This is a genomic window from Aeromonas sp. FDAARGOS 1411, from assembly GCF_019047125.1.
GTDB classification, from domain to species: Bacteria; Pseudomonadota; Gammaproteobacteria; order Enterobacterales; family Aeromonadaceae; genus Aeromonas; species Aeromonas veronii.
Map to the genome: position 1 here is coordinate 2,760,536 of NZ_CP077214.1, position 56,802 is coordinate 2,817,337.

At 59.8% G+C, this 56,802-nt stretch carries 51 protein-coding genes and 7 tRNA genes (2 of these 58 only partly in view); 33 read left to right on the forward strand and 25 right to left on the reverse strand.

Annotation, left to right across the window (positions count from 1 at the left end):
• The 7 genes from acs to I6L41_RS12270 form a co-directional block, all read left to right on the forward strand.
• Nucleotides 1-1,745, forward strand: partial view of an acetate--CoA ligase gene (gene acs / locus I6L41_RS12240; RefSeq protein WP_201955122.1) — the 3' portion only. It extends 202 nt beyond the left edge of the window; 1,745 of the gene's 1,947 nt are visible here — the last part of the coding sequence; its start codon lies off the left edge, out of view; its stop codon occupies nt 1,743-1,745.
• Between the two features lie 288 nt (nt 1,746-2,033).
• Nucleotides 2,034-2,483, forward strand: a complete 450-nt coding sequence (gene aroQ, locus I6L41_RS12245) for a type II 3-dehydroquinate dehydratase (RefSeq protein ID WP_005338907.1) — start codon at nt 2,034-2,036, stop codon at nt 2,481-2,483.
• Between the two features lie 36 nt (nt 2,484-2,519).
• On the forward strand, nt 2,520-2,978 hold the full coding sequence (accB, locus tag I6L41_RS12250; protein ID WP_005338908.1) for an acetyl-CoA carboxylase biotin carboxyl carrier protein: 459 nt from the start codon (nt 2,520-2,522) through the stop codon (nt 2,976-2,978).
• 15 nt (nt 2,979-2,993) lie between these two features.
• Complete coding sequence (gene accC, locus I6L41_RS12255) at nt 2,994-4,334, forward strand: acetyl-CoA carboxylase biotin carboxylase subunit (RefSeq protein WP_005338910.1); 1,341 nt, start codon at nt 2,994-2,996, stop codon at nt 4,332-4,334.
• A gap of 163 nt (nt 4,335-4,497) precedes the next feature.
• Nucleotides 4,498-4,761, forward strand: coding sequence for a YhdT family protein (locus I6L41_RS12260; protein ID WP_005349483.1), 264 nt, complete (start codon nt 4,498-4,500; stop codon nt 4,759-4,761).
• Nucleotides 4,751-6,208 carry a sodium/pantothenate symporter gene (panF, locus tag I6L41_RS12265; protein WP_216959128.1) on the forward strand — a complete coding sequence of 486 codons (1,458 nt, stop codon included), beginning with the start codon at nt 4,751-4,753 and terminating at the stop codon, nt 6,206-6,208. Before I6L41_RS12260 ends, panF begins: the two co-directional genes overlap by 11 nt.
• Nucleotides 6,209-6,297: 89 nt before the next feature.
• Nucleotides 6,298-7,725 (forward strand): PTS transporter subunit EIIC, encoded by a 1,428-nt coding sequence (locus I6L41_RS12270; RefSeq protein WP_042080616.1) that lies wholly within the window; start codon nt 6,298-6,300, stop codon nt 7,723-7,725.
• 1 nt (nt 7,726) lies between these two features.
• Here I6L41_RS12270 and I6L41_RS12275 read toward each other — a convergent pair whose 3' ends face one another.
• Nucleotides 7,727-8,599, reverse strand: coding sequence for a LysR family transcriptional regulator (locus I6L41_RS12275; RefSeq protein ID WP_005358412.1), 873 nt, complete (start codon nt 8,597-8,599; stop codon nt 7,727-7,729).
• A gap of 100 nt (nt 8,600-8,699) precedes the next feature.
• On the opposite strand from I6L41_RS12275, the gene I6L41_RS12280 reads away from it, so the two are divergent.
• The 4 genes from I6L41_RS12280 (at nt 8,700) to I6L41_RS12295 (ending at nt 12,932) form a co-directional block, all read left to right on the forward strand.
• Nucleotides 8,700-9,716 (forward strand): zinc-binding alcohol dehydrogenase family protein, encoded by a 1,017-nt coding sequence (locus I6L41_RS12280; protein ID WP_216959131.1) that lies wholly within the window; start codon nt 8,700-8,702, stop codon nt 9,714-9,716.
• A gap of 536 nt (nt 9,717-10,252) precedes the next feature.
• Nucleotides 10,253-11,131, forward strand: coding sequence for a 50S ribosomal protein L11 methyltransferase (prmA, locus tag I6L41_RS12285; RefSeq protein ID WP_216959135.1), 879 nt, complete (start codon nt 10,253-10,255; stop codon nt 11,129-11,131).
• 202 nt (nt 11,132-11,333) lie between these two features.
• Entirely contained in the window at nt 11,334-12,311 is a 978-nt protein-coding gene (locus I6L41_RS12290) for a D-2-hydroxyacid dehydrogenase family protein (protein ID WP_216959138.1), read from the forward strand.
• A 66-nt stretch (nt 12,312-12,377) separates the two neighbouring features.
• Nucleotides 12,378-12,932: a sugar O-acetyltransferase gene (locus I6L41_RS12295; protein ID WP_216959141.1), complete on the forward strand. Its 555-nt coding sequence runs from the start codon at nt 12,378-12,380 to the stop codon at nt 12,930-12,932.
• Between the two features lie 382 nt (nt 12,933-13,314).
• Here I6L41_RS12295 and I6L41_RS12300 read toward each other — a convergent pair whose 3' ends face one another.
• Nucleotides 13,315-13,863, reverse strand: coding sequence for an NAD(P)H nitroreductase (locus I6L41_RS12300; protein ID WP_042080611.1), 549 nt, complete (start codon nt 13,861-13,863; stop codon nt 13,315-13,317).
• Nucleotides 13,864-13,977: 114 nt separating this feature from the next.
• Nucleotides 13,978-16,005 carry an FAD-dependent oxidoreductase gene (locus tag I6L41_RS12305; protein WP_216959144.1) on the reverse strand — a complete coding sequence of 676 codons (2,028 nt, stop codon included), beginning with the start codon at nt 16,003-16,005 and terminating at the stop codon, nt 13,978-13,980.
• Nucleotides 16,006-16,213: 208 nt separating this feature from the next.
• Between I6L41_RS12305 and sppA the strand changes: the two genes are divergently transcribed.
• The gene (gene sppA / locus I6L41_RS12310; protein WP_216959147.1) at nt 16,214-18,058 is read left to right on the forward strand and encodes a signal peptide peptidase SppA; all 1,845 of its coding nucleotides are present in this window, start codon (nt 16,214-16,216) and stop codon (nt 18,056-18,058) included.
• Between the two features lie 92 nt (nt 18,059-18,150).
• On the opposite strand, the gene I6L41_RS12315 is transcribed toward sppA, so the two are convergent.
• The 8 genes from I6L41_RS12315 to I6L41_RS12350 all read right to left on the reverse strand — a co-directional run bounded on the left by I6L41_RS12315 (nt 18,151) and on the right by I6L41_RS12350 (nt 27,299).
• The gene (locus tag I6L41_RS12315; RefSeq protein WP_005338927.1) at nt 18,151-19,071 is read right to left on the reverse strand and encodes a L,D-transpeptidase family protein; all 921 of its coding nucleotides are present in this window, start codon (nt 19,069-19,071) and stop codon (nt 18,151-18,153) included.
• Between the two features lie 511 nt (nt 19,072-19,582).
• Entirely contained in the window at nt 19,583-20,824 is a 1,242-nt protein-coding gene (locus I6L41_RS12320; protein WP_216959150.1) for a lipopolysaccharide assembly protein LapB, read from the reverse strand.
• An 11-nt stretch (nt 20,825-20,835) separates the two neighbouring features.
• Nucleotides 20,836-21,471, reverse strand: a complete 636-nt coding sequence (locus I6L41_RS12325) for an energy transducer TonB (protein WP_158111965.1) — start codon at nt 21,469-21,471, stop codon at nt 20,836-20,838.
• A 16-nt stretch (nt 21,472-21,487) separates the two neighbouring features.
• Nucleotides 21,488-21,895: a biopolymer transporter ExbD gene (locus I6L41_RS12330; protein ID WP_005338933.1), complete on the reverse strand. Its 408-nt coding sequence runs from the start codon at nt 21,893-21,895 to the stop codon at nt 21,488-21,490.
• A gap of 67 nt (nt 21,896-21,962) precedes the next feature.
• Complete coding sequence (locus I6L41_RS12335; protein WP_005338936.1) at nt 21,963-22,490, reverse strand: MotA/TolQ/ExbB proton channel family protein; 528 nt, start codon at nt 22,488-22,490, stop codon at nt 21,963-21,965.
• 10 nt (nt 22,491-22,500) lie between these two features.
• Entirely contained in the window at nt 22,501-23,874 is a 1,374-nt protein-coding gene (locus I6L41_RS12340) for a MotA/TolQ/ExbB proton channel family protein (RefSeq protein ID WP_216959153.1), read from the reverse strand.
• On the reverse strand, nt 23,871-24,635 hold the full coding sequence (locus tag I6L41_RS12345) for a DUF3450 domain-containing protein (RefSeq protein ID WP_216959158.1): 765 nt from the start codon (nt 24,633-24,635) through the stop codon (nt 23,871-23,873). The genes I6L41_RS12340 and I6L41_RS12345 overlap by 4 nt, the downstream gene beginning before the upstream one ends.
• A 108-nt stretch (nt 24,636-24,743) precedes the next feature.
• The gene (locus tag I6L41_RS12350; protein WP_151286952.1) at nt 24,744-27,299 is read right to left on the reverse strand and encodes a TonB-dependent receptor; all 2,556 of its coding nucleotides are present in this window, start codon (nt 27,297-27,299) and stop codon (nt 24,744-24,746) included.
• Nucleotides 27,300-28,038: 739 nt separating this feature from the next.
• Here I6L41_RS12350 and I6L41_RS12355 point away from each other — a divergent pair.
• From I6L41_RS12355 to I6L41_RS12375, 5 genes are all read left to right on the forward strand, one after another.
• Entirely contained in the window at nt 28,039-29,064 is a 1,026-nt protein-coding gene (locus I6L41_RS12355; RefSeq protein ID WP_031227629.1) for an ABC transporter permease subunit, read from the forward strand.
• Between the two features lie 2 nt (nt 29,065-29,066).
• Entirely contained in the window at nt 29,067-30,110 is a 1,044-nt protein-coding gene (locus tag I6L41_RS12360) for an ABC transporter permease (protein ID WP_216959161.1), read from the forward strand.
• 149 nt (nt 30,111-30,259) lie between these two features.
• The gene (locus I6L41_RS12365; RefSeq protein WP_216954947.1) at nt 30,260-32,077 is read left to right on the forward strand and encodes an extracellular solute-binding protein; all 1,818 of its coding nucleotides are present in this window, start codon (nt 30,260-30,262) and stop codon (nt 32,075-32,077) included.
• A 31-nt stretch (nt 32,078-32,108) separates the two neighbouring features.
• Nucleotides 32,109-33,167 (forward strand): ABC transporter ATP-binding protein, encoded by a 1,059-nt coding sequence (locus I6L41_RS12370; RefSeq protein WP_194496614.1) that lies wholly within the window; start codon nt 32,109-32,111, stop codon nt 33,165-33,167.
• Nucleotides 33,164-34,195, forward strand: coding sequence for an ABC transporter ATP-binding protein (locus I6L41_RS12375; protein ID WP_216959165.1), 1,032 nt, complete (start codon nt 33,164-33,166; stop codon nt 34,193-34,195). Before I6L41_RS12370 ends, I6L41_RS12375 begins: the two co-directional genes overlap by 4 nt.
• A 101-nt stretch (nt 34,196-34,296) precedes the next feature.
• Here the strand turns inward: I6L41_RS12375 and I6L41_RS12380 are convergent, their stop codons facing one another.
• Nucleotides 34,297-34,908: a YitT family protein gene (locus I6L41_RS12380; protein WP_005349421.1), complete on the reverse strand. Its 612-nt coding sequence runs from the start codon at nt 34,906-34,908 to the stop codon at nt 34,297-34,299.
• 242 nt (nt 34,909-35,150) lie between these two features.
• Between I6L41_RS12380 and I6L41_RS12385 the strand changes: the two genes are divergently transcribed.
• The 5 genes from I6L41_RS12385 to I6L41_RS12405 all read left to right on the forward strand — a co-directional run bounded on the left by I6L41_RS12385 (nt 35,151) and on the right by I6L41_RS12405 (nt 39,662).
• Nucleotides 35,151-36,530 (forward strand): UDP-glucose/GDP-mannose dehydrogenase family protein, encoded by a 1,380-nt coding sequence (locus tag I6L41_RS12385; RefSeq protein WP_216963950.1) that lies wholly within the window; start codon nt 35,151-35,153, stop codon nt 36,528-36,530.
• Nucleotides 36,527-37,540, forward strand: a complete 1,014-nt coding sequence (locus I6L41_RS12390) for an NAD-dependent epimerase (protein WP_216959168.1) — start codon at nt 36,527-36,529, stop codon at nt 37,538-37,540. Before I6L41_RS12385 ends, I6L41_RS12390 begins: the two co-directional genes overlap by 4 nt.
• A gap of 110 nt (nt 37,541-37,650) precedes the next feature.
• Nucleotides 37,651-38,256 carry a DUF2076 domain-containing protein gene (locus I6L41_RS12395; protein ID WP_216959171.1) on the forward strand — a complete coding sequence of 202 codons (606 nt, stop codon included), beginning with the start codon at nt 37,651-37,653 and terminating at the stop codon, nt 38,254-38,256.
• Nucleotides 38,257-38,460: 204 nt separating this feature from the next.
• Complete coding sequence (locus tag I6L41_RS12400) at nt 38,461-38,649, forward strand: hypothetical protein (protein ID WP_042054915.1); 189 nt, start codon at nt 38,461-38,463, stop codon at nt 38,647-38,649.
• A 155-nt stretch (nt 38,650-38,804) separates the two neighbouring features.
• Nucleotides 38,805-39,662, forward strand: a complete 858-nt coding sequence (locus I6L41_RS12405) for a lytic transglycosylase domain-containing protein (protein ID WP_216959174.1) — start codon at nt 38,805-38,807, stop codon at nt 39,660-39,662.
• Nucleotides 39,663-39,670: 8 nt separating this feature from the next.
• Here the strand turns inward: I6L41_RS12405 and I6L41_RS12410 are convergent, their stop codons facing one another.
• Together I6L41_RS12410 and I6L41_RS12415 are read right to left on the reverse strand one after the other, a co-directional pair.
• Nucleotides 39,671-40,234, reverse strand: a complete 564-nt coding sequence (locus tag I6L41_RS12410; RefSeq protein WP_216959177.1) for a YgjV family protein — start codon at nt 40,232-40,234, stop codon at nt 39,671-39,673.
• 57 nt (nt 40,235-40,291) lie between these two features.
• Nucleotides 40,292-40,867: a Crp/Fnr family transcriptional regulator gene (locus I6L41_RS12415; protein WP_216959181.1), complete on the reverse strand. Its 576-nt coding sequence runs from the start codon at nt 40,865-40,867 to the stop codon at nt 40,292-40,294.
• A gap of 242 nt (nt 40,868-41,109) precedes the next feature.
• Between I6L41_RS12415 and ettA the strand changes: the two genes are divergently transcribed.
• From ettA to I6L41_RS12430, 3 genes are all read left to right on the forward strand, one after another.
• The gene (ettA, locus tag I6L41_RS12420; protein ID WP_005338959.1) at nt 41,110-42,777 is read left to right on the forward strand and encodes an energy-dependent translational throttle protein EttA; all 1,668 of its coding nucleotides are present in this window, start codon (nt 41,110-41,112) and stop codon (nt 42,775-42,777) included.
• Between the two features lie 126 nt (nt 42,778-42,903).
• Entirely contained in the window at nt 42,904-43,221 is a 318-nt protein-coding gene (locus I6L41_RS12425; RefSeq protein ID WP_005349395.1) for a hypothetical protein, read from the forward strand.
• 266 nt (nt 43,222-43,487) lie between these two features.
• Entirely contained in the window at nt 43,488-44,831 is a 1,344-nt protein-coding gene (locus I6L41_RS12430; RefSeq protein ID WP_033114095.1) for an NCS2 family permease, read from the forward strand.
• A 172-nt stretch (nt 44,832-45,003) separates the two neighbouring features.
• Here I6L41_RS12430 and gltX read toward each other — a convergent pair whose 3' ends face one another.
• Entirely contained in the window at nt 45,004-46,419 is a 1,416-nt protein-coding gene (gene gltX, locus I6L41_RS12435; protein WP_216959184.1) for a glutamate--tRNA ligase, read from the reverse strand.
• 274 nt (nt 46,420-46,693) lie between these two features.
• Here gltX and I6L41_RS12440 point away from each other — a divergent pair, with 274 nt between their 5' ends.
• From I6L41_RS12440 to I6L41_RS12450, 3 genes are all read left to right on the forward strand, one after another.
• On the forward strand, nt 46,694-48,796 hold the full coding sequence (locus I6L41_RS12440; protein ID WP_216959187.1) for a methyl-accepting chemotaxis protein: 2,103 nt from the start codon (nt 46,694-46,696) through the stop codon (nt 48,794-48,796).
• Between the two features lie 99 nt (nt 48,797-48,895).
• Nucleotides 48,896-49,564 (forward strand): LysM-like peptidoglycan-binding domain-containing protein, encoded by a 669-nt coding sequence (locus tag I6L41_RS12445; protein WP_047436096.1) that lies wholly within the window; start codon nt 48,896-48,898, stop codon nt 49,562-49,564.
• A 274-nt stretch (nt 49,565-49,838) separates the two neighbouring features.
• Nucleotides 49,839-50,048, forward strand: a complete 210-nt coding sequence (locus tag I6L41_RS12450; RefSeq protein WP_005338972.1) for a cold-shock protein — start codon at nt 49,839-49,841, stop codon at nt 50,046-50,048.
• A gap of 381 nt (nt 50,049-50,429) precedes the next feature.
• Here the strand turns inward: I6L41_RS12450 and I6L41_RS12455 are convergent.
• The 8 genes from I6L41_RS12455 to orn form a co-directional block, all read right to left on the reverse strand.
• A tRNA-Gly gene (locus I6L41_RS12455) sits at nt 50,430-50,505 on the reverse strand.
• Nucleotides 50,506-50,529: 24 nt separating this feature from the next.
• Nucleotides 50,530-50,605 (reverse strand) — tRNA-Gly (locus tag I6L41_RS12460).
• A gap of 24 nt (nt 50,606-50,629) precedes the next feature.
• Nucleotides 50,630-50,705: transfer RNA gene (locus tag I6L41_RS12465), tRNA-Gly, on the reverse strand.
• A gap of 24 nt (nt 50,706-50,729) precedes the next feature.
• Nucleotides 50,730-50,805, reverse strand: a tRNA-Gly gene (locus I6L41_RS12470).
• Nucleotides 50,806-50,830: 25 nt separating this feature from the next.
• A tRNA-Gly gene (locus I6L41_RS12475) sits at nt 50,831-50,906 on the reverse strand.
• 33 nt (nt 50,907-50,939) lie between these two features.
• Nucleotides 50,940-51,015, reverse strand: a tRNA-Gly gene (locus tag I6L41_RS12480).
• Between the two features lie 37 nt (nt 51,016-51,052).
• Nucleotides 51,053-51,128, reverse strand: a tRNA-Gly gene (locus I6L41_RS12485).
• A 178-nt stretch (nt 51,129-51,306) separates the two neighbouring features.
• Nucleotides 51,307-51,852 (reverse strand): oligoribonuclease, encoded by a 546-nt coding sequence (gene orn / locus I6L41_RS12490; RefSeq protein WP_216959190.1) that lies wholly within the window; start codon nt 51,850-51,852, stop codon nt 51,307-51,309.
• A gap of 91 nt (nt 51,853-51,943) precedes the next feature.
• On the opposite strand from orn, the gene rsgA reads away from it, so the two are divergent.
• From rsgA to I6L41_RS12515, 5 genes are read left to right on the forward strand one after another with little or no spacing between them, the layout of a single operon-like run.
• Nucleotides 51,944-52,978, forward strand: coding sequence for a small ribosomal subunit biogenesis GTPase RsgA (gene rsgA / locus I6L41_RS12495; protein ID WP_199251967.1), 1,035 nt, complete (start codon nt 51,944-51,946; stop codon nt 52,976-52,978).
• A 28-nt stretch (nt 52,979-53,006) separates the two neighbouring features.
• Nucleotides 53,007-53,879: an archaetidylserine decarboxylase gene (asd, locus tag I6L41_RS12500; RefSeq protein WP_216959192.1), complete on the forward strand. Its 873-nt coding sequence runs from the start codon at nt 53,007-53,009 to the stop codon at nt 53,877-53,879.
• A complete protein-coding gene (locus I6L41_RS12505) occupies nt 53,876-54,124 on the forward strand; it encodes a VF530 family DNA-binding protein (RefSeq protein WP_204384100.1) in 249 nt (82 codons plus the stop codon). The genes asd and I6L41_RS12505 overlap by 4 nt, the downstream gene beginning before the upstream one ends.
• 11 nt (nt 54,125-54,135) lie before the next feature.
• Nucleotides 54,136-54,399: a DUF2960 domain-containing protein gene (locus I6L41_RS12510; RefSeq protein ID WP_216959195.1), complete on the forward strand. Its 264-nt coding sequence runs from the start codon at nt 54,136-54,138 to the stop codon at nt 54,397-54,399.
• A 2-nt stretch (nt 54,400-54,401) separates the two neighbouring features.
• A complete protein-coding gene (locus I6L41_RS12515; protein ID WP_139434872.1) occupies nt 54,402-54,791 on the forward strand; it encodes a hypothetical protein in 390 nt (129 codons plus the stop codon).
• Between the two features lie 85 nt (nt 54,792-54,876).
• On the opposite strand, the gene I6L41_RS12520 is transcribed toward I6L41_RS12515, so the two are convergent.
• Nucleotides 54,877-56,130 (reverse strand): glutamate-5-semialdehyde dehydrogenase, encoded by a 1,254-nt coding sequence (locus tag I6L41_RS12520; RefSeq protein ID WP_216959199.1) that lies wholly within the window; start codon nt 56,128-56,130, stop codon nt 54,877-54,879.
• Between the two features lie 35 nt (nt 56,131-56,165).
• A protein-coding gene (proB, locus tag I6L41_RS12525; protein WP_005358365.1) for a glutamate 5-kinase crosses the window boundary here: on the reverse strand, nt 56,166-56,802 show its 3' portion. It continues 467 nt past the right edge of the window; the window shows 637 of its 1,104 coding nt (coding positions 468-1,104); its start codon lies beyond the right edge, outside the window — the gene reads right to left on this strand; it ends in the stop codon at nt 56,166-56,168.

Below are 56,802 nucleotides of genomic sequence, written 5' to 3' on the forward strand. Positions count from 1 at the left end.
AATGGTTTGAAGATGGCCAGCTCAACGTCTCGGCCAACTGTCTCGATCGCCATCTCGCCGAACGAGGTGACAAGGTCGCCATCATCTGGGAAGGGGACAACCCCGCCGAAGATCGCAAACTCACCTACCGCGAATTGCACAGCGAAGTATGCAAGTTTGCCAACGTATTGAAAGCACAAGGGGTTCACCGCGGCGACGTGGTCTGCCTCTATATGCCCATGGTGCCCGAAGCCGCCATCGCCATGCTGGCCTGTACCCGCATCGGCGCGGTACACAGCATCGTCTTCGGCGGCTTCTCGCCGGAAGCGCTGGCCGGTCGCATCATCGACTCGGGCTCGCGCATCGTGATCACCGCCGACGAGGGGCTGCGTGGTGGCCGTCCGGTGCCGCTCAAGAAGAATGTGGATGAAGCGCTCACCAACCCGGAAACCCAGGTCAACAAGGTGATCGTGCTCAAGCGCACCGGTGGCAATGTCGCCTGGCACAACCACCGCGACATCTGGTGGCACGAAGCGACCGCCACCGTCAGCAGCGACTGCCCGCCCGAGGCGATGAACGCCGAAGATCCGCTCTTTATCCTCTATACCTCCGGCTCCACCGGCAAACCCAAGGGGGTGCTGCACACCACCGGCGGCTATCTGGTCTATGCCACCCTCACCTTCAAATATGTGTTCGACTACCACGAAGAGGATATCTACTGGTGTACCGCCGATGTGGGCTGGGTTACCGGTCACTCTTATCTGGTCTACGGGCCGCTCGCCAACGGTGCCACCACCATCATGTTCGAAGGGGTGCCCAACTACCCGGCCACCAACCGCATGAGTCAGGTGGTGGACAAGCACCAGGTCACCATCCTCTATACCGCCCCAACCGCCATCCGCGCCCTGATGGCCAAAGGAAGCGAAGCGGTCACCGGCACGTCACGCCAGAGCCTGCGCATCATGGGTTCGGTGGGTGAACCCATCAACCCGGAAGCCTGGGAGTGGTACTACCGCACCATTGGCGATGAGCGCTGCCCCATTGTCGATACCTGGTGGCAAACCGAGACCGGCGGCATCCTGATTACGCCGCTGCCCGGCGTCACCGACCTGAAACCGGGCTCGGCGACTCGTCCCTTCTTCGGGGTGCAACCGGCGCTGGTCGACAACATGGGCGAGCCGCTGGAGGGGGCCACCGAGGGCAATCTGGTGATCACCGACTCCTGGCCAGGCCAGATGCGCACCGTATTCGGCGATCATGAACGCTTTGAGCAGACCTACTTCTCCACCTTCCCGGGCCGCTACTTCACCGGCGACGGTGCCCGTCGCGACGAGGACGGCTACTACTGGATCACCGGTCGGGTGGATGATGTACTCAACGTCTCTGGCCACCGCATGGGTACCGCCGAAATTGAATCGGCGCTGGTGGCCCATCCCAAGATCGCTGAAGCCGCGGTGGTGGGGGTTCCTCACGAGATCAAGGGTCAGGGTATCTATGCCTATGTCACCCTGATCGCCGGGGAAGAGCCGAGCCGCGAGCTGCACAAAGAGGTAAAGGAGTGGGTGCGCAAGGAGATTGGCGCCATCGCCACGCCAGATGTCATTCACTGGGCAGAGGGGCTGCCGAAGACCCGTTCCGGCAAGATCATGCGTCGCATCTTGCGCAAGATCGCCACCGGCGAGACCGACAGCCTGGGGGATATCTCCACCCTGGCGGATCCGGGGGTAGTAGACAAACTCATCCGCGAGAAGTCGGAAGCAGCCTGATCCCGCTTCGTTTGTTGCTCAACAAAGCCGGCCCTGTGCCGGCTTTGTCGTTTCTTATCCGCCAGCAAACAGCAAGCCGGTAGCTACGGAGCCTTGCCGACCAAAATGTGCAATAAATAGCCAGATGTAGAGATTAGACCAGTAAAATGCTGCTAATTTTCACGAAATCAATATAATTGCGAAATCTGTGTGCCAGGGCACACCGATTTGCGCAGAAAATGGCTAGATTTCTGGTAGTCCACAAGATAGCTGATAGATAGCAGCATTATCATCGAGGATGTACTCAATATGTCGCAAAATCACCGCATTCTCCTGCTCAACGGACCAAACCTGAATCTGCTGGGCAAACGGGAACCGGGTATCTACGGCAGCAAGACGCTTGATGAGATCGTCGCCGATCTGAAGCTTAACGCCAGCGAACTCGGTGTCACTCTGGAACATCTGCAATCCAATGCCGAACATGAGTTGGTCGGCCGCATCCATCAGGCCATGGGCCAGGTGGATTTTATCATCATCAATCCGGCCGCCTTCACCCACACCAGCGTCGCCATTCGCGATGCGCTGCTGGGTGTCGCCATCCCCTTTATCGAGGTTCACCTGTCAAACGTCCATGCCAGGGAGCCGTTCCGTCATCACTCCTATCTGTCTGATGTCGCCAAAGGGGTCATTTGTGGTCTGGGGGCCGATGGCTACCAATTCGCTTTAACCGCGGCCGTGCACCATCTGCGCGCGGCTTGATAATCACTGATCAGATAAAGAAGAAAGAGAATGCTAATGGATATCCGCAAAATCAAGAAGCTGATTGAACTGGTTGAAGAGTCCGGCATCGCCGAACTGGAGATCTCCGAAGGTGAAGAGTCCGTTCGCATCAGCCGCAACTTCTCCGGTCAGGTGACCACCGCCATGCCGCAGATGATGATGCAGCAAGCCGCTCCGGTTGCCGCACCTGCCGCTGCCGCCCCGGTTGCCGCCGCACCGGCCGCAGATGCCGCCCCGAGCGGTCACCTGATGCGCTCCCCGATGGTTGGCTCCTTCTACCGCTCCTCCAGCCCGGATGCCAAGCCGTTCGCGGAAGTGGGTCAGCAAGTCAATGTCGGCGACACCCTGTGCATCGTCGAAGCCATGAAAATGATGAACCAAATCGAGTCTGACAAGGCCGGTGTGATCAAAGCGATCCTGGTTGAAAATGGTCAGGCCGTCGAATTTGACGAGCCGCTGTTCATCATCGAATAAGGGAAATCGCCACCCATGTTGGACAAAGTAGTCATCGCCAACCGCGGTGAAATTGCCCTGCGGATCCTGCGCGCCTGTAAAGAGCTCGGGATCAAGACAGTGGCCGTTCACTCCACCGCCGACCGGGAGCTCAAACATGTGCTGCTGGCCGACGAATCCATCTGTATCGGCAGACCGGCCAGTACTGAATCCTACCTCAACGTCCCGGCCATCATCGCCGCCGCCGAGGTAACCGGTGCCGTGGCCATCCACCCGGGTTACGGCTTCCTCTCCGAGAACGCCGATTTCGCCGAAGTGGTCGAAAAATCCGGCTTCATCTTCATCGGCCCGCGCGCCGAGACCATTCGCCTGATGGGTGACAAGGTCTCCGCCATCGAAGCGATGAAGAAAGCGGGCGTACCGTGTGTACCGGGCTCTGACGGCCCCGTCGACAACGACGCCAAGCACAACGCCGCCATTGCCAAGCGCATCGGCTATCCGGTGATCATCAAGGCCGCCGGTGGCGGTGGTGGTCGCGGTATGCGTGTGGTGCGCAATGAAGCGGAACTGGCGGGCGCCATCGCCCTGACCAAATCCGAAGCAGGCCAGTTCTTCAAGAACGACATGGTCTACATGGAGAAGTACCTGGAAAACCCGCGCCACATCGAAATTCAGGTGTTGGCAGACGGCCAGGGCAACGCCCTCTATCTGGGCGAGCGTGACTGCTCCATGCAGCGTCGCCACCAGAAAGTGGTGGAAGAGGCGCCGGCACCTGGCATCACCGCCGAAATGCGCAAGTTCATCGGCGAGCGCTGTGTGCGCGCCTGTATCGAGATCGGCTACCGCGGTGCGGGTACTTTCGAGTTCCTGTACGAGAACGGCGAGTTCTATTTCATCGAAATGAACACCCGTATCCAGGTTGAGCATCCGGTCACCGAGATGGTCACAGGTATCGATCTGATCAAGGAGCAGCTGCGCATCGCCGCCGGTCAGCCCCTGTCGATCACCCAGCAGGATATCCGCATCCGTGGTCATGCCATCGAGTGCCGGATCAACGCCGAAGATCCGGCCACCTTCATGCCCTCTCCGGGTCTGGTTCAGCGCTTCCACGCGCCGGGTGGTCTGGGCGTGCGTTGGGACTCCCACATTTATGCCGGTTACAAGGTACCGCCCCACTACGATTCAATGATCGGCAAGCTGATCTGCTACGGCGAGAATCGTGACATTGCCATCGCCCGCATGCGCCATGCGCTGGACGAGCTGGTGGTGGAAGGGATCAAGACCAACGTACCGCTGCAAAAAGAGATCATGAAAGACGAAAACTTCCAGCACGGTGGCACCAATATCCACTATCTGCACAAGAAGTTGGGTCTGTAAGATCTCGCAGGCAGAACAATCACTTCCGGCCGGATAGCAGCCCGCTGCTTATCCGCAATCCAACCGGGAGGCGGCTTCGCAAGGAGCCTCTGCTGAAAAAGGGCCATGGCGACATGGCCCTTTTTTGTTATCCTTGCGCCCCTCAAATTTGTCGGAGGCCAAGGTGAACCGTTTTGCTCTCGCCCGCCGGGAAGCAGCTTTCTGCCTGCTGCTGACCCTGTTCTACTTCTTTGCCTGGTATGGCACCGCCTATTTTATCCCGCTCCAGCTGGAGTTGTGGGGGCTGCCGCTGTGGTTCTTGCTCAGTTGCATGGTGATGCCGCTGCTGTTCATTCTGCTCTGCGCCCTGATGGTGAACCGGCTGTTTGTGGAGATCCCCCTCGATACCCACTCCCCTTCCGGCAAGGAGTCATCCCATGAATCTTGAGCTGATGCTGCCGCTCGTCATCTATCTGGTGCTGGTGCTGGGGGTAGGTTTCTGGGCCAGCCGCCATCGCGCGCAAGGCAACTTCGTGCAGGAGTACTTCATCGGCAACCGCAGCATGGGCGGGCTGGTGCTGGCGATGACGCTAGTGGCCACCTACACCTCGGCCTCCTCCTTTATCGGTGGGCCGGGCGCGGCCTACAAGATCGGTCTGGGCTGGGTGTTGCTGGCGATGATCCAGCTACCCACCGTCTGGCTCACTCTGGGGGTGCTTGGCAAGAAGTTCGCCATCATCGCCCGCCGGGTCAATGCGGTGACCATCAACGACATGCTGTGGGCCCGCTACCAGAGCAAGGCGGTGGTGATCCTCGGCTCCATTACTATCATCCTCGCCTTTATCGCGACCATGGTGGTGCAGTTTATCGGCGGCGCTCGCCTGCTAGAGACCGCTACCGGCCTCTCCTACCAGCAGGGCTTGATGCTGTTTGCCAGCTGCGTACTGCTCTACACCATCATCGGCGGCTTTCGCGCCGTGGTGATGACCGATGCCCTGCAGGGGATCATCATGCTGATCGGCACCGGCGCCTTGCTGGCGGGAATTCTGATTGCCGGTGACGGCCTGCCGAACCTTATCCACCAGCTCAGGGAGATCGATCCCAAGCTGGTGAGCCCGCAAGGGGCCGGCGACATGCTGACCCAGCCCTTTATGCTGAGCTTCTGGATCCTGGTCTGTGTCGGGGTGGTGGGGCTACCCCACTCGGCGCTACGCTGCTTTGGCTATCGCGACAGCAAGGCGCTCCATCGCGGCATTCTGATCGGCACAGTGGTCAGCGCCCTGCTGATGTTCGGCATGCATCTGGCGGGTGCCCTTGGCCGCGCCATCCTGCCGGGTATGGACAGCCCGGACAAGATCATGCCCTCCCTGATGATGGAAGTGCTGCCCCCCTGGCTGGCCGGGGTCTTTCTGGCGGCGCCGATGGCGGCCATCATGTCCACCATCGACTCCCAGCTGATCCAGGCTTCCGCCACTCTGGTGAAAGATCTCTACCTCAACTATCTCAATCCAAAGCAGGAGAAGCTGGAGGTGCACATCCCCCGCCTCTCCCTGCTCTGCACCCTGATCCTCGGCACCCTGGTGCTGCTGGCGGCGTTGCAACCGCCCGATATGATCATCTGGCTCAACCTGCTTGCCTTTGGCGGTCTGCAGGCGGTGTTCCTCTGGCCACTGGTGCTCGGCCTCTACTGGTCACGGGCCAACGGCTCGGGCGCGCTGGCCAGCATGGTCAGCGGCATCGTCAGCTATGGGGTACTGAGTCAGTGGGGGATCAAGCTGGCTGGTCTGCACGCCATCGTGCCAAGCCTCACGCTGGCGCTGGTGGTCTTTATCACGGTCAGCCTGCTGACGGCACCGCCCTCGCGGGAAGTGCGCGAGCTTTTCGGGCAGAAATAATAAAAATATAAATTAGGGGTTCCAAAACTATCCCCAAATAGGTGTTTTCCGGTTAAACTGTGCGCCAAGTCACAGAACGTAGCCGCTGTATGCCCGTTAAAGCCACTCGACAAGTCGTTACTCAAGCCCTGCAGCGGCTCGGTTATGCCCTGCTGCTGCCCGTCTCCATCCTGCCGATGGCGGCGTTGATCTACCGGCTTGGGCAACCCGACGTGCTCGATTTGGCGGTGCTCTCCCTCACCGGTCAGGCGATCTTCAGCCAGATGCCGCTTATCTATGCGGTGGCGATCGCCTTTGGCCTGAGTCGGCAAGAGCTGGGCGGGCAGACGCTGGCGGGGGCAGTCAACTTCCTGCTGCTCAGCACCGCCTTCAATACGCTGGCCCCCAACCTGCACGCCGACATGATCTGCGGCCTGCTGGCGGGACTCACCACCGCCATTATCTATCCCTGGGTTCACCAGCAAACGCTGCCCCGCTGGCTGCAGATCGCCAGGGGGGAGTTTCCCAGCCTGCTGGTGTCGGCCTTGGCCTGCCTGCTGATCGCCATCCCCCTCTCGCTGCTGTGGCCGCCGCTGGAGCGCGGGCTGACCCTGCTCACCTCCGAGCTGCTTACCACGCCGTTTGGCGCCTTCTGCTACGGCACCCTCAACCGCTTGCTAATCCCGCTCGGGCTCCATCAGGTATTGGGCAGCGTCATCGGCCTTGGCGAGAGCAACCTGCAGGCGCTGGCCACCGCCCAGCCCCTTCATGAAGGGTATGTGGCCGGTCTCTACCCCATCATCATGTTCGGCCTGCCGGGCGCCTGTTTTGCCATCTGGCTGCACCGCCAACGGATGCAGCGGCTGCCACAGGGCGGGCTGCTGCTCACCCTGGCGCTCACCTCGGCACTGGTGGGGATCACAGAGCCTATCGAATTTCTGTTCGCCTTTACCGCCCCCTGGCTGTTTCTCGCCCACGCCCTGCTGACCGGGCTGTCGCTCGCTGTCTGTAGCGGGCTGGGGATCAAGGTGGGCAGTTACTTCTCCGCCGGTCTGCTGGATCTGGTGCTGAGCTATCAGGCTGGGGAGCACAGCTTCTGGCTCATTCCGGTCGGTATCCTGTTTTTCGTCGCCTACACCCTGCTGTTCTATCAACTGCTGGAGCGCGCCCCCCTCAGCATGCCGAGCAAGCCCATCGCAGTGGAGCATCCGCGCCTTGCCAGCGTTGCCCCCTCAGACCCGCAGATGCTGGCGATCCAGTATCTCAAGGTACTGGGCGGGATGGACAATCTGGTGGCGATGAGTGTCTGTATCACCCGCCTTAGCCTGCGGGTGCGCGATATTTCGCTGGTGGATGAATCCCGCCTGCTGGGCCTGGGCTGCCTCTCCTGGATCCAGCTCAACGACCACCAGCTGGTGCTGGTGCTGGGCCCCAGTGCCAGCCTGATTGAAGGGCAGATCCGCATGCTGGCGGAGCGCCAGTCGGTCCCGCTCGGTCTCAAACCCAATCAGGAGTCGGCCAGCCAGAGCAGCTGGTAACTCAGGCGAACGGCAACCGCTCGGCCACGAAATCCATCAGGGTGCGCAGGGCGGGAGCCAGATGCTCCCGACTCGGATAGATAAGGTAAAACGGGTTGGCCGGAATGGGCTGATCCGGCAACACCTTCTGCAGCCGCCCCGCCGCCAAATCCCCTTCACAGACATGGTGGGGCAACAGGGCAATCCCCCCGTCATGAAGCGCCATCTCCCGCAGCGCCAGCAAGCTGTTGCTGACACAGGCCCCCTGCGGCCGCCAGCCCCCCTCCTGCAATGGCCACACCGGCATGGCCGAGTGCACCAGACAGGCATAACGGCCCAGCTCGCTCAACTGCTGCGGCATGCCGTGGGCCGCCAGATAGGCGGGCGCTGCCACCAGATGACGCGCCACCTGACCGATACGCCGACAGATAAGGCTGGAGTCTTTCAGCGGCGCCGCCCGCAACGCCAAATCATAACCTTCCCCCACCAGATCGAGCTGTTCGTCGCTCAGGGTCAGCTCCAGCACCACCTCGGGATAGAGGGCGCGAAACTCGGCGAGGATCCGGCCAAGCAATAGAGTACCGGTCGCCTCGGGGGCAGTGATCCGCACCCGCCCCGCCGGGGCAGATCGCAGCCGTGCCATCGCCAGATTGGCGCTGCGGGCCAGTGCCAGCAGCCCCTGACAGTGCTCCACATAGAGCTCCCCCTGCGGGGTCAGGCTCAACCTGCGGGTGGTACGCTGCAACAGCCGCACCCCGAGCTGGGATTCGAGCCGCGAGATCTTCTGGCTCACCGATGACTTGGGCATACCAAGCAGCTCGGCGGCCCGGGTAAAGCTTCCCTGCTCCACCACGGTGGCAAACAGTCCCATCAACTCCAGATCGACATTGTTCATATATTCAAACAGTCTTTACCGATTACCCGCCTTAATCTTGATAATCAACCAGACTAGAGTGAGTGGCAATCCCGAACACAGCGATTTGAAAGGAAAAACCATGAAAGCCATTGCCCTGACTCACTATCTGCCAAGCGACCACCCCGACTGCTTTATCGCAGCCAACCTGCCCGATCCGGTTCCGGGTCCGCGGGATCTGCTGGTGCGGGTCACCGCCACCTCCGTCAATCCGGTGGATACCAAGGTGCGCTCGCCCAAGGCAAAAATTGAAAGCTCACCCCGGGTACTGGGTTGGGATGCGGTGGGGGAAGTGATCGCCATCGGCAGCGAAGTCACCCTGTTCAAGGCGGGCGACCGGGTCTGGTATGCCGGCGATATCAGCCGTCCGGGCAGCAACAGCGCCCTGCAACTGGTGGATGAGCGCATCGCCGCCATCGCCCCCACCACCTTGAGCGATGTGGAGGCCGCCGCCCTGCCGCTCACCGCCATCACAGCCTGGGAGACCCTGTTCGAGCGCTTCGCTCTTACCCGCGAAAGCCGTGGCAAACTGCTGATCATCGGCGGCGCCGGTGGCGTGGGCTCCATCGCCATCCAGCTGGCCCGCCAGCTCACCGACATGGAGGTGATTGCTACCGCCTCCCGCCCCGAGAGCCGCGAGTGGTGCCTCGAGATGGGGGCCCATCAGGTTGTGAACCACCACAAGTTGCAGGAGGAGCTGACCGCCCTTGGCATCACTCAGGTCGATGCCATCTTCTGCACCAACGCCACCGCCGAGCACTGGGCCACCATGGCAGGGCTGATCCGCCCGTTTGGCCATATCTGTACCATCGCCGAATCGAGCGAGCCGTGGGATCTCTCCCTGCTCAAGAGCAAGAGCGTCACCTTCAGCCAGGAGTTCATGTTCACCCGCTCCCTGTTCCAGACGCCGGACATGATCGAGCAGCACCACCTGCTCTGCCGAGTGGCGGCACTGGTCGATGAAGGGGTACTGCAGACCACCCTGACCAGAACCATCCCCTCACTGACCCCGGTCACGCTGGCTCAGGCCCATGCCGAGGTTGAAGCGGGCCGCATGGTAGGCAAGCTGGTGATCGACATGAGCGGCTTTGCCAACTAAGCCCTCAAACGCACCATGATGGGATAAGTTCACCAAGGAGATGCCCCAAACGGGCACAACCAGCAGCGCTAATGCCAGCCAGCGGCAGGCCAACATCCGACAATCAGCCAAAAAAAAGGCCATTTCGCGAGAAATGGCCTGAATACCTGAACATTGGGGTAACAATCACACACATATCCTTATGCAGGACATATTAGTCTTTGCATCTGGCGTGCCAACAGCAGCATGAATGCGCCAAAACGGCGTCAGCCCGTCCTTGAGCAAGGAGCCGACCTTGCTCTTTTTTTGTCTGGCAGACTTTTTACCAAGGCAAACAAGCGCAGAAAAAAATGCCACCCGAGGGTGGCAGTGAAAGATGACGGAACTTGAGCAAAGCGTTCAGCGAAAACCGGTCGTCTTCGCCTGCATAGAGCAATACAGGAACCGTGCCAATCTGGCAAAAGCCCCCGTATCTCTCCACGTCATGGGCAAACCACGACAGCACTGCCCCATGATGGTAGAATCTCGCGGTTTCACATTTATGAAGAGTCGACGCCATGCCCTGGATACAAATTCGAATCAACGCCACTGCCAAGACCGCAGACAAGGTGAGCAACATGCTGCTGGGGCGTGGAGCCCAGGCGGTGACCTTTATGGATGCCAAGGATGTGCCCGTCTACGAACCCATGCCCGGTGAAACCCCGCTCTGGGGCGAGACCGAAGTGATGGGTCTGTTCGATGCCGAAACCGATCCGGCCCCCACCATCGCCTTCTTCCAGCTGATCTTCGGCGAAAATGTCGGCTACAAGGTCGAGCAGCTGGAAGACAAGGACTGGGTGCGCGAGTGGATGGATCACTTCCACCCCATGCAGTTTGGCGAGCGCCTCTGGATCTGCCCGAGCTGGCGCGATGTGCCGAACCCCGATGCAGTCAACGTCATGCTGGATCCGGGTCTGGCCTTCGGTACCGGTACCCACCCCACCACAGCTCTCTGCCTGCAATGGCTGGACGGGCTGGATCTGACCGGTAAAACCGTGGTCGACTTTGGTTGCGGCTCCGGCATTCTCGGCATCGCCGCCCTGAAACTGGGTGCCGCCCGCGTCATCGGCATCGACATCGACCCGCAGGCCATTCAGGCCAGCCGCGACAACGCCGCGCGCAACGGCGTCGCCGACCAGATTGAGCTCTACCTGCCGGCCGACCAGCCACAAGATGTCGAAGCGGATGTGGTGGTCGCCAATATCCTGGCCGGCCCGCTGCGCGAACTGGCTCCGCTGATCGCCGGCCACGGCAAAGCGGGCAGCCTGATGGCCCTCTCCGGCGTGCTGGAGAGCCAGGCTCCAGAGCTGGAAACCATCTACGGTCAGTGGTTCGAGATGGACCCGACCGCCGTCAAAGAGGAGTGGTGCCGCCTCTCCGGCCGCAAGCACGGCTAAATGCTGTCAACAATGACATCAACTTAATGCCATCAGGGCTCCCATTCGGGGGCCCTGATTGTTTTGGCCTGTCAGGCTCTTCCCGGTCCGTGGACATGGGCTTGATCCCCCTCCCTTCTGATTGTGTTCGTTTGAAAACAACAGACACCTTTTATTCCGGTAAGATAGCGGTCCGAGCCAACGCAACCGAGAAGGATTTCTTATGCGGATTGCCATTCTGGATGACTATCAGGATCAGGTGCGCCACCTCCCCTGCTTTGCCCTGCTGGCGGGTCATGACGTCACCATCCTCAACCAGAGCGAACCCGATACAACGCGCCTTGCCGCCCTGCTGGAAGGAATGGAAGCACTGGTGCTCATCCGCGAGCGTACCCGCATCGACGAACAGCTGCTGATGCGGCTTCCCACCCTTAAACTCATCAGCCAGACCGGCAAAGTCAGCCAGCATATCGACCCGGCACTGTGCCAGCAGTACGGCGTTGCCGTGGCAGAAGGGATCGGCAGCCCTATTGCTCCCGCCGATCTCTGCTGGGCGCTCATCATGGCAGCCTCCCGCCATATACCTGCTTACAGCCAGGCGTTAAGCCAAGGCCAATGGCAGCAATCTGGTGACCTAGGTTTGGGACGCACGCTGCATGGGCTGACGCTCGGCATCTGGGGTTACGGCAAGATAGGCAAGCGGATCGCCCGCTATGGCAAGGCATTTGGCATGTCGGCACTGATATGGGGCAGTGAGGCTTCGCGCAGGCAGGCCGAGCTGGATGGCTATGCCTGCGCCTCCAGCAAGGAGGCTCTCTTCAGTCAAGCTGATATCCTCACGCTGCATCTGCGCCTGAGCGAGACAACCCGCGGCGCTGTTACCCGCGCAGATCTGGCCCGCATGAAAGTTGACTCTCTGCTGGTCAATACCAGCCGTGCCGAACTTATCGAGCCGGGCGCCCTCTATGCAGAGCTAAGTAACCATCCTGGGAAACGGGCCGCGCTCGATGTATTTGACATCGAGCCGGCAACGCTACAAAACGAGCCCCTGCTGCGCCTACCCAACGTCTTGGCGACGCCTCATCTCGGCTATGTGGAGCAAAACAGCTACGAACTCTACTTTCGCGTGGCGTTCGAGAATGTGCTGGCCTTTGCCGAAGGCAAACCTGCCAACCTGGTTCTGCCCATATCGGGTGGATGATCACGTTACTTCTGCCGTATTGGCGCCAATATCCAAATCCCTGGCAGATAAAGGAAAGCAACCTTCATGAGCGAATACCAGAAGATGATTAGCAGCCAACCGTACAACTGCATGGCACCCGAGTTGGCCCAGTTGCGCCGGGAGGCGGCACGGCGCTATCGCCGTTTCAATCAGGCGGAAGAGGAAGCAGAGCAGCGGGCACTACTGGCGGAGCTGATTGGCGAATTGGCTGAGAATGCCTTTATCTGCCCGCCCCTCTACTGCACCTATGGCCGCCACATCCACCTGGACAAGGACTCCTACATCAATATGGGGGCGACCCTGCTGGACAATGCCCCCATTCGCATCGGCGCCCATGTGATGATTGGGCCAAACGTGCAGATCTATACCGCAGCCCATGCGCTGGAGGCCGACGAACGGATTCAGGGAACAGAGACGGCGCTGCCGGTCACCATTGAAGACAAGGTCTGGATTGGGGGCGGCGCCATCTTGCTGCCCGGCGTCACCATAGGGCGGGAGGCGATCGTCGGCGCGGGCGCCGTAGTCACCAAAGATGTACCGGCCGGTATTCGGGTAGTCGGCAACCCGGCCCGGATCCTGCCAGCCAAAAACAGAGCATAAGGCAGCCAACCGGGTTGTATGCCGATACCGCCATCAGTTCACAACAGCCCCGACACCCCATAAAAAAATAAAGCCCAATGTCACGAAGACGTTGGGCTGTTAAAAGGTGCTACGGAATTGCGACTCTCATCGCAGAAAAATTAGAAGGAGTGTCCTTCTAAACTGGCAGGGAGATATTAGCGAATGCGCAAACGTTTTACATAGTGAAATACAACAGGATTGCGAGGTACATCGCACTATTTAAATAATTACCTGCTATGGCGCGCGAAGCCTCTTTGAGCCATTTATTTTCCCCAATTTCTCTGGTTACTATTCACGGTTAAACAGAAAAGCCCCGATTTCTCGAGGCTTTGCTTCTCTCAACTGCAACGTGGCCGAGGAGTCAGAAACGGCGGACAAACTCATCGAGCGGCAGCTCGCGCAGTTTGCGTGCTTCCAGCATGGGAGTACCGAGGTAGAGGAAACCCACCAGCTGATCCTCTGCCGCCAGTCCCAATCCCTTGTTGATCTGCTCATCGAAGATAAACCAGCCGGAGCGCCAGATACCGTTGAAGCCCTGCGCCTGCGCCGCCATCTGCATCGCCATCAGGGCACACCCGGCAGAGAGCTCCTGCTCCAGTTTCGGCACCTTGGGGTGATCCTGATAACGGGTTGCCACGGCGACGATCAAGGGCGCCCGCAGCGGCGCTTCGCTGCACTTCTTGATGCTCTCTTCATCTTCGCCACGGGCACGGGCCGCCTCGGCCAGCAGTTTGCCCAGCCGCTCGCGCCCCTCTCCTTCAAACAGAATGAACTGCCAGGGAGTCAGGGTGCCGTGATCCGGCGCGCGAAGACCCGCCTTGAGGATATTATCGAGCACCTCACCGCTCGGGGCGGGATCGGCGAGACGGCCACAAGAGTGGCGATTGAGCAACAGGGTGAGGGCATCCATGGGCAATTCCTTCTCTGGGGCAATGATGGCGCTACCTTAGCACAGCACCGAATGAAGAAAACCCCTGAGGCTCAGGGGTTTATCGCACTATAAAGGGCACGAGGGCACTGTTGGCTAGATGATCGCAGCCAGCTCGGCCCCTTGCCGGATGGCGCGCTTGGCATCCAGCTCGGCAGCCACGTCGGCTCCGCCGATGATATGCACCGGCTTGCCTGCAGCCTGCAACCCGGCCTGCAGTTCTTTAAGGGGCTCCTGCCCGGCGCAGACGATAACCTGATCCACCGGCAGACACTGCTTGGACTCGCCCACCTGAATGTGCAAGCCCTCGTCATCGATCCCCAGATATTGCACCCCGGAGAGCATCTGCACCTTGCGGTTCTTGAGCACGGTACGATGGATCCAGCCGGTGGTCTTGCCAAGTCCGTCACCCACCTTGCTCTCCTTGCGCTGGAGCAGCCAGATCTGGCGCTCGGGGGCGTCAATTTCAGGAACCGTGAGGCCACCGCGCTCGCCAAGCTGTTTGTCGATGCCCCACTCCTTGAGCCAGTGATCACGGTGCCCATCGGCATCCGTCTCCACCTTCTTCTCGACCAGATACTCAGCTACATCGAAGCCGATGCCGCCGGCACCGATCACCGCCACCTTCTGGCCGACCGGTTTGTGATCCCGCAATACATCGAGATAACTCATCACCTTGGGATGCTCGATCCCCGGAATATTGGGGGTGCGCGGACGGATACCGGTGGCGAGGATCACCTCGTCAAAACCGCCGCCGAGCAGGCTCTCGGCACTCTGGCGCTGACCAAGGTAAAGATCGACTCCACACTTCTCCAGCCGTTTGGCGAAATAGCGCAGAGTCTCGTGAAACTCCTCCTTGCCCGGGATCTGCTTGGCGAAGTTGAACTGGCCGCCAATTTCGCTGGCCTGATCGAACAGTCTCACCTGATGGCCGCGCTCGGCGGCGTAGCAAGCAAATGCCAGCCCGGCCGGGCCCGCCCCCACCACCGCCAGCTTTTTGGGCTGGGGCACGCGGCCAAAGGTCAGCTCGGTCTCGAAACAGGCGCGAGGATTGACCAGACAGGAGGCGCGCTTCTGCTTGAACACATGGTCAAGGCAAGCCTGGTTGCAGGCGATGCAGGTGTTGATCTCGTCCGCCCGATTCTCGGCCGCCTTGATGACAAATTCGGGATCCGCCAGGAAGGGGCGCGCCATGGAGACCATATCCGCCTCACCCCCCGCCAGAATCCGCTCGGCCACCTCAGGGGTGTTAATCCGGTTGGTGGTGATAAGCGGCACCTTGAGATGCTTTTTCAGCTCGGCGGTCACCCAGCTGAAGGCGCCGCGCGGCACGCTGGTGGCGATGGTGGGAATACGCGCTTCGTGCCAACCGATGCCGGTGTTGATCAGGGTCACCCCCACCGCTTCCAGCGCTTTGCCGAGCGCAATCACCTCTTCCAGGGTCGAGCCCTGCTCCACCAGATCCAGCATGGAGAGGCGGAAGATAATGATGAAGTCGGTGCCGACCCGCTCGCGGATGGCGCGGACAATCTCCACCGGGAAGCGCATCCGGTTTTCGCTGCTGCCGCCCCAGCCATCGGTGCGTTTGTTGGTGCGCTCGCAAATGAACTGGTTGATGAGATAACCTTCCGAGCCCATCACCTCGACGCCGTCATAACCGGCCGCCTTGGCAAGCGCAGCTGTAGCCGCGAAGTCGCGGATGGTGCCGCGGATCTGCCGCTCGCTCATGGCGCGCGGTTTGAACGGGGAGATGGGGGCCTTGAGGGCGCTCGGGGCCAGACTGAAGGGATGATAGGCGTAACGACCGGCATGGAGGATCTGCAGCGCTATCTTGCCCCCCTCCTGATGTACGGCGCTGGTCACCTTCTTGTGCTTGCTCACCTGCCAGGGAAAGCTCAGCTGCGAGCCGTGAGGCACCAGCCGACCGCGCAGGTTGGGGGCGATACCGCCGGTGACGATAAGGCCAACACCACCGCGGGCGCGCTCGGCATAAAAGGCAGCCAGCTTGTCAAAACCGCCCTTCTCCTCTTCGAGGCCGGTATGCATGGAGCCCATCAACACACGGTTGCGCAGCTGGGTAAAGCCAAGGTCGAGCGGGGTCAGCAGGGTCGGATAGCGGCTCACGATGCCTCCAGTTAATTTTTTGTTATCAAACTGAGGCTAGAGTAAAGAATCGAAAATTCTTTTTCAAACAAATGTTTGGACAATTTTTCAGCGAACAGCCGTGCCCTGAACGAAGATAGGCGGGATCCGCCAGTCGGAAATGGTAATTTCGCCCGCAACTGGTTAATAATGGCTCTTCTCTACCCATTAACAGGGCGATAACGCGACTATGTCTATTTTCAAAGGTCTGGGTTGGTTGTTCCGCAGCCTGTGGCGCCTGCTCAATTTCACCCGGCTGATGCTGGTCAATCTGCTGTTTCTCATCGTAGTGCTGGTCATCGTCTTCAGCGTCAGCCAGAAAGAGGCACCCAAGGCGCCCATCGAAGGGGCGCTGACCCTCAATCTCAACGGCGTGCTGGTTGAGCAACGCTCCCAGACAGATCCCACCGTACAACTGTTGCGTCAGATGGACAGCAGCGATGAGCAGCCGAGCGAGATCGTCCTCTCCGACCTGCTATGGGCCATCAAGAGTGCCAAGGATGACGAGCGCATCAAGGCGTTGGTGATCAAGCCACAAGGGCTGCAGGGAGCAAACTTCACCAAACTGCAGGAGGTGGCGAGCGCCATCGACCAGTTCAAGGAGAGCGGCAAACCGGTGATCGCCATGGCCGACTTCTACACTCAGGGGCAATACCTGCTGGCGGCCCACGCCGATCACGTGCTGCTCAACCAGAGCGGCGCCGTGGTGATCGAGGGGCTTGGTGTCTACCAGACCTACTTCAAGTCGGCGCTGGAGAAGCTCAACATCACCCCGCATGTATTCAAGGTCGGCACCTACAAATCCTTCGTCGAGCCCTATACCCGCGACGAGATGTCCCCCGAGAGCAAAGAGGCGAACCAGCGCTGGCTGGATCAGCTGTGGCAATCCTATGTGGCTGACGTAGCCGAGCAGCGGGAGATCGAACCCGATGCGGTCGCGCCGGGCAAGGATCGCTTCCTCGAGCTGCTGCGCAAGGCCGGTGGCAATGCCGCCAACTACGCCCTCGACAACGGGCTGGTGGATCAGCTGGCTACCCGCGACGAGATGACCCAGGCGGTCATTAAAGAGGTGGGTGAAGCGGACGACCACGGCTGGAAAGGGGTCGGCCTGAAAGAGTATCTGGCTGCCATTCCGGAACAATATCCCCAGAGCGGCAAGGATGAGGTGGGTCTGGTGGTCGCAAGCGGCGCCATCATGGATGGCGTCCAGCCTGCCGGCACCATCGGCGGCGACAGCCTCTCCGACCTGCTGGCCGATGCCCGTCGCGATGACAAGGTTAAAGCCGTGGTCCTGCGGGTCGACAGCCCCGGCGGCAGCGCCTTCGCCGCCGAGCAGATCCGCGCCGAGCTGCTGGCACTGAAACAGGCTGGCAAGCCGGTAGTGGTCTCCATGGGCAGCTATGCCGCATCCGGTGGCTACTGGATCTCCGCCGATGCGGACAAGATCTTCGCCTCCCCGACCACCCTCACCGGTTCCATCGGGGTGTTCGGCATGTTTGCCACCATCGACAAGGCGTTGGCCCAGTTCGGGGTGCATACCGACGGGGTCGGCACCACAGATTACGTTGGCGTCGGCCCGACCCGCGCCCTGCCGGATCACGTCGGTCAGGCAATCCAGCTGAGCGTGGAAGATACCTACCAGCGCTTCATCGGTCTGGTCAGCAAGGGCCGTGGTCTGAGCCCGGAAGAGGCCGAGAAAGCGGCCGAAGGGCGAGTCTGGACCGGCGAAGATGCCAAGGCCCTGGGGCTGGTGGACGAGTTCGGCAATCTGGATGACGCCATCAAGGCCGCCGCCGACCTCGCCAACCTCAAGGAGTGGCAGGTCACCCCCATCGAGCAGGAGGAGTCCACCAAGGACAAGTTCCTGCGCCAGCTGTTTGACAGCAGTGCCCAAGTGCTGGCCCCCCAGTTGCAAAGCTGGCTGCCGGCTGGATTTGGCAAGGCATTGGTGGAAGTGAACCGCAGTCTCGACCCTCTCACCCGCTTCAACGATCCGCAAGGCACCTACGCCTTCTGCCCGGTCTGCGTGCAGTAAGCAAGCAGTGACTCCCCCCATAAAAAACGGCGACCAGATGGTCGCCGTTTTCTTTATTCAGTCAGTGCGCGCGGCACCGCCAACTTGCTCAATCAGGGATTGAGGCGGGTCGGCATACCGGTACGCTGTTCCAGCACCTGCTTGACCACGTTGGAGTCAGACTCGGCGTGAGCGATGAAGCGGGTGATAGCCGGTGTCATCGGGAGCGGCACGGAGGCGGTGGAGTTGAACTCCTCCTCGGTGCGCGACAGCGGCTCGTGTACTTCCATGTAGCGACCGCCATCCGGCTCGACCGTGGTCTTGACCGGCTGGTTGACGAACTGGACGCGGGTGCCGACCGGCACGTTGTCGAACAGATACTTGATGTCGTCAGCGCGCAGACGGACGCAACCGCTGCTCACCCGCAGACCGATACCGAAGGTGGCGTTGGTGCCGTGGATGGCATAGAGGTTACCGATGTAGAGGGCGTGCAGACCCATGGGGTTATCCGGACCGGCTGGCCATACTGCCGGCAGAGTCTTGCCCTGGGCGGCATAGCGGCGACGGATGTTCTCGGTCGGGGTCCAGGTCGGGTTGGCGCGCTTGCGCTCTACCTTGGTGATCCAGTTCTCCGGGGTGTTTACCCCCAGTTGACCGATGCCGATGGGCAGTACTTCCACCACGTTCTTCCCTTTCGGATAGTAGTAGAGACGCATCTCGGCAACGTTGATGACGATCCCTTCGCGGGGCGCGTTGGGCAGGATCAGCTGGTGGGGGATGATCAGTGTGCTACCCGCTTTCGGCAGATAGGGATCAACGCCCGGGTTGGCTTCCATGATGTTGGTCAGACCCAGCTGGAAGTCAGCAGCGATCTGCTCCAGCGGACGGTTGTCCGCAGGCACCACGTATTCCTGATTTTCACCGATCAGGCGGCTGTTGGCCGCAGGCAGACGGTACTCGACGGCGGCAGCCTGCTGGCTGACCAGCGCAAAAGTGCATAAAAGGGCCGAAGCGGCAGTGCGAAGGGGATTCATAAAATTCCTGTGTGGTTTCCTGTACCAAATGGGCCGGGGGCCGTCTCATCCTCGGTCTGCCGGTGGCGGGTCAACCTGCCCCACGACGCCAATAACCGAGCGCGCATTCTTTCCTGAGTCGGCCAAAATTTCAACTTCCATATGTTGCTTTTCTTGTTAAAAGTAGCCGTTTTCGGTGTGACGCTTATCAACAGGGCAAAAGCCACACAGGCAAGTCGCAGCAAAGTGAAAGATGAATGGCACTGCCCGCCAGTCAGCGAGCCACCCAAGCCCCCGTCAAACACAGCGCAGCGCCACCTTGTGTCACGGTTGCAGCCCTAGCTAAAACGTTTGTCACATCGGGAGAGATAGACCAATGTCGAGGGAGGCTCTTTATTGGCATGAAGAGGGATAAAACCGTGCGTCGGCTACCCGCCGGTGCTGGCAGCCACCATAAAAAAACCGCTCCGAAGAGCGGTTAATGGAGCCACCAGGCAACCATAAAAGGGACTACAGGTAGTTGTCATTGGAATTACTGGACGGCAGCCTCTCCGGTGCCACTCTGCTCTTTGAGGAAGCTGATCCACGGAGATGCCCGACCACTGACGTTGCCATTCTGAGCCGCCTGGGTGAAGGCGTTGAGGGCCTCCTTCGGCTTTTGTTGCTCAAAATAGGCGACCCCGGTCAGGAACTTGAGATCCGCACGCTGTTCACCATTGGCATTGGCGGCCGGTTTGGCGGCCAGCGCCACCAGATCCTGATAGCGCTTGCTCTGGATCATCATGCGCGCCATTTTCAGCTGCAATTCGGCGCTCGGGGCCAGCTGGTAGGATTTGGCCAGGGTGTCGATGGCCGGATCCAGCTCCTTGGCCTGATGCCAGTAGTTGGCCAGGGTCTTATAGTTGCTGGCGCTCTGCTCAATCACCCCATCCTTCATCCCCTTCTCCATCACCCGTGCGGCGCGATGGGGAATGCCGGTGTAGGCGAGGTAGTTGGCGAGGCGCTGCAGCTCGGCGGCCTCGGTCAACATGCCGAGGTTGTAGGCCGACTCCAGCGCCGCCAGCGCCTTGGCATCGTTGCCTGCCTGCATATGCATGGCCGACAGCTGGGTCCAGTACTTCTTCTTCTCCGGGAACATGTTAACCAGAGAGGTCAGTACCTCGGTCGCCGGTTTGTACTGTTTCAGCTCGTAGTGAGCGCCCATCTTCAGCAGATACCAGGACTCCGGCGCTTTACCTGCCGACAGCTTGATCGCCTGATCCACCGCCGGGATCGCGTCACGGTACTGCTTGAGCTGCACGTGGGCGTTGGCCAGCGTGATATAGGCATGGGAGTTGGGCTTGTCATCCTTGCCCTGGTTGGCAAACCACTCCTTCATGGTCTTGATCGACCCCTGGTAATTGCCCTCAGCCATATAGAGCTGGGCCAGGTTGTAGCGCACCTGCTGGGCCACCGGTGGCGGCAAGCCGCCTGTCGCGATGGCATCGGCAAAGTACTTGGTCGCCTGACCGTATTTCTCCTGCTGGGCGGCCACGAAACCGAGGGTCTGCAATATGACCCCCTTGTCGTAGACCCGCTCACCCGCGCCGGAGAGGGCATCTTGCAGCTTGGCATTGGCCTCGCCGTATTTCTTCTCAGTGATCAGCTCCTGCGCCTTGTTGACCGCCCGATAGGCCCGATCCGACAGGGTCGGCTGCTCGGCGGCCCAACTGGCGGTGCTAAGCAGCACCGCCATGGCGACCGGGGCGAGGATCATCTTGTGTAACTTGTTCATCGCCACCTTCCTTAGTTGACCGCAAACTCGATTTCTTGCTGCATCCGGCTCGCCTGCGGCTTGCCATCTACCATGGCCGGTTTGAACGTCCACTTGGCGATGGTTTTGCGCGCCTCTTTGCCGAGGTCATAACTGCGCGGCTCTTCCTTGACAATCCGCACGTTGCTGACGGTGCCGCGCTCGGTGACGGTGAACTCCACCAGCACCTTGCCGGAGGCCAGCCCCGCCAGTGCCGCCTTTCGGGGCATCATGGGCTCGAAGGTTGCCAGCGGAATGGCACCGTTGTTGCCACCGACTCCGCCACCACCGCCGCCGGTGCTGTAAGCCCCCAGCGCGTTGCCACCACCGATGTTGACCGGGATGTCGAGCTTGGGCATGTCCATGGGAGAGCTCTCCATCTTCGGCCGATCCGTGCTGGCCACTTCCATCTCGGGAGGCGGTGGCGGACGCTTGGGCGGCGGCGGTTTGGGCAGCTCCCGCTGTTTCTCTTGCAGGGTCTCCTGGGGCTTGAGGCGGATGAAATCGGTCATGGTGACGTCATCCTTCTCCACCAGCTCCCGGTGATCCGGTGTGATCAGCTTGTTCATTCCCAGAAACAGAAAGAACACCACCACACAGGAGACCGCCAACGATATCAGGTATCTCATAGGTCTCTCTCCGGCATCAGCTGCTCTTGTCTGCCGCGATGGAGATGTTCTGGACACCGGCCATGCGGATCTGATCCATGACCTGCACCACCAGACCGGAACGGGATTCGTTATCGGCCTGGATCACCACGGCGCTCTCCGGGTTTTCGGCCCGCAACCGCTCGATGTTGGCGCGTACCGCCCCCACCTCGACCACCCGCTTGTCGACCCAGACCTGACCGTTTTCGCGCACCGCGACCATGATATTGCCCTTCTTCACCGTCTCGGCCGTGCTGGCACTGGGACGGTTGATCTCGACACCGGACTCCTTGACGAAGGAGGTGGTGACGATGAAGAAGATCAGCATGATGAACACTATGTCCAGCATGGGGGTCAAATCGATAGCCGCCTCGTCAGCACCGCTGTCGCTGTAACGTTTTCTCATAGCAGAAACTCCTTGCTTGTTCTGTGCCCCCGGCAGGCCATGCCTCGCCGGGGGTATGCATCCTGCATCAACCGTGTTTCAGGTTGTCTTCCAGCTTTTGCACCGCCAGTTTGGCCTTGTGATCGAGCTGGTTGACAAAAAACAGGCCGGAAAGGGCGGCGATCATGCCCGCCATGGTCGGTACCGTTGCCTTGGAGATCCCCGATGCCATCGCCCGCGGCGAACCGGTGCCGGTGATGGCCAAAGTGTCAAACACCTGCACCATCCCCACCACGGTCCCAAGCAGCCCCATCAACGGGCAGAGAGCGATCAGCACCTTGATGACCGGCATCCCCTTGTCCACCGCCATGGCAACTCGTGAGACCAGCTCGCGCCGGATCTGCTTGGCAGACCAGGAGAGATGATCGGTGCGGGCCAGCCAGGTGGCCTTGGTCTGTTTCACCTGCTTGGGGTAGACCGCCATGAAGTAGAACCAGCGCTCCAGCAACAGGGCCCACATCATCAGGGTCAGGAAGAACAGGGCGACCAGTACATCGCCCCCCAATCCCAAAAACCGGCGGACCGACTCGACTTCTTCAATCAACCAGAACCACATGGGTGACTCCTTACGCTGCGGCTTTGGAGGCGTGCAGACGTTCCTGATAACGGGCGACGAAACCGGCGCTCTGCTCTTCCAGCACCTGGATCAGACGACGGCTCTGGGTCTGCACAATGGTGTAGAGGAACAGCATGGGCACCGCAACGACCAGACCCTGCATGGTGGTCACCAGCGCCTCGGAGATACCGCCCGCCATCAGCTTGGGATCGCCAGTGCCGAACAATGTGATGGCCTGGAAGGTGGCGATCATCCCCACTACGGTGCCGAGCAGCCCCAGCAGCGGCGCGACGGAAGCGATCAGCTTGATGATGCTGATGCCCTTCTCGAACTTGGGCACGTTGCGCAGGATGATCTCGTCGAGCTTGGACTCCAGATCCTCGATGTTGTCACCGCGATGACTCTGGTAGGCCCCCAGCATGTCACCAATGGGGTTGCCCTTGATGATCTGATCGGATTTCAACTGCTTGCGCATGGACGAGCCGATCAGCGACAGACGGATACCGCAGAAGATGGCCAGCAGGGTGCCGAGCACGCCGAGCACCATGATGACGTAACCCACTTCACCACCCTGATCGATACGCTCCTTGAGAGTCGGTGACTGCACCAGCAGGGAGAGGATCACGCCGCGAGACGGGTCGATAAAGATGGGTTTGACCCCGTCACCGCCCTGTTCAAACTCGGCGATGGGAGCCAGCACGCTCTTCTCCGGTTGACGGGAGAGCTGCTCGAACTTGCCGGTCTCCGGCACGAAGGTGAGGTACTTGCCTTCGGAGACAGTGTTGAACTCACCGATCTGGGTGACCGTCTTCTCGGCCTGGTTGCCTTCGCCGTAGACCACGGTCGCCGGGATCTGGCTCACCTTGCCACCGTCCACCATGCGGCTGAGGGTGGTGGTCCAGAACGCTTCCAGATCGTCGCTGGAGGGGAGCTCTTTACTCTCGGCCAGACGGGTTAGCAGCGCGGTCTGTTCTGGATGCTCGACCCGACGGGCGGAGGCGTTGAAGATCCCCTTGAACTCCCCGGCAAACTGACGCAGCACACCAAACATCTCGCCCATGTTGCCGGAACGCTGGCGCAGGGTTTCAGTCAGCTCGGTCAGTTGCTTGTCGTTGGCATCAAAGGTCGCCTTGAGCTGCTCGCCCTTGGCGGTTTCGGCAGCCAGCTCGGCCTTGGCCTTGGCCAGCAGCGCCCCCTGCTCGTTCTTGTCAGCCAGGAAGCGGGCTTCCCGCTCCTTGTTGAGTTGGGATTCGCTCAGGCTGGAGGCCTTGACCTGGTTCAGCAGCGCATTGAGATCCACCGGTTTTTCGGCGGCGGTCACCGGCAGGGTGACCAGGGTTGCTCCCGCAATCAGGGAGGCAATAGCAAGTTTGATTCCTTTCATGATGCTTTCTCCGCAGTTTGAACCGGCAGCTTGATCAGCGCGGGAGGCGCCTGCTTCTTGGCGATGCGAAGGCCCTGTTCAACCGCACTGCGATACTCCTGAGGCAATTCTTCCCACTGGCGGGTCTGCTTGTTCCACATGCCGGTCTCCTGACCATCCGGGGACTGGTAGAGCAGTGCGATACGGCCAACGCGCAGGAACTCGTAGGTCTTCTCGCTGCCATCCTTGTCCAGGCTCGCCTTGTAGGCCTCGATGGTGCGGCTGAAGCCCTCCTCGATCTGGTAGGCTTCCAGGATCTTGCGGTATTTCTCGGAAATGGTGACATCGGCCCGGTTCATCAGGTCGGTCAGAGCCGCCACGCGGTCCTCGCGCTCGACCTTCTGGAACGGCAGATCCAGTGACACAAACTGCTCGAGGGAGTCGATCATCTTGAGCATCAGCGGCACCACTTCGGTGCTGGTCTGGTCGATCTGGGCGATCTGCTTTTGCATCGACGCCAGCTCGGCGCTCTGGGACTCGACCATCTTGCTCACCTGCTCGTTGTAGGTGCGCAGACTGTCGACCTGACGCAGGGCGGCCTTGTACTGGGCCAATGCGGATTCGGCAGATTCGGCATAGCTGTCGATCTTCTGCTGGGAAACTTTGGATGCGTTGTCGATGGCGGCTTGAGCGTCCACGGCCTGACCGGCAGTGGCGGCACTCAGATTGAAGCTGGTCAACAAGGCGGCCGAAACCAGGCTGCCAAGGAGCGCTTTCTTCATTGTAATGGTCCTTGTCTTCATAGGATTACCCTATCTCCGTAACTTCCTTGGACGTTGGGCACAGCCGGCCCGACCGGGCCGGCTGAGGTTGTATATCAACAGGGTTGATTAGAACTTCTGGGTGTAGTCGATGTAGTAGACGCGACCGTCGATGCCGTAGAGGTATTCATCGTAAGTGAAACCATCGTTGGACAGGGAAGGCCCGCGGTTGAACATGTTCTTCACGCCGGTCTGGATCTTGGCATTCCAGCTGGTATCGACCGCGACGTTCAGGTTCCAGATGGTGTTGGAAGCAATATGGCCCTCTTCCTTGTCATCCACATAGTCCTGGCTCTGGGAGTCGATATAGTTGGTGCTCAGGTAGGTATCCAGATTCCACAGCTGCGGGAAGTTGGCACCGATCCCGGAGTTGAAGCGGAAGTCGGGTTTGCCATTCCAGCCCTTCTTGTCGACCATTGGGCCACCAGCAAACAGACCTTCCTCATATTTCAGGATGTAGCTGCTGCCAAAGTCGTAACGCAGGGTGAAGGAGTTGAAGTCGTACTTGTAATCCGCCTTGAAGTCGATACCACTGGTCTTGAGCTGCCCCAGGTTGACCATGCCGGCATAGACCTTCTCTACATCGCCGTTGGCATCACGGATGACGTTCGGGTTGCTGCCGGTATTGAGCTCCTGATAGAACTGGGTCTGGGTGGTAGCCAGCTGGATCACGTCATCAATCTTGATGTAGTAGTAATCGAGCGACAGGTTCAGGTTGTCCAGCGGGTTGTAAGCAGCACCGATGGTAAAGGTGTCAGCCGTCTCTTCCTTCAGGTTCTTGTTGGATTGACGTGTTGTCTCGTACTGCGCTTCGGAACAGTTGGCAATGCCATTGGCCTGGCAGTAGACATAGTCCTTGGCAAAGTCCGCTGACTGGGCATCCGCCGCATAGAGATCGTTCAGACCCGGCGCGCGGAAAGACTGGGACCAGGAGGTACGGAACATCAGCTGGTCGAGCGGTTGATAACGCAGACTCGCTTTGGGCGAGAAGGCGCTACCAAAATCGCTGTACTTGTCATAACGACCCGCCAGGTTCAGCTCGATCTGCTCGGTGATGGGGATCAGACTCTCGATATAGGTGGCGAACACATCGCGCACACCACCACCGGAGTTGCCGGATGAACCCAGTACGTTACCCGCTTCGGACTGGCTGTCATAGGTATCGGAGTAAACCCAATCGTTATACTCGGCCCCAAGATACCAGCTGACCGGGCCAGCGGGCAGTTCGCCCATATCCCAACCTACACCGCCGTACCACTGGAAGAAGTCCATCTTGGAATTGCGGCTGGTGGTATAGGAGAGATCCTTGGTCGCAGCATCAGAGAAGCTGCCATTAACAAACTTGCCGGTATTGACCTGAGTTTCCACGGCAGGTGCCAAGACATAACCATTGCCGGTGCTCTGGTTATCTGTTTTGGAATACATGTAACCGGCATTCCATTCCAGATCGCCTACGGCTTCGGTCGGCACCACCCCTTCAAAACCCAGGTTCAGGGTACCGGTCAAGTCAGTCACATCGTTGTCACGGGGACCGACGTTGTTAAAGCGGTAGTAAACGGTCGCAGCCTTGGCGGTGCTGAAGTTGTTGGCAGACAGCACTGCTGCGCTTTCAGGGGTGGAACCATCCACGGTGAAGGCACCGGCAGCTGGCGCGAAACGACCAAAACTGGTGACGCGAGAACCTATCATCTGTGGCACGAAATCCACATTGTCGTTGATATGGTAGCGACCGTTGAGGTAGACGGTGTCGCGGGTACGAGAGGCAGTCTTGGCAGCGACTTGAGCAAAGTCGAAGCGGCAAGCCGTGCCCTTGGTGACGAAACCGGTGCCGGTACCTTCACAGTCAACCCCATTCAGGGTACGGGTAACCGTCTTGCCGGTAGTGGCATCCACTCCCTTGATATTGCGGCCATAGAGACTCGGAGCAGTTGCCCCCTCTTTCGCCAGATAGTCGCGATCCTTGTAATAGATCTCGTCTTTCACATCGTGCTCGTAGACCATCATCAGGGAGCCTTTCTCACCCGAGATGCCGCTAACGATGGAACCACTCTGCTCGTCACCCCCCTCTTCGGTCGGTGAACCGACGCGCCCCTGGAATGACAAACCTTCAAAACCCTCTTTGAGGATCACGTTGATAACGCCGCCGATGGCATCAGAGCCATAGAGTGCGGAGCCACCATCCAGGTTCACTTCCACCCGCTCAACCGCCGCCATGGGGATGGTATTGAGGTTGATGGCAGTGCCACCCATAGAGGGAGAACCAGCGATACGCTTGCCATTAAGCAGCACCAGCGTGCGATCTTCACCAAGGCCACGCAGCCCTACTGTGGCTTGTGACTGGGCAGAACTACCGGAGGATGGGGAGAAACCACCGAAGGAGTTGTAGGAGGCCTGTTTCAGATAATCAGCCACAGTCTGCTGACCAGACTGTTCAATTTGGGCCTTGCTGACAGAGACGACCGGAGTCGCCCCCTCAACATCAACACGGGAGATACGGGAGCCAGTGACTTTGATTTTCTGCAGTTTTTCGACGTTCTGCCCTTCTTCGGCAGATACGGATGGGGCCGCTGCAAGGCTCGCCAAGGCGAACGCAATCGCAGCAGAGATTCTGCTCTTCCTAAGCATCGCTTATATCCTTCCTGGTTGTTTATTGTTTGCTTCCTGATACCGCCCTCTTTGGAGCGATGTGTAAGGCTTATCAATCTTTGACTAGCGACGTCAATGGAGCAGGGGGGTGGCGAGGTCAGGCGTAGAATAAGCGGAGTGTATTAATTTTGACCGACATAATTAGTGAATAATTCTGCCAAAAACAACCAACGCAATGTAAAAACATTGTTAAATGAGGTAAGTGGCGCTGAATTAAAATTTGATGAACTTATTAGTTAACGTGCTGTCCGTTTATATCTTATTTTGATTTATCGGCCTTAATAAGAATAAAACACTAACTTCATGAGGGTTTCACCTGACCGTTCTAATGGGGATAACAGATAAGATCGTCGAGATGACATCGTTTTCCTTCAATTTCACACCACAAACAAAAGCATTAGCAATCAACAAGTTAAAAACACCTAAGGCTCAAACAAACAGCTGTTTATATTTTTTAAAATAATGTTGAGCAGTAGCGTTTTGTTTTGATTTTCACTTTTCAGATAAAAAACGTCATTTTTCGGTACTTTTGGTCTCAGCGGGTCATTTGTCCCAGTTTTCCATTTCCTTGTACTTGATTTTTGTTGCAGAGCTTTTACAGTGGCCAAGCGGATTGTCTGCTGTTTGGCAACCAATCCAGCGCGTAATGCCAGGAAGGACAGGCCCGTCACCGGATTTGACTGGCCGCAAAAAAGAACAACAAGGACGAGGTTCCACCATGCTGTCGTATTTCCTACGCCGGATGCTTTTGATCATCCCGACGTTTCTCGGTATCACCCTGCTCGTCTTCACCATCACCCGTTTCGTGCCGGGCGGACCGGTCGAACGCATGCTGCTGCAAGCCCAGGTTTCCCAGAATGAATCTGGCCGCTCCAGCGGCAGCAAGGGGGCGCAGGCCCTCTCCGATGAACAGATCGAGGAGCTCAAGGCCTTCTATGGCCTCGACAAGCCGATGCTGGTCGCCTACTGGGAGTGGCTGCAGAAGCTGGCGGTGCTGGATCTGGGCGAATCAACCCGCTACTACGAGCCGGTGTGGGATCTCATCAAGGAGCGGCTCCCGGTCACCGCCTTCTTCGGGCTGGCAACCTTTCTGCTGAGCTATGCGGTCTCCATTCCGCTGGGGGTGGCGAAGGCGCTCAGGCACAACAGCCGCTTCGACTCGTTGAGCTCCATGCTTATCTACATGGCCTATGCCCTGCCCGCCTACGTGGTGGGGATCTTCCTCATCACCGTCTTCGCATTCCATCTGGAGTGGCTGCCGATGGGCGGTTTTCCGGGGGATGATTTTGAGTACATGGAGAGCAGCTGGGATCAGATCCGCACTGTCTTTGCCCACGCCCTGCTGCCGCTTATCGCCTACGCCATCGGCGATTTCGCCATCCTCACCATGACCATGAAAAACAGCCTGATGGAGAACCTGTCGGCCGATTATGTGCGTACCGCCGTGGCCAAGGGACTGCCATTTCGCAAGGCGGTCACCGACCACGCCATGCGCAACAGCCTGATCCCCATCGCCAGTCACCTGGGGTCTGTGCTCACCGTTTTCTTTGGCGGATCCTTCCTCATCGAGACCATCTTCAACATCGACGGCATCGGCCTGCTCGGTTACGAGGCGATCGTCGAGCGGGATTACCCCACCGTCATGGGCATTCTGGCCATCACCTCCATGCTGATGCTGATAGGCAATATCGTCTCCGATATCTGCGTTGCCCTCGTTGATCCCCGCGTGCGGTTTGGAGACTGACCATGAAGCTCAATCCGGTTACCTTGAAAAAACTCAAGCGCTTCAAGTCGATCAAGCGCGGTTACTACTCCTTCATCATCTTCACCACCCTGGTGCTGCTCTCCCTGCTGGCGGAGCTGCTGGTCAACAGCCGGGCACTGATGGTGAGCTATCAGGGCCAGTTGCACTTCCCCACCTATGGCGATGTGATCCCCGGTCAGCAGTTCGGGCTCGATTACGAATACGAAACCAACTACCGCCAGCTCAAGGCCAAATTTGCCGCAGAGGGCCAGGGCGACTGGGTACTGATGCCGCCGGTGCCCTGGAACCCCTACGAGCAGGATTTCAAGGAGGATGCCTACCCGCCTTACGCCCCCAGCGCGGCCGAGCGCCACTTCCTCGGCACCGACACCAGCGGCCGCGATGTGCTGGCGCGACTTGTTTACGGCTTTCGCATCGCCATCGGCTTTGCCTTTATCGCGCTGGCGGCCAGTTACGCCATCGGGGTCACCATCGGCTGTCTGATGGGCTTTCTCGGCGGCCGCTTTGATCTCATCCTGCAACGCTTTATCGAGATCTGGTCCCAGGTGCCGTTTCTCTACGTCATCATGATCCTGGTGTCGCTGGCCAAGCCCAACTTCGGCCTGTTTGTCGCCATCAACGTGCTGTTCGGCTGGATGGGGATCACCTGGTATATGCGCACCCTCACCTACAAGGAGCGGGCGCGAGACTATGTGATGGCGGCGCGAGCGCAAGGGGCGACCACCGGGCGGATCATCTTCAACCACATCCTGCCCAACACCCTGATGATGATCGTTACCCTGGCGCCATTCGCCGTGGTGGGCAATATCTCCACCCTGACGGCCCTCGACTATCTGGGCTTCGGGCTGGCACCGCCGACCCCGAGCTGGGGGGAGCTGCTCTCCCAGGGCATCAACAATCTGGATGCCATCTGGATCGTCAGCTCGGTGGTGGCCGCGGTGAGTCTGGTGCTGATCATGGTCTCCTTTATCGGTGAGGCGATCCGCGAGGCGTTCGATCCGCGCAAATTTACCCGTTACCAATAAGCCAGCCGATGCCAGCGCATCGGCTGGCGCCGGATAACGAACAGTGATAAATGAAGGACGGGCCGCCGCCATCGGCGGTCCCGGGAGCAAGGGATAATCCCGTTATCAATCAAGACCCCCAGTGCAGGGGCCAGACCTGGAAGTCAAACATGAAAAATAAAATCAAATGGATAGGTGCTCTCTTTGTGCTGGTAAACGGATCCTGGGTCTGGGCGGCCAGCCTGCCCGCGGATCTCAAATGGGAGACCAACGACACGGATCCTGTGTTCGCCTCCCCCAAGGCGCTGTCGGGCGGCAGCCTCAATATGTTTGTGGAGAGCTTTCCGCTGACGTTCCGCACCGTAGGGCCTGACTCCAACGGATCGTTCCGTTCCTTTATTCTCGATAACCAGTTGCGACTCATCAGCTTCCACCCCAATACCGGCAACCCCATCCCCTCGCTCGCGACCCACTGGGCCATCGCGCCAGACAGCCAGACCGTCTACTTCAAGCTGGATCCCCGCGCCAAATGGTCGGATGGCAAGCCGGTCAATGCCGATGACTACACCTTCGGCTACGAGATGATGCGCTCCAAACACATCAAGGGGCCCTGGTTCAACAACTACTACACCACTGAAGTGGTAGCGGTAGAGAAGATCGATGATCACACCATCCTGGTCAAAGCGGGCAACCGCAAGGCCAAGATGGACCTGCTCAACACCACCGAGCTGTGGCCCCAGCCCAAGCACTACTACAAGCTGACCCCCAACTGGGTGAAGCAGTACAACTGGGCCGTGGTGCCCACCACAGGTCCCTACGTGATCAGCGACGTCAAGAAGGGCAAGTCGGTCACCTTCAGCAAGCAGAAGGATTGGTGGGCAAAAGACGATCGCTACAACCAGCACAGATTCAACATCGACACCATCAAGGTGCAGGTGATCCGCGACCACAACATCGCCTTCCGCCACTTCCTGAAAGGGGAGATCGATACCTTCGAGATGATCCTGCCCAACTGGTGGCATGAAAAAGCGGTCACCCCGGAGTACAAAAAAGGCTACGTGCAGAAGGTGATGGCCATGACCGATACCAAACAGGGCGGTCAGGGGGTTCACCTCAATGTGGCCAACCCCAAGCTGGCGGACGTAAACGTGCGCCTCGGCATCCAGCACGCCTTCAACATAGACAAGATGATCGAGACCGTGCTGCGCGGCGATTACGACAGAGCCACCACCTTCGACTCGGGCTTTGGCGAGTTCACTGACATCACGCTGCCACAGCGGGCTTATGACATCGACAAGGCGCGGGAGTACTTTGCCAAGGGCGGCTACAACAAGCCGGGGCCGGACGGCATCCTGCAAAATGAGAAGGGGGAGCGGCTGACGCTGGCGCTCACCTACACCAGTCAGGAGCACTCCAAGCGCCTGACCGTGCTGAAAGAGGAGGCCAAGAAGGCGGGTCTGGATCTGGAGCTCAATCTGGTGGATGGCGCCACCGGTTTCAAGGTAATGCTGGAGAAGAAACACGAAGCGGCCTGGCTCGGTTGGGGCGGCGGCGGTCTCTATCCGCAATATTGGGAGTTTTTCCACTCCGCCAACGCCAACAAACCGCAGACCAACAACCTGTTCAACGTGGCTGACAAGGAGCTCGACGCGCTGATCGATGCCTACAACGTCGAATTCGACATGGCCAAGCGGGCCAAGCTCTCCCAGCAGATCCAGCAGCGCATCTATGACCTCGCCATCTTCGTGCCCGGGGTGCAGCTCAACTATGTGCGGGCCAGCAGCTGGCGTTATGTGATGCTGCCGGAAGTGCCTGCCACCAAGAACACGCCGGATCTGCTCTACTGGCCGATGGACGGTTATCCTCACAGTAGTGGCGGTCTGCTCTGGCTCGATCCCAAGGTGAAGGAAGAGACCCGCAACGCCAAGGAGGCAGGGGAGGCGCTGGCGCCCATCAACCTGCTCGACAAGACCTATGCACGTCATTGATATTCAGGCCATTGCGAAGGGAGCAGCCGTTATGCCCAACACCCAGGCCCCCATTCTTGACGTATCGGATAACGGGGGGGAGTTCGCCGCTGATAGCGGCCAGCACCCAGCCCCAATCCTCGAAGTACGCGATCTCGAGGTGGAGTTCGCCGTCGATGACGGCAAGATCAAGGTCCTCGACGGGGTCAGCTTCAAGGTAGCCCCGGGTCAGACACTAGGGATCGTCGGTGAGTCCGGCTGTGGCAAAAGCGTTACCTCGCTCGCCATCATGGGGCTCTTGCCCAAGCCCCACGGTCAGGTGGTGGCCGGTTCCATCCGCTTTCAGGGGGAGGAGCTGCTGTCGCTTGCGCCGGATCAGATGTACAAGGTGCGCGGCAACCGCATCTCGATGATCTTTCAGGAGCCGATGACGGCCCTCAACCCGGTGCAGACGGTGGGGGAGCAACTGATGGAGGTGTTTCGCCTCCATCGCCCCGAGTATGACAAGGCCCAGCGCAAAGCTGCGGCCATCGCCATGCTGCAGAAGGTGGGGATCCCGGAACCGGCCCAGCGCTTTGCGGTCTATCCCCACAACCTCTCCGGCGGCATGCGCCAGCGAGTGATGATCGCCATGGCGCTCTCCTGCGAGCCAGACCTGCTTATCTGTGACGAGCCGACCACGGCGCTGGATGTCACCATTCAGGCCCAGATCCTCGAATTGATGAAAGAGCTGCAGGCCCAGACCGGGATGGCCATCATCTTTATTACCCACGATCTGGGGGTAGTGGCGGAGCTGTGCGACGAGGTGGTGGTGATGTACGCCGGGCGGGCGGTAGAGCAGGCCGACGTGTTCGAACTGTTTGACCACCCCCGTCACCCCTATACCCACGGCTTGATGAGCTCAATCCCGCGCCTTGAGGATGAGCCCAAGAGCCTGCTCAAGACCATCAAGGGACAGGTGCCAGCCCTGCACGAGATGCCCGCTGGCTGCCGCTTCTCCAACCGCTGCCCCCATGCAACCGATCTCTGCATCAGCGCCATTCCGGCGGTGGAGCAACTCAATCCGCGCCACCATGTCGCCTGTCACTACTGGAAGGAGTTGACCGTATGAGCACTCTGTTATCGGTCAGGGATCTGAAACAGCATTTCCGGCTGGGAGGCGGGTTCCTGCGCAAGCAATATACGGTTCACGCGGTGGATGGCATCAGCTTCGATCTGAAACAGGGGGAGACGCTGGGGCTGGTGGGTGAGTCGGGCTGCGGCAAGTCCACCCTTGGGCGCAGCCTGCTCAAACTGTTCGAGCCGACCGCGGGTACCATCACCTTCGAGGGGCGCGATATCACCGCCCTCAGCCCGAAGGAGATGCGCTCCCTGCGTCAGGAGATGCAGATGGTGTTTCAGGACCCTGCAGAATCTCTCAACAGCCGCCACACTGTGGGCCAGATTTTGGAGGAGCCCTTCATCATCCACGGTAAAGGCAACACCGAACAGCGGCGCGCCTGGGTGCAGGAGCTGCTGGCAAAAGTGGGCCTGCCAGGCAGCTCGGTGGATCGCTACCCCCACGAGTTTTCCGGCGGTCAGCGCCAGCGGATCGGCATCGCCCGCGCCATCGCCCTCAAGCCCAAGCTGCTGGTGTGCGACGAGGCGGTCTCGGCCCTCGATGTCTCGGTGCAGTCGCAGATCGTCAACCTGCTGCTCAGCCTGCAACGGGAGATGAACCTCTCCATCATCTTCATCGCCCACGATCTGTCGGTGGTCAAACACATCTCGGATCGCATCGCGGTGATGTATCTGGGACGGATCGTCGAGCTGGCGGATGCCCAGTCGCTCTATCTGGCGCCACGCCACCCCTATACCCAGGCGCTAATCTCCGCCATTCCGGTGCCGGATCCACGCAGGCGCAGCCAGCGCATTCTGCTGACCGGCGATGTGCCCTCCCCCATCTCGCCGCCTAGCGGCTGCCACTTCCACCAGCGCTGCCCCCATGCGACCGAGCTGTGCAAAAGCAAGGCGCCAAGGCTTGAGGCGTGTGATGAGTCCCATCATCAGGTGGCCTGTCACACCCCGCTCGCCGTCGGTAGTCACGCCATCAGTGGCAACGCCATGAGCGGCGACAGCAGGCTGGAGCAGGCGAGCTAGGCGCAGCGAACAAACCCCAGGGTAGAAACAGACGAGGCGGCCATCAGGCCGCCTTGTGCTATCGGATCACTCTTGCAATATCGAGCCACTGCCGCAGCTTGTCAGGCAATCTGGTAACGGCCGGGCTTGTGGTTGAGTGTCAACACCAGATTACAGATAACCGCCGCCACGATGGAGAGCGCCAGGATCCAGGGCTGCACCACGAAAAACGAGGCAACAACAATGGCGCAATCGAGCCCCATCTGCAGCTTGCCCGCCCGGATGCCAAAGCGATCCTGAATAAAGAGCGCCAGAATGTTGAAGCCCCCCAGACTCGACTTGTGACGGAACATAATGAGCAGACCCATGCCGATCAGGGTTCCACCGATCAGCGCCGCATAGAGGGGCTCTATCTTGCCGATCTGCAACACCCCGTTGAGGTGATCGGTCATGTAGGAGACCGCCGCCACCGAGACGAAGGTGTTGAAGGTAAAACGTGGCCCCATCCGCAGCCATGCCAGCGCATAGAAGGGCAGGTTGATGCCGAAAAACAGCAGGCCGAAGCTAATACCGGTCACCTTTTGCAGCAGCAGCGCCAGCCCGGCAGTACCGCCAGTGAGCAGGCCAACCTGATGAAACAGAAAGATGCCGAGAGAAACAAAGCCGGCCGCCGTCAGCAGGGCGAGCACATCCTCATAAATAGGATGGGCAGTGCGAATCGAGGTGTTGTCCATAACCTGTATCCAAGCGAAGTAAAGAGAGAGTGTCTGTCGCCTGCCGTTGCGGGCGGGCTGCGAGCCCTGTCCACAGGGCTTCGTTATGGGGTCCAGTCTATTTTTTGTGAAAAGGATCACAACAGTCAGGCTGAACGCCCCATTCTGGTGCCTGTCATCTGGCATTGACACCTACTGCACCAAGATGCAGCATGCCGCGGTTTAAGCGCGCCATCCCCCATTCACAGCACGAGGCACTTTTCATGAAGGTCACCATTTTTGGCACAGGCTATGTCGGGCTGGTGCAGGCCGCTGTTCTGGCCGAGGTGGGCCATCAGGTCTGCTGCGTGGATGTGGATGACGAGCGGATCGCCGCCCTCAGGCTGGGGCAGATCCCCTTCTATGAGCCGGGGCTGGCCACGCTGGTCGAGAGCCATCTGGCCAGCGGCCGCCTGAGCTTCACGGTCGATCCCGCCATTGGCGTGGCACACGCCGACCTGCTGCTGATCGCCGTGGGCACCCCGGCTGACGAGGATGGCTCGGCCGATCTGCAACATGTGCTGGCGGTGGCCGACACCATAGGCCGACTGATGAGCAGCCCCAAGCTGGTGGTGACCAAGAGCACAGTACCGGTCGGCACGGCGCAACAAGTAAGGGAACATATTGAGCTACAGTTGGCCGAGCGGGGGCTGCCCCTCACCTGCGAGGTGGCGGCCAATCCCGAGTTTCTGAAGGAGGGAGCGGCGGTCAACGACTGCATGCGGCCGGATCGCATCATCATCGGCTGTGACAGTGAGCGGGCACTTGAGCAGTTGCGCGCCCTCTACGCCCCCTTCAACCGCAATCACGACCGGATCGTGGTGATGGATCTGCGCAGCGCCGAGCTCACCAAGTACGCCGCCAACGCCATGCTGGCCACCAAGATCTCCTTTATGAACGAGATGGCAGCCCTCGCCGAGCAACTGGGGGCCGATATCGAGGCGGTGCGCCAGGGGATGGGGGCCGATCCCCGCATCGGTTACCACTTTATCTACCCGGGCTGCGGCTACGGCGGCTCCTGCTTCCCCAAGGATATAAAGTCGTTGCGCCATACCGCGGCGAGTGTCGGCTGCGACGCCCCGCTTTTAGCGGCGGTCGAGCAGGTCAACCAGCGCCAGCAACAGAAGATGGCGCAAACCCTGCTGACCCGCTTCGGCCCGGATCTGCGCGGCCACACCTTCGCCTTGTGGGGGCTGGCGTTCAAACCTGGCACCGACGACATGCGCGATGCGCCGAGCCGCCCGCTGCTGGCCACCATCTGGGCTGCCGGTGGCCGGGTGCAGGCCTTTGATCCCAAAGCGATGGGGCGCGCCCATGAGCTTTACGGCGAGCGGCCGGATCTGCTGCTCTGCCCGACTCAGGAATCTGCACTGGAAAGGGCCGATGCTCTGCTCATCTGTACCGAGTGGCAGGCGTTTCGCGCCCCCGATTTCCAGCAGCTAAAGGCCCTGCTCAACCAGCCCGTCATCATCGATGGCCGCAACCTCTATGATCCGCGCCAGCTCAGCGAGATCGGGTTTGACTATCACGCCATCGGGCGGCCACATCTACCAGCCAAAAAGCAGCCAGCCAATGCGAACTGCAATCCGGAGACCCAGCCATGATCTATCTGGTCACCGGCGTCGCCGGTTTTATCGGTTTTCATGTAGCCAGCCAGCTATGCAACGCAGGCCATCAGGTAGTGGGGATCGACAACCTCAACGACTACTACGAGGTGAGTCTGAAAGAGGCGCGACTAGCCCAACTGGCCGGTTTCCCAAATTTTCACTTCGAGCGGCTGGATCTGGCGGATCGTGAAGCGATGGCGACCCTGTTTGCCAGCCACCGTTTCGAGCGGGTGATCCATCTGGGCGCGCAGGCGGGGGTGCGTTACTCCATCGACAATCCGTTCGCCTATGCCGACAGTAACCTCACCGGCATGCTGACGGTGCTGGAGGGGTGTCGTCACCACGGGATTCAGCACCTCATCTACGCCTCCTCCAGCTCGGTCTATGGCATGGGGGATCAGATGCCCTACTCCACCGCGCAGCAGGTGGATCACCCGGTCTCCCTCTACGCTGCGACCAAAAAGAGCGGCGAGCTGATGGCCCACGCCTATTCGGCGCTCTATGGCCTGCCCACCACAGGGTTGCGCTTCTTTACCGTCTACGGCCCCTGGGGTCGCCCCGACATGGCCATCATCAAGTTCACTCGCGCCATCCTCGCGGGTGAGCCTATCGATGTCTATAACAACGGCGATCTCAGCCGCGACTTCACCTTTATCGACGACATAGTCGCGGGGATCCTAGCCGTGGCCGACCAGCCGCCCCGCCCCAATCCCGATTGGCACGCCAGCGAGCAGAGCGCGGCCGAGAGCGCCGCCCCCTACCGCATCCTCAACATCGGCCATGGTCAGCCGGTGCGGCTGCTCGACTTGATCGAGGCGCTGGAGGAGGCCCTCGACAAACCCGCCATCAAGCGGATGCTGCCGATGCAGGCAGGCGACATGCACGCCACCTGGGCTGACAGCGAGCCGCTGCACACCCTCACCGGCCTGCGCCCCGCTACGCCCCTCAAACAAGGTGTTGCCGAGTTTGTCCGCTGGTATCTCGACTACTACCGGCCCGCCCGCTGACGAGCGCGGGTAGCCCCTCGGTCATTGATGAGTTAATCAGATACCACTGATGCCCCGCGGGTTTTAGGATGGCTGAACGCACTGTCTGCGCACCATAGCGAGGATTTGAGATGCAATCACAGGAACAGGGTCTGATCGATGGACTGTTCGACCGCCTCAAGCAAGCGCAAGCCAAGGATAGCAAGCGAGACCAACAAGCGGATCAGCTGATCCGCCAGCATCTGGCCCAGCAGCCCGATGCCCCCTACTACATGGCCCAGGCGCTGCTGATCCAGCAGGCTGCCCTTACTCGCCTCAACGAGCGGGTCAAGGAGCTGGAAGCCAGCCAGAGCGCCCCAAGTGGCGGCAGTTTTCTCTCCGGTTTGTTTGGTAGCGAAAGTAGCCCGCCCCCGCGCTTTACGCCGCCACCGGCAACCGCGCCTGCCCAGCCAGCATCCCGTGCCAGCTCCTTTTTAGGGGGCGCCCTGCAAACCGCCGCGGGTGTGGCCGGTGGCGTCATGTTGGCCGATATGATCGGCGGACTGTTTCACAACAATCGGCCCGAGGAGATCATCGACATCATAGAGCCAGCGCCCATTGCCAACCCGGTCGACCCCGAGCCGGTCAGCTGGAATGGCTGGGATTCACCTCCCGATGCTGGCAGCAATTTTCTCGACGACGATAGCCAGAGTAGCGGCTGGGCCGACAGTGACGATAACAACGGCGGTTTCTTCTGACCGTCAAACCATTACTGGCCCCGCATCTGGCGGGGCCCAACTCGATACGAAACCCATGACTATGGAAAGTGTGATGACACCACGGATCGGCAGCGGCATGACGCGATATACTCAGCGCGCTTCGTGCCACCCGGGAACAACTCCCGACCCCAGGCGCTCTGTCCGTGGCCACGCAACACCCCCATGACGACAAGGAGCCACCTCATGATCCGAACCCTACTTTTGACCGGTGCCGCCATTGCGGCCTATGCCCTGACCCAGAGCCACTCTCTGCTTCCCCTGCTCAGCCTGCTGGCCCTGCTTTCGCTCTGGGTTGTCAGCGAAATTGGCAGTTTCTATCGCACGCTTCCGCCTGCCGTGCTGGATGAGCAGGAGTATCACCACGACTTCTAACCGGATGAAAAATGGAGTGAAACTGTCGAGATACCGTTAGTTCCATACCGTTTTGCTCTCTGAAATCAACCGGCTATAACCACAGGATCCACTGGGTTCGTGGCGATAGCAGCCATGTTCCTCTATATCTTCTGTACTCAAACAGGAGATAACCCATGAGGCACATCAGCGAAAACGGACTGTTTTTGCTGCTTTTTTTGTCGTTGTTACTGGCAGGTACGCCGCGCGCGATGGCACAAGGCAGGGATTTCAGACAGGCCCCCAAGGCGCTGACGGCGATCAAGCAGGGTCAAGTGGCCCAGCAACACGGCAATCTGCAAAAAGCCATCGCCCTCTACTGTGTCGCCGCCAGCACCGGCAACCCAGAGGGATATTTCCGGATCGGCCGCCTGCTCGCCACCGGCCCCACCTCGGTGCGCAGCGCCAAGCTGGCCAACAGCTACCTCGCCATGGCAATGCGCCTGGGTAACCGACAGGCTGCCCGCTACTACAACGCTCGCATCGGCAATGCCCCCATGGGTGATCAGTGCGGCATCGGGATCCGTGGCAGTCAGGGTGGCTATCTGGCCGGGCTCCCTTCCACCCCCTTCAATGTCGACACCTGGGTTGCCCGCCAGCCTCCTGCCAAGCAAAAACTGGTCACCATGCTGCGCCACGCAGCCAAACACCATAAGGTGGATGCCCGGCTGGTACTGGCGATTGCCATCGCCGAATCCAATCTCAACAGCCGTGCCGTTTCCCCCAAGAATGCCCAAGGGCTGATGCAGCTGATCCCCGAAACCCAGCAACGGTTCGGGGTAACCCGGCCATTCGATCCGGCCCAGAACATCAAGGGTGGCGTCAGTTATCTCAAATGGCTGGATCGCCGCTTCGATGGCGACTGGGTACTGATCTCGGCAGCCTACAATGCCGGGGAAAAAGCGGTGGAACGCTATGGCGGGATCCCACCCTATGACGAGACGCAGGAGTATGTGAAACGGGTGCTCTACTTCGCTGGCCACAAGCAGCCCTGAGCGGGAGGTCAGGAGCTCGCCCGACCGGAAGGCGGCACACGCCCCTTTCTGCGGCCACTGTGGCGGCCACGCCCCCAATAATCGAAGCCATAGTGGCGGTAGTAACCCACCAGATTGCTGACCAGAAACAGCCCCTCCATCAGAGCAGCGACCGGAGAGCCCACCAGCAGGTTGTTGACCAGCCAGCAGAGGGTGCCGAGCAGCATCCAGCGCCGCAGTTGGCGATCATCCGGGCAAAACGCGGCCCGGGTTTGCAGCAGGCTCGCCAGTAGCCCGACCAATGAGAGCAGGCCCTGATAGGTCGCCAGCGCAGCCGCACAGGCCAACCCCATGAAAAACCACATCAAGATGCGGCGAACCAGCCAGATACTCACCAGAAAGCGCACGCTGGCCAGCAGCAACAGGCAGGCGGCCGACCACTGCCCGAGCAGGGCAAAGTGACCGGCATTGAGGGCGCAGGAGAGGGCCAGACAGGCCAGGATCCTGCGACGATCCCGCAACTGAAACGACAACAGATCGAGCAACAAGGCCAGGCTCACCACCAGTTGCGACCACAGAAACAGCGACATCATCCACCCCTCGTCCGTCATTTGGATGGCGCAGCATGAGGGGATGGCCGGAGAGCGGCATTAACCCGTGTTAATGCGCTTGCGGATCCGTGACAGGGTGACCGGGCTGATGCCGATGTAGTTGGCGAGCTGTACTTGGGTCAGGCGTGCTGGCCAGTGGGGGAAGGTGTGGCAGAGCTCCCGATAACGCTCTTCGGGGGAATGGAGCAGCAAAAACGCCTCCTTGCGCTCCTTGTAACCGAGCTGCTGTCGCAACAGGGCCATGCAGACCGGCTGCCAGGCGGGCTCATCCAGCAGGGTGAGCGGCATCCGCACCACCTGCAGCTCCGTCAGCGCCTCCAGCTGGTAGCGGGCGGGCGACCCCGTGAGCCAGCAGTCATAGAGCAGGCAGAGCTCCCCTTCGAAGTAGAACTCCTTGCAGCGCTCCTGCCCGTCCCGGGTGTAGTGGCAGGCGCGAGCGATGCCCGCTTCGATATAGAAGGCCGCCTCCTGCTCTGCCCCTTGCGCCAACAGTGCCTGACCGGCGCGCAGCGTCTGCCGTGGCAAGCGCAGGCTGATGGCTTCACTCAGCGCGGCGTCCAATCCCATAGTGCAGAGAAAGGCGGCCAGCGAGGGGGCTTCAGAGGATGGGTTCATGACGGCTCCGGGACAAAACGGCAGCCCACATCATGCCCAAATTGCACGGCTGATGCAGCAAGGCGTGACCGCTGCGGCAAAGGGGGGACATAGCCGGGTGCCACCTTTGCCCCCCCTCGTCCGTTGGTTTACAATCGACGGGTTTTTTGGAACCCGGTTGACCTGTGTCGACCTGGCCCCACCACGACATCAGTCTGTTAATGCCAAGACATTAACCTGCTGAAAAGGAAGAGAATTAGCCAATGGCTCAATTTATTTACACCATGAACCGGGTCGGCAAGGTAGTGCCGCCCAAGCGTCATATTCTCAAGAACATCTCCTTGAGCTTCTTCCCGGGCGCCAAAATCGGCGTGCTGGGTCTGAACGGCGCCGGTAAATCGACCCTGCTGCGCATCATGGCGGGCATCGACACCGAGATCGAAGGGGAAGCCCGTCCACAGCCCGGCATCAAGATCGGCTACCTGCCACAGGAGCCGAAGCTGGAGCCGGAGCAGACCGTACGCGAAGCGGTCGAAGAGGCCGTTGGCGAAGTGAAGCGCGCCATGGCCCGTCTGGACGAGGTCTATGCGGCCTACGCCGACCCGGATGCCGACTTTGACAAGCTGGCCCGCGAACAGGGCGAGCTGGAAGCCATCATCCAGGCCCAGGGTGGCCACAACATGGAAAACCAGCTGGAGCGTGCGGCCGATGCCCTGCGCCTGCCGGCTTGGGATGCCAAGATCAAGCACCTCTCCGGTGGTGAGCGCCGCCGTGTGGCACTCTGCCGTCTGCTGCTGGAAAAGCCGGACATGCTGCTGCTGGACGAACCGACCAACCACCTGGATGCGGAATCCGTGGCCTGGCTGGAGCGCTTCCTGCACGACTACGAAGGCACTGTAGTGGCCATCACCCACGACCGTTACTTCCTCGACAACGTGGCGGGCTGGATCCTGGAGCTGGACCGCGGCGAAGGTATCCCGTGGGAAGGCAACTACTCCTCCTGGCTGGAGCAAAAGGACGCCCGTCTGGCGCAGGAAGCAAGTTCCGAAGCTGCCCGTCGCAAGTCCATCGAGAAAGAGCTGGAGTGGGTTCGTCAAAACCCGAAAGGGCGTCAGGCCAAGTCCAAGGCCCGTATGGCTCGCTTCGAAGAGCTCAACACCAACGACTACCAGAAGCGCAACGAGACCAACGAGCTGTTCATTCCGCCCGGACCGCGCCTCGGCGACAAGGTGGTGGAAGTGGCCAACCTGCGCAAATCCTATGGTGATCGGGTGCTGATCGACGATCTGTCGTTTGCCATTCCGAAGGGTGCCATCGTCGGCATCATCGGCCCGAACGGTGCCGGTAAGTCGACCCTGTTCCGCATGATGTCGGGTCAGGAGCAGCCGGATTCCGGCGCCATCACCCTGGGTGAAACCGTGGTGCTGGCCTCTGTCGATCAGTTCCGCGACAGCATGGATGACAAGAAGACGGTATTCGAGGAAGTCGCTGACGGTCAGGATATCCTGCGCATCGGCAACTACGAGTTCCCGAGCCGCGCCTATATCGGCCGCTTCAACTTCAAGGGTTCCGACCAGCAGAAGCGGGTTGGCGAGCTCTCCGGTGGTGAGCGCGGTCGTCTGCACCTGGCCAAGCTGCTGCAGACCGGCGGCAACGTGCTGCTGCTGGATGAACCGACCAACGATCTGGATATCGAAACCCTGCGCGCCCTCGAGAACGCCCTGCTGGAGTTCCCGGGTTGTGCCATGGTCATCTCCCATGACCGCTGGTTCCTCGACCGTATCGCCACTCACATCCTCGACTATCAGGATGAGGGCAAGATCGAGTTCTTCGAAGGTAACTTTACCGAATACGAAGAGTGGAAGAAGAAGACCTACGGCGCCGAGGCCATCCAGCCGCACCGCGCCAAGTACAAGCGCATCGCCAAGTAAGCGGTCGGTCGGCGCAAGCCGTACCATCGCAGCTGCGACCAGCGTCACAAGGGGAGCTCCGGCTCCCCTTTCTGTTGCCTTTTGGCTTACAATCCAAGACGGATAACATTGCATGGATGTACTGAAATGACCAAAAAACTGACCATCCAGATCCGGGTTGAACCCGGCTGTCTCGGGCCGGATGGCAAGGAACACATCGAAACCTTCTGCGTTGCCGCCGCCAAGATCTTCGAAGCGGTCGAGCCGGAGCTGGTGAGCTGGGTGCTGATCCCCCGTTACGACAAGAAGCTGCCGGAGCAGGAGTTCTTTCTCAACGATCTCAAGCTGAGCGAGGAGCAGGCCAGCCTCTTTCTGCGCCGCTTCGGCCGCGAGCTGGGGGAAGTGCAGGATCAGCTCGATTCGGTGCTGGCCCAGCTGGTGGAGCGCTACTTCAAAACTCTCTGATCTCTGCCCTCTCTGCGCCCAAAAGGTTCTCCTACGAGGACCTTTTTTGTTGGCGAAAAAGCAAACGTTTGATCTTTTACTCCATTCATTGATCCGCTTCGCAGATCCGGGGTTTGTAAACGGCGTCGCCTGTGTAAAAATGTGCGCGCTGTCACGGTATCAGGACGAGTCTGGTTACTTCTCCACCAGAAACAGGGCCATTACTCCCGCATGAATGGGAGCCCGCTCGCCTGCTGCTTATTTCACGTCACCTATTGGAATCCAACATGAATCAACCACAACAGGCCCCCACACAGGCTGCCGGGCAAGGATTGCTTGAGCGTCTGTTTGCCCTGAAGGGCCATGGCACCAACGCCCGCACCGAGCTGATTGCCGGCATCACTACCTTCCTGACCATGGTCTATATCGTGTTCGTCAACCCGCAGATCCTCTCTGCGGCCGGCATGGACACCCAGGCAGTCTTTGTCACCACCTGCCTCATCGCCGGTATCGGCAGCATCCTGATGGGTCTGCTCGCCAACCTGCCCATCGCGCTGGCACCCGCCATGGGCCTCAACGCCTTCTTCGCCTTCGTGGTCGTGGCCGGTATGGGCTACTCCTGGCAAGTGGGTATGGGTACCATCTTCTGGGGCGCCATGGGTCTGTTGATCCTCACCCTGCTGCGAGTGCGCTACTGGCTGATCGGCAACATCCCGCTCACCCTGCGGGTCGGCATCACCGCCGGTATCGGTCTGCTGATCGCCCTGCTCGGCCTGCACAACGCCGGGATCGTCGTGGCCAGCCCCGCGACTATGGTGACCGTGGGCAACCTCACCTCCCTGCCCTGCCTGCTGGGTCTGCTCGGCTTCTTCCTGATCTGCATCTTCTCCGCCCGCGGCGTTCATTCCGCCGTGCTGATCGCCATCGTGGTCACCACGGCGCTGGGCTGGCTGTTTGGCGATGTTACCTTCAAGGGTTTTGTCTCCATGCCCCCCAGCATCGAGCCGGTGTTCGGCCAGCTGGATCTGATGGGCTCGCTCGATATCAGCCTCGCCGGGATCATCTTCTCCTTTATGCTGGTTAACCTGTTCGACTCCTCCGGCACCCTGATCGGCGTCACCAACCGCGCCAAGCTGGCCGATGACAAGGGCCACTTCCCGCGCATGAAGCAGGCACTGCTGGTCGATAGCGTGAGCTCGGTCGGCGGCGCTTTCATGGGCACCTCCTCGGTCACCGCCTTTATCGAGAGCAGCTCCGGCGTTGCCGTCGGCGGCCGTACCGGTCTGACCGCCATCGTGGTCGGCATCCTGTTCCTGCTGGCGATCTTCTTCTCTCCGGTCGCCGCCATGGTGCCGGCCTACGCCGCCGCTGGCGCCCTTATCTATGTGGGCGTGCTGATGTGCTCCGAGCTGACCCGGGTGAAGTGGGAAGATCTGACCGAAGCGGTACCGGCCTTCATGACTGCGGTGATGATGCCGTTCAGCTTCTCCATCACCGAGGGGATCGCCGTGGGCTTCATCTCCTACTGCGTGATGAAGGCGGGCACCGGTCGCTGGCGCGAAATCAACCCCTGCGTACTGGTGGTAGCCCTGCTGTTCGTCCTCAAGTTCTTCTGGGTAGACGGTCACTAAGTCAGGCTTTCGCCAACAAAAATGCCAGTCAGCTGACTGGCATTTTTTTATCCCAAACTATTCTCGGCCTGTGCGATGGCCATAAAAAAATCCGAAACCAGTGGTTTCGGATTTTTGCTATTCAGCATGTGGCAGAGCAGGGTTATCCCCTCGCCGGCCACATCGGCAGCAGTTACTCGGCAGCCATGCGGGCTTCGATATACGCCAGTGCGCGGTCGATACGAGCAAGTACACGCTCTTTGCCCACCAGCGCCATCACTGCGTCGATGGCAGGGGACTGACCCAGACCGGTGACGGCCACACGCAGCGGCATACCAACCTTGCCCATGCCCTGACCCAGCTCGGCAGCGGTCGCTTCAATCAGCTCGTGCAGCGCTTCGGTAGTCCAGCTATCCAATGCAGCCAGCTTGGTTTTGGCCAGAGCCAGCGGCTCGGCAGCCACGCCACGCAGGTGCTTCTTGGCAGCCGCTTCGTCGATCGCTTCGTACTCTTCGAACAGGTAGCGGCTCTGGGCAGCCATCTCGACCAGGGTGTTGCAGCGCTCGGCCAGCAGGGTGACCACGTCGGCCAGCGCCGGGCCATTGCTGGTGTCGATCTTCTGGTTTTCCATGTGCCATGCCAGATGCTTGGCAACATAAGCCGGCTCCAGGCTGCGCATGTAGTGGTTGTTCAGCCACAGCAGCTTGTCGGTGTTAAACGCTGAGGCAGACTTGGAGATGGCATCCAGGCTGAACAGCTTGATCATCTCTTCCAGGGTGAAGATCTCCTGATCGCCGTGGGACCAGCCCAGACGTACCAGATAGTTCAGCAGCGCTTCCGGCAGGTAGCCGTCATCGCGGTACTGCATCACGGAGACAGCACCGTGGCGCTTGGAGAGCTTGGCGCCGTCGTCACCCAAGATCATGGAGACGTGGGCAAATTCCGGCACCGGCGCGTTCAGCGCCTTGTAGATGTTGATCTGGCGCGGGGTGTTGTTGATGTGGTCTTCACCACGCACCACATGGGTGATCTCCATGTCCCAGTCATCGACCACTACGCAGAAGTTGTAGGTCGGCGCGCCGTCGGTACGGCGGATAATCAGATCGTCCAGCTCGGTGTTGGCAAACTCGATGCGGCCACGGACGTGGTCATCGAACACCACGGAACCTTCGGTCGGGTTGCGGAAGCGAATCACGTGCGGCGCATCGGCCGGGTGATCGTGGGCGTGGTCGCGGCACTTGCCGTCATAGCGGGGCTTCTCGCCGTTGGCCATCTGGCCTTCACGCAGCGCTTCCAGACGCTCTTTGGAGCAGTAGCACTTGTAGGCGCGGCCATCGGCCAGCATCTCGTCGATCAAACCGTTGTAGCGATCGAAGCGCTTGGTCTGGTAGTAGGGGCCCTCATCCCAGTTCAGCTCCAGCCATTCCATGCCCTCAATGATGGCGTCGATTGCCTCCTGAGTGGAACGTTCCAGATCGGTATCCTCAATACGCAGCACGAACTCACCGCCCTGGTTCTTTGCAAACAACCAGGAATAGAGTGCGGTACGGGCACCGCCGACATGCAAAAAGCCGGTCGGGCTGGGAGCAAAACGGGTTTTGACTTTCATCTTTAAGCCTTGTGTAGAGGGCCTTGGGCCAATTCGTTAGAAAAAACCGTCGCATTTTAGCACCGACAATCACGGATGGGAAAACCATGACGCCATTGCGGGCTAAAGTAGGGAGTTAAATCTGTCGCCATTTGCATCTGTAGCCCGATATTTGAAGAGGATCGCAAAACAGAAGCCCCGTTTCCGATTTGCTATGCACAATGCTGGAGAGCTGCCTCCTCCGGTCGATACCCAAATAACGCTCACCACACTTCTCACGAACAAGGAAGAGACGATGCAGTTCCGTTCTATCCAGAATCGCATTCTAGTGATGGCCGGGATCGCCATGACCGCAGCCCTGGTCATCCTGATCCTGCTCAACCAATACTCCGGCCAACAGACCCAACAACTCACCATCAGCTCCAGCCGTGAAGCGCTGCAGCAGGAGGCATGGCAAAAGGTCAGCGCCAATGCCCGCGCCGAGGCGGCCACCATCACCCAGCTGCTGCAAAAAGGGCTCTCCTACACCCAGCAGATGGCCAGCACCCTCGCCCTGCAACAGCAAGGCAAACTACCGCTAGATCGCCAGCAGGCCACCGACCTGCTCAAGGCACAATTGGCGTTGGAGCCCCAGCTCTATGGCGCCTTCGCCGGCTTCGAGCCCAACGGTTTCGACGGTCAGGATGCCAGCTTTGCTGGCCAGAGTGCGCTGGGCAGTGATGACAAGGGGCGCTTCGTGCCCTACTTCTATCGCGACAAGGATCAAATCGGTACCGATCTGCTGCTCTCCATCGAAAAAACCGACCCGGACGAATTCGGCAATCCCGCCAACGACTACTACGCCTGCCCGAAACGGGAAGGGCGCTCCTGCCTGATCGATCCCTTCAAGGTGGATATCAATGGTCAGCAGGTGCTGGTGAGCACCATCACCACCCCCATCATGGTGAATGGTCAGTTCAAGGGGATCGCAGCGCTCGATCTGGCGGTGGACTCCATCAGCCGTCAGGCCCAGTCCCTCAACAGCAACATCTATGACGGCAAGGGGGAAACCCTGATCGTCAGCGCCGCCGGCGTTATCACCGGCACCAGCGGCGATGCCAGCCTGCTTGGCAGCAGCGCCGAGAAGGTGCTGGGCAGCCAGTGGCAGCAGTACCTGAAACCGGAAGTTCAGCGTCAGGAGCTGGACGAGTCATTCCGCATTTCCGTCCCCATCATGGTGCCGGGCATGAGCCGCAACTGGGCCATCATCGTCACCCTGCCCTACAAGGTGGTACTGGCGGGCGCCGATCAACTGGAAAGCCAGCTGAGCGACATGAACCAGGCAGCCATGACCCAGCAATTGGTGGGCGCCGTTATCGTACTGGTGCTGGCGCTGGCCACCATGCTGGTGATTGCCCGCAGCATCACAGGCCCCATCCGTCAGATGGTCAGCTTGGTGGATGATATCGCCGATGGTGAAGGGGATCTCACCAAGCGCCTAGCGACCCGCTCGGTGGATGAGCTGGGGGATCTCGCCAAGGGGATCAACCGCTTTATCGACAAGCTGCAAGGGCTGCTCGGGGATGTGCTCAAGACTGCCAGCGAGGTGAACCGCTACGCCGGTGACACCGATCGCATCGCCGGTCAGACCGACAACAACCTGCAGCACCATCAGGCGGAGATGGAGCAGATGCTGACCGCGGTACAGGAGATGTCCTACGTCAGTCAGGAGGTCGCCACCCACGCCAACAACACCGCCGACTCGGCCAAACAGGCGCAAGGCGCAGCCGATCAGGGCAAGGAGCGCTTCCAGCAGGTGATCCAGTCGATGCACAAGGTCGCAGCAGAAGCCGGAAAAGGGGCAGAAGTGGTGGAAGGGCTGGCCCACGACAGCGCCCAAATCACCAGCATCCTCACCGTCATTCAGGGGATTGCCGATCAGACCAACCTGCTGGCCCTCAACGCCGCCATCGAGGCTGCCCGGGCTGGCGAACAGGGCCGCGGCTTTGCGGTAGTCGCTGACGAGGTGCGCAAACTGGCGGGCAATACCCAGCAGGCGGTACAGAACACCCAGGAGTTGATCGAGAAGATCCGCCTCAGCTCCACCAATGCAGTCAACGCCATCACCCAGAGCCAGCAGCTGACCCATCAAGCGGTGGGCGAGGCGGATCTGGCGGAAGAGGCGCTTGGCAGCATCTACCAGGCCATCTCCACCATCAACGACATGACCTATCAGATCGCCTCCGCCGCCGAAGAGCAGAGCTCGGTCTCAGAAACCGTCTCCGGCAACCTGTCAAAAACCAACGCACTGGCCAACGACATTGCTCAGGATGCGACCGAAACGGCCAAAGCCAGTCAGGCATTGCGTCAGGCGGCCGACAAATTGCAGCAATTATTGGGTCAATTTCGTCTCAGCTGATAATTTTCCGCATCAGGACTCTCCCCCTCGGGGGCGAGTCCGTTTACCATAGGCGGCGAATTTGCCTGATGGCAGGCAATGTAGTGAGAGGTAAATGCCGTGCCCACCCCGGACCGTCGCCCACGAGGCCATAACAGACGAGCCCAGCAGCGTCGCCAAGACGAATCACAAGGATCCCTGCTCCATCGCATCAATGCCGCGACCCTGTCCCTGCGCCAACGTTTTGGCCAAGGGATGAGCAACCTCGGCCAACGTCGCCAGGATGCCAAAGCAGGCAAATTCAAGCTGTCCAGCCCGCTGCCCCGCAAAAACACCATAGGTCTGCTGATCCTGATCCCGCTCTGGTTGCTGGTACTGGCCTGGGAGCCGGCACCATCCGCCCCCAAAGCCGCCCCTTCCGGCTCGCTGGAAGTGCCGCTGGCCGTGCCTGCTCAAGCTCTAACTGTCGGCAGTGGCGCAGCAGGCAGTGCGCCCGCGGCTGCCAAGCCGGTCGAAGAGAAGGTCAACGGTACTTGGCTGCAACACGATGTACAGGCGGGTGAGACCCTCTACTCCATCTGGCGTAAATTCGAGTTGCCGGGTGCCGAGCTGAGCCGCCTGATCGCCATCGAGGGGCCGGATCGCCCCCTGACCCGCCTGCAATCGGGCCGCTCTATCTTCATCCTGGTGGACGACACCCGACGCATCCAGCGGGTGGAGATCCGCTCCTACGGTCAGGCGGTCTACCGCTACGACCGGCAGGGCGAAGGGTTCGCCCTCAAGGAATAACAACACGGGAGGCGCTGGCCTCCCGTTTTTTTTCAGCCAAATATCTTCAAATAAGCTACTGACTTCACAATATTTTTAGCTTGTTCAAAAAACGAAAGGGGTCAAATTGACAAGGATCGGCGCTAACGTACAATCGTTTGTGCTTTAGACAGGGATTGTTCTACGTGCTACTGGGACAAAGAGACGTGGTCAGTCATGAGCCAACCCCTGCTTGCAAGGCAAATGCAGCCCAGCACGGGCTTAGTTTCATTTTGTTATTGATAGGATTTAGCACATGTCTGACATTCGCACCGGCCAGGTAAAATGGTTCAACGAAACCAAGGGTTTTGGCTTTATTGAACAATCCCAGGGTCCGGACGTATTCGTTCACTTCTCCTCCATCCAGAGCACCGGTTTCAAAACCCTGGCTGAAGGTCAAAAAGTCCAGTTCACTGTGACCCAGGGCAAAAAAGGCCCTCAGGCTGAGAACGTTACTCTGGTCTAAGCCCGCGCCAGTGAATCATGCAGGAGGAGCCAAGGCCCCTCCTCTTTTTTGCCCGCAATTCTCGCCTTCCACCACCTGTCACAACCGCTTGCCTCGTACAATCCGCACCATGAGCCCACATCCCCTTCCTGTTGGCAGGAGGTGGTAGAGACGCGCTGAGTAAACGCCAGATACGACAAAGCATCGCAGCGCGATGTGAAGGGCAATTCAAAGGGATTATGAAAACTTCGAAGAGAGATTGGAGCGGGAAACGAGACTCGAACTCGCGACCCCGACCTTGGCAAGCGCGGATCATGCTCTACCAACTGAATGTGGCTGCGATTGTATGGAGAAACTGAATTCGTGAGCTTGGGGGGAAAGATACTGAATTTGAAGAGAGATTGGAGCGGGAAACGAGACTCGAACTCGCGACCCCGACCTTGGCAAGGTCGTGCTCTACCAACTGAGCTATTCCCGCAACAGAATGTCATTTACAAGTGATTGGAGCGGGAAACGAGACTCGAACTCGCGACCCCGACCTTGGCAAGGTCGTGCTCTACCAACTGAGCTATTCCCGCAACGGAATGTCACTTACAAATGTTTGGAGCGGGAAACGAGACTCGAACTCGCGACCCCGACCTTGGCAAGGTCGTGCTCTACCAACTGAGCTATTCCCGCAACAGAATGTCATCTGCAAGTGATTGGAGCGGGAAACGAGACTCGAACTCGCGACCCCGACCTTGGCAAGGTCGTGCTCTACCAACTGAGCTATTCCCGCATCGGAATATCACTTACAAATTTTTTGGAGCGGGAAACGAGACTCGAACTCGCGACCCCGACCTTGGCAAGGTCGTGCTCTACCAACTGAGCTATTCCCGCAACAATTTGGTTGTCTTTAGGCTGGCTGATGATTGGAGCGGGAAACGAGACTCGAACTCGCGACCCCGACCTTGGCAAGGTCGTGCTCTACCAACTGAGCTATTCCCGCATCGGGCTGGTTTGCACCAGTGTCATCATCAGATTTTTGGAGCGGGAAACGAGACTCGAACTCGCGACCCCGACCTTGGCAAGGTCGTGCTCTACCAACTGAGCTATTCCCGCAACTACCTTAAAACAGGCCGTACAGCATTTGGTTGCTTGCGCTACTGTACGGGAGCCGAATTATAAGAGCAGTCATTCCAATTGCAAGGGCTTTTTTGTCTGGTTGCGCGCGTTCGCTCAAAAGCTGGCCGAACTGTCGATTTTAACAGCCAGAGTATGACAAACCCTTGCCTGGGAATCAGATCTTGAAGACGTGGCGGCGATAGAACTGCAGCTCGGCGATGGATTCGCGGATGTCGTCCAGCGCCTGATGGGTGCCGCTCTTCTTGAACTGATCCAGCAGTTCCGGCTGCCAGCGACGTACCAGCTCCTTGATGGTGCTGACGTCGACATTGCGGTAGTGGAAGAAGGCTTCCAGCTCGGCCATGTGCTTGACCATGAAGCGGCGATCCTGACCGATGCTGTTGCCGCACAGCGGGCTGGTGCGCTCCGGCACCCACTGGCGAATGAACTCGAGGGTCTCGGCAATGGCTTTCGCCTCGTCGTGCTGGCTCGCCTTGACCCGGGCCACCAGACCGCTCTTGGTATGGGTGTTGACGTTCCAGTCGTCCATCTTGGCCAGCTCTTCATCACTCTGATGAATGGCGATGACCGGCCCTTCGGCCAGTACGTTCAGATCCTTGTCGGTGACTATGGTGGCAATCTCCAGTACCACGTTCTCTTCGGGGTCAAGACCCGTCATCTCCATGTCGATCCATACCAGGTTCTGCGCGCTGACTGTCATGATTGCTCTCTCTATTGGGAGGAATGGCGGAATTTTGCCAATTTGCATGTATCATACTGGCTTTGGATCTGTTCATAAACTGGCGAATCGAGTGGCAAAGAAAGCAAAACTCAATCTGGGTCAACAAAGGCGCGTCCAGGCCAACCGCGAACGGCGGCTGCAAAAAGATCACACCACAGTGGTGGATGACACCCTGTTTGGCCCCGCCATCGAAGGGGTGGTGATCAGTCGTTTTGGTCAGCACGCAGACGTGGAAGCGGTCGATGGCACCATCCACCGCAGCAACCTGCGGCGCAGCAGCATCAGCAGTCTGGTGTGCGGCGACAAGGTGGTGTGGCGTCCCGGCCTCAATGCCGCGACAGCGGGCGTCATCGAGGCGGTGCATCCGCGCCACTCGGTACTGACCCGGCCGGACTTCTACGACGGGGTCAAACCCATCGCCGCCAACATCGACCAGATCATCATCGTCTCGGCGGTGATGCCCGAGTTCTCCACCAACATCGTCGACCGCTATCTGGTGGCCGCCGAGGATGTGGAGATCCGCCCCCTCATCGTGCTGAACAAGGTCGATATGCTCGATGATGCCGCCAGAGCGCGCATCGAAAGCCAGCTCGAAACCTACCGCAAACTCAATTACGAGGTGCTGCTGGTGAGCTGCGAGAGCGGCGAAGGGCTGGATGAACTCAAGGCAGCCCTGACCGACAAGATCAGCATCTTCGTCGGCCAGTCCGGGGTGGGCAAGTCGTCGCTCACCAACGCCCTGATGCCGGGGCTGGATGTATTGACCGGCGAGATCTCCGAAAACTCGGGGCTCGGCCAGCACACCACCACCACGGCGCGGCTCTACCACTTCCCGAGCGGTGGCGATCTCATCGACTCCCCCGGGATCCGCGAGTTCGCCCTCTGGCATCTGGAAGCCGACCGCATCACCTGGTGCTTCGTCGAATTCCGCGACTATCTGGGTGGCTGCAAGTTCCGCGACTGTACCCACAAGGACGATCCCGGCTGTGCCCTGCGCGCCGCGGTCGACGCGGGCGACATCAGCGCCGATCGCTTCCACAACTATCACCGCATCCTGGAAACCATGCAGGAAGCCCGTCACGGTCGCCAGCAAGCGCGCCTGTGACCCTAATAAACCTACGTTGATGATGAACATGAGCATTACTGACAACCTGAAAATTGCCGGTCAATACTGTCTGCCCAAGCACGCCCTCTCCCGTCTGATCGGCAAGTTTGCCGCCGCCGAAGCGGGCAACATCACCACCAAAGTGATCGAGGCCTTTATCAAGCAGTACAAGGTCGACATGAGCGAGGCGCTGCACGAGAGTCCGGCCCACTACAAGAGCTTCAACGAGTTCTTCACCCGTGAGCTCAAGCCCGGTATCCGCCCCGTGGTAGAAGATGCCATGACCCTGGCGCTGCCGGTGGATGGTACCGTCAGCCAGCTCGGTCCGATCCAGCAGGGCCGCATCATTCAGGCCAAGGGCCACGACTACAGCGCCCGCGAACTACTGGGCGGCTATGAGGATCTGGTGGCGCCGTTCAAGGATGGCGACTTTGCCACCATCTATCTGGCGCCCAAGGATTATCACCGCATCCACATGCCGCTGGACGGTGTGCTGGAGAGCATGGTGTTCGTGCCGGGGGATCTCTTCTCCGTCAACCCGCTCACCGCCGAGAACGTGCCCAACCTGTTTGCCCGCAACGAGCGGGTGGTCGCCACCTTCCGTACTCCGCACGGCCCCATGGCGCTGGTGCTGGTCGGTGCCACTATCGTGGCCAGCATCGAGACCATCTGGGCCGGCAACATTGCGCCGACCAAAGAGAAGAAGGTGGTGCGCTGGGACTACAGGGGCGACGAGGCCATTACCCTGCAAAAAGGTGCCGAGATGGGCCTGTTCAAGCTGGGCAGCACCGTGGTCTGCCTGTTTGGCCCGGGCATGCTGGCCGGTTTCGAGCCCCATCTGGCCAATGGCGTCACCACCCGTATGGGTCAGCCCTTTGCCAAGCTGGCGGAGCAGGCATGAGCGAGCAACCGAACGCCTCGCAGAAGAACAACCCGCTGCACGGGCTGACGCTGGAAGCCATCGTCACCGCGCTGGTCGAATACTACGGCTGGGAAGAGCTGGGGCAGCAGATCAATATCCGCTGCTTCACCGATAATCCCAGCATCAAGTCCAGCCTGAAGTTCTTGCGCAAGACCCCCTGGGCTCGGGAGAAGGTCGAAAGCCTCTACCTCTACGTCCAGCGCAAGCAAGCCAAATCGAAGTAAGGAAGGGCAAGATGGCCTTTAAGATTACCTACACCTATAAAAAACAGGCCAAAGAGATCGGCTACGCGAACGACAAGTTCCGCAGTATCTACGACGCCATCGCCGCTGCCGAAGGGCTGGATCTCACCAGTTTTCACGCCATGGAGGCCCAGCTGGCTCAGGTTTGTCGCCGTGACAAAAAGAGCGTGAAGGATTATCAGGAGAACTACTTCAAAGAGTTGGGATTCTCCAACATCGTCATCGAACGGGACAACCTCGAAGAGGATCAGAAGTAACCATGCGCACCTTGACTCTGATGGCCGCCTCTCTGCTGCTGGCGGCATGCAGTACACCGGAACAACATCTGGTGGGCGGCGATCGCGACAGCCACGGCTGTATCGGCAGTGCGGGCTATCAGTGGTCAGCGCTGACCGGAAAATGCGTGCGTCTGTTCGAGCAGGGCATCCGGCTCAATCCGACCGATGCCAACCAGACCAGCAGCGCGTTCGTGCTGTTCAACACCGATCAGAGCAAGGCCGAGCTGACCCTGCCCACCGGCGAGCAGCACCAGCTTGCCCGTCAGGGCATGGAAGGCAACTGGTCGTGGCAGGGCAGCGGTTACACCCTCTTCCCCTGGAAGGGCTATGTGCTCAAATCCGGTGACAAGGTGCTCTATCAGGGGGAGTAACCCGAGCCCATGATATCTTTGCGATATCCGCCAAATAAAATGCCGACCCAGTGGTCGGCATTTTTATATCTGAAACAACCGATTATCAGGCGCGACTGAGGTAATCGGCCTGCCCTACCCACTTGTAGCTGGTAAGCTCGGTCAGCCCCATGGGGCCACGGGCATGCAGCATCTGGGTCGACACCGCTACCTCCGCCCCCAAACCAAACTGGCCACCATCGGTGAAACGGGTGGAGGCGTTGACATAGACAGCCGCCGAACCGGCGCCATTGACGAAACGCTCGGCATTGGCCAGATCGTTGGTCAGGATGGCATCGGAGTGGCCGGCGTTATGCTCGCGCATATGGGCCAGCGCTTCGTTCACATCCGCCACCAACTTGACCCCCAGGGTCAGCCCGAGCCACTCGGTATCGAAATCCTCCGGCCCCGCCTCGCACAGGTTGTCAGCACCCGCCAGCAGCGTCATGGCGTTGGGCGCGGCCACCAGCGTCACCTTGCGCTCGTTCATCAGCGTCACCAGCTGCGGCAGGAAAGCCGAAGCGACTTTCTCGTGTACCAGCAGAGTATCGAGGGCATTGCAGGCGGAGGGGCGTTGCACCTTGGCGTTGTCGATGACCGCCAGAGAGCGCACCAGATCGGCACTCTCGTCGACGAAAATATGGCTGATACCGAACCCGCCGATGATGACCGGGATGGAGCTGTTCTCCTTGCACATCTTGTGCAGGCCGGCACCGCCACGGGGGATGACCATGTCCACATAGCGGTCGAGACGCAGCAACTCGCCAACCAGCGCCCGATCCGGGTTGTCGATGTACTGCACCGCCGCCTCGGGCAGACCGGAGGCCGCCAAGGCATGCTGGATCACCCGCACCAGCTCCAAATTGGAGTGGAAGGTCTCGCGCCCACCACGCAATATGCTGGCGTTGCCGGTCTTGAGGCAGAGGCTGGCGATGTCGATGGTGACATTGGGGCGCGCCTCGTAGATGACGCCGATAACCCCGATGGGCACCCGACGACGAGAGAGCCGCAGGCCATTTTCCAGCACCCGGCTATCCATTTCGGCGCCGACCGGATCATCCAGCGTGATCACCTTGCGCACATCCGCCACGATACCGGCCAGCCGGACCGGATTGAGCAGCAGGCGATCCAGCATGGCTTCTGACAAGCCCGCTTCACGGCCGGCGGCGATATCTTTCGCGTTGGCAGCGAGGATCTGTTCACTGCGCGCCTCCAGCTCATCGGCAATGGCGGCCAGCGCCCGATTCTTCTGCGCCGTGCTGATGGTAGCCAGCTGATAGGCAGCTTCACGGGCCGCCTGCCCCATTTTCTCCAGACTCATCTCGGTTCCCTTTTGTTCATGCCGTGCCGCCCTGATTAGAGCAGCACCATATCGTCTCGATGGATGGCTACTGAACCATATCCATAGCCCAGTACCTGCTCAATCTGATCCGAGTGAACGCCGCGCAGCTTCTCCAGCTCCAGATGGTCGTAACGGCAGATGCCGCGGGCCAGCTCAGCGCCCTTGGGATCAAGAATGCGCACCACATCGCCCCGAATGAAATCGCCCTTGACCGCGACGATCCCCTTGGGCAGCAGGCTGGAGCCTTTCTCCTTCATAGCGGCGACAGCCCCCTGATCCACATGTACTTCGCCGTGAGGGGGCGGGCCTGCCAGGATCCAGCTCTTGCGCCCTTCCAGCGGGGACGCCAGCGCCGGGAACAGGGTGCCAATCCGCTCGCCCTTGGCGAGACGGCCGATCACCTCCGGCATCTGGCCGGTCGCGATCACCACGTTGACGCCGGCACGACGCGCCACATCGGCGGCCTGCAGCTTGGTAGCCATGCCACCGGTGCCAAGGCCGCTGACACTGTCACCCGCCAGCGAGCGCAGGGTATCGTCGATGGTCTGCACCTCTTCAATAAGCTGGGCGTCGGGATTGGTGCGCGGATCGGCGGTAAACAGCCCCTTCTGGTCGGTTAGCAGGATCAGCAGATCGGCATCCGCCAGAATG

What these genes read in the sequence shown, in the direction of transcription:
- I6L41_RS12330 (WP_005338933.1), bottom strand. Translation starts at nt 21,895, where the DNA reads ATGAGAAAACGTTACAGCGACAGCGGTGCTGACGAGGCGGCTATCGAT.
- I6L41_RS12440 (WP_216959187.1), top strand. Translation starts at nt 46,694, where the DNA reads ATGCAGTTCCGTTCTATCCAGAATCGCATTCTAGTGATGGCCGGGATC.
- I6L41_RS12450 (WP_005338972.1), top strand. Translation starts at nt 49,839, where the DNA reads ATGTCTGACATTCGCACCGGCCAGGTAAAATGGTTCAACGAAACCAAG.
- I6L41_RS12395 (WP_216959171.1), top strand. Translation starts at nt 37,651, where the DNA reads ATGCAATCACAGGAACAGGGTCTGATCGATGGACTGTTCGACCGCCTC.
- I6L41_RS12505 (WP_204384100.1), top strand. Translation starts at nt 53,876, where the DNA reads ATGAGCGAGCAACCGAACGCCTCGCAGAAGAACAACCCGCTGCACGGG.
- I6L41_RS12280 (WP_216959131.1), top strand. Translation starts at nt 8,700, where the DNA reads ATGAAAGCCATTGCCCTGACTCACTATCTGCCAAGCGACCACCCCGAC.
- I6L41_RS12315 (WP_005338927.1), bottom strand. Translation starts at nt 19,071, where the DNA reads ATGAATCCCCTTCGCACTGCCGCTTCGGCCCTTTTATGCACTTTTGCG.
- I6L41_RS12520 (WP_216959199.1), bottom strand. Translation starts at nt 56,130, where the DNA reads ATGAGTCTGGAGAAAATGGGGCAGGCGGCCCGTGAAGCTGCCTATCAG.
- I6L41_RS12320 (WP_216959150.1), bottom strand. Translation starts at nt 20,824, where the DNA reads ATGAACAAGTTACACAAGATGATCCTCGCCCCGGTCGCCATGGCGGTG.
- I6L41_RS12290 (WP_216959138.1), top strand. Translation starts at nt 11,334, where the DNA reads ATGCGGATTGCCATTCTGGATGACTATCAGGATCAGGTGCGCCACCTC.
- I6L41_RS12375 (WP_216959165.1), top strand. Translation starts at nt 33,164, where the DNA reads ATGAGCACTCTGTTATCGGTCAGGGATCTGAAACAGCATTTCCGGCTG.
- I6L41_RS12510 (WP_216959195.1), top strand. Translation starts at nt 54,136, where the DNA reads ATGGCCTTTAAGATTACCTACACCTATAAAAAACAGGCCAAAGAGATC.
- I6L41_RS12345 (WP_216959158.1), bottom strand. Translation starts at nt 24,635, where the DNA reads ATGAAGAAAGCGCTCCTTGGCAGCCTGGTTTCGGCCGCCTTGTTGACC.
- ettA (WP_005338959.1), top strand. Translation starts at nt 41,110, where the DNA reads ATGGCTCAATTTATTTACACCATGAACCGGGTCGGCAAGGTAGTGCCG.
- I6L41_RS12430 (WP_033114095.1), top strand. Translation starts at nt 43,488, where the DNA reads ATGAATCAACCACAACAGGCCCCCACACAGGCTGCCGGGCAAGGATTG.
- I6L41_RS12300 (WP_042080611.1), bottom strand. Translation starts at nt 13,863, where the DNA reads ATGGATGCCCTCACCCTGTTGCTCAATCGCCACTCTTGTGGCCGTCTC.
- I6L41_RS12515 (WP_139434872.1), top strand. Translation starts at nt 54,402, where the DNA reads ATGCGCACCTTGACTCTGATGGCCGCCTCTCTGCTGCTGGCGGCATGC.
- panF (WP_216959128.1), top strand. Translation starts at nt 4,751, where the DNA reads ATGAATCTTGAGCTGATGCTGCCGCTCGTCATCTATCTGGTGCTGGTG.
- orn (WP_216959190.1), bottom strand. Translation starts at nt 51,852, where the DNA reads ATGACAGTCAGCGCGCAGAACCTGGTATGGATCGACATGGAGATGACG.
- I6L41_RS12400 (WP_042054915.1), top strand. Translation starts at nt 38,461, where the DNA reads ATGATCCGAACCCTACTTTTGACCGGTGCCGCCATTGCGGCCTATGCC.
- I6L41_RS12335 (WP_005338936.1), bottom strand. Translation starts at nt 22,490, where the DNA reads ATGTGGTTCTGGTTGATTGAAGAAGTCGAGTCGGTCCGCCGGTTTTTG.
- I6L41_RS12340 (WP_216959153.1), bottom strand. Translation starts at nt 23,874, where the DNA reads ATGAAAGGAATCAAACTTGCTATTGCCTCCCTGATTGCGGGAGCAACC.
- sppA (WP_216959147.1), top strand. Translation starts at nt 16,214, where the DNA reads ATGTCTATTTTCAAAGGTCTGGGTTGGTTGTTCCGCAGCCTGTGGCGC.
- aroQ (WP_005338907.1), top strand. Translation starts at nt 2,034, where the DNA reads ATGTCGCAAAATCACCGCATTCTCCTGCTCAACGGACCAAACCTGAAT.
- I6L41_RS12405 (WP_216959174.1), top strand. Translation starts at nt 38,805, where the DNA reads ATGAGGCACATCAGCGAAAACGGACTGTTTTTGCTGCTTTTTTTGTCG.
- I6L41_RS12360 (WP_216959161.1), top strand. Translation starts at nt 29,067, where the DNA reads ATGAAGCTCAATCCGGTTACCTTGAAAAAACTCAAGCGCTTCAAGTCG.
- I6L41_RS12350 (WP_151286952.1), bottom strand. Translation starts at nt 27,299, where the DNA reads ATGCTTAGGAAGAGCAGAATCTCTGCTGCGATTGCGTTCGCCTTGGCG.
- accB (WP_005338908.1), top strand. Translation starts at nt 2,520, where the DNA reads ATGGATATCCGCAAAATCAAGAAGCTGATTGAACTGGTTGAAGAGTCC.
- I6L41_RS12425 (WP_005349395.1), top strand. Translation starts at nt 42,904, where the DNA reads ATGACCAAAAAACTGACCATCCAGATCCGGGTTGAACCCGGCTGTCTC.
- I6L41_RS12295 (WP_216959141.1), top strand. Translation starts at nt 12,378, where the DNA reads ATGAGCGAATACCAGAAGATGATTAGCAGCCAACCGTACAACTGCATG.
- I6L41_RS12355 (WP_031227629.1), top strand. Translation starts at nt 28,039, where the DNA reads ATGCTGTCGTATTTCCTACGCCGGATGCTTTTGATCATCCCGACGTTT.
- I6L41_RS12390 (WP_216959168.1), top strand. Translation starts at nt 36,527, where the DNA reads ATGATCTATCTGGTCACCGGCGTCGCCGGTTTTATCGGTTTTCATGTA.
- accC (WP_005338910.1), top strand. Translation starts at nt 2,994, where the DNA reads ATGTTGGACAAAGTAGTCATCGCCAACCGCGGTGAAATTGCCCTGCGG.
- I6L41_RS12365 (WP_216954947.1), top strand. Translation starts at nt 30,260, where the DNA reads ATGAAAAATAAAATCAAATGGATAGGTGCTCTCTTTGTGCTGGTAAAC.
- I6L41_RS12275 (WP_005358412.1), bottom strand. Translation starts at nt 8,599, where the DNA reads ATGAACAATGTCGATCTGGAGTTGATGGGACTGTTTGCCACCGTGGTG.
- I6L41_RS12370 (WP_194496614.1), top strand. Translation starts at nt 32,109, where the DNA reads ATGCCCAACACCCAGGCCCCCATTCTTGACGTATCGGATAACGGGGGG.
- I6L41_RS12385 (WP_216963950.1), top strand. Translation starts at nt 35,151, where the DNA reads ATGAAGGTCACCATTTTTGGCACAGGCTATGTCGGGCTGGTGCAGGCC.
- asd (WP_216959192.1), top strand. Translation starts at nt 53,007, where the DNA reads ATGAGCATTACTGACAACCTGAAAATTGCCGGTCAATACTGTCTGCCC.
- gltX (WP_216959184.1), bottom strand. Translation starts at nt 46,419, where the DNA reads ATGAAAGTCAAAACCCGTTTTGCTCCCAGCCCGACCGGCTTTTTGCAT.
- I6L41_RS12270 (WP_042080616.1), top strand. Translation starts at nt 6,298, where the DNA reads ATGCCCGTTAAAGCCACTCGACAAGTCGTTACTCAAGCCCTGCAGCGG.
- prmA (WP_216959135.1), top strand. Translation starts at nt 10,253, where the DNA reads ATGCCCTGGATACAAATTCGAATCAACGCCACTGCCAAGACCGCAGAC.
- I6L41_RS12380 (WP_005349421.1), bottom strand. Translation starts at nt 34,908, where the DNA reads ATGGACAACACCTCGATTCGCACTGCCCATCCTATTTATGAGGATGTG.
- I6L41_RS12410 (WP_216959177.1), bottom strand. Translation starts at nt 40,234, where the DNA reads ATGATGTCGCTGTTTCTGTGGTCGCAACTGGTGGTGAGCCTGGCCTTG.
- I6L41_RS12415 (WP_216959181.1), bottom strand. Translation starts at nt 40,867, where the DNA reads ATGAACCCATCCTCTGAAGCCCCCTCGCTGGCCGCCTTTCTCTGCACT.
- I6L41_RS12325 (WP_158111965.1), bottom strand. Translation starts at nt 21,471, where the DNA reads ATGAGATACCTGATATCGTTGGCGGTCTCCTGTGTGGTGGTGTTCTTT.